This is a genomic window from Pseudomonas sp. P1_F7 (assembly GCF_056405655.1).
This window is the reverse complement of record NZ_JBFUBR010000001.1, coordinates 287,431-345,101: the sequence shown is the minus strand read 5'-3', so window position 1 is coordinate 345,101 and position 57,671 is coordinate 287,431. Positions and strand designations below refer to the sequence as shown.

Sequence of the window (57,671 nt, the reverse complement as noted above, 5' to 3'; positions counted from 1 at the left end):
GCCCGCCATATGTTCTTCGCCCTCGAATCCGTCGAAGCATTGCCGGTCGCACTCGACAACTTGATGCAACTGGTGGACGGAAAATCGGCTGTCGTCGGCTTCGGCGAATCCCTGGTCAAGACGCTGAATGGGCAGATCGAAGGCCTGCGTACTTTCCCGGCACTGGCTGGGGTCGGCGTCGACAATCCGTCGACCCAACACGCGCTCTGGTGCTGGCTGCACGGTGAAGACCGTGGTGAGTTGCTCAACCGCAGCAACGCCATCGAAGCGGCACTGGCCCCGGCGTTGCGCCTGGTGCAGATGAACGAAACCTTCCGCCATATGAACGGCCATGACCTGACCGGCTTCGAAGACGGCACCGAGAACCCCCACGACGCAGCCGCCGTGACCGCCGCCCTGGTGGGTGAGGGCGCGGACGGCACGGTGGGTGGCAGCTTTGCCGCGATCCAGCAGTGGCAGCATGACTTGAAAGGTTTCCATGCGCTGTCGGCGGATGAAAAAGACAACATCATGGGCCGCCGCTTGAGCGATAACGAAGAGATCGACGACGCGCCGGTTTCCGCCCACGTCAAACGCACCGCCCAGGAAAGCTTCGCACCCGAGGCCTTTGTGGTGCGCCGTTCGATGCCGTGGATCGAAGGCGACCGCGCTGGCCTGATGTTCCTGGCCTTCGGTTTTTCCCTCGATGCCTTCGAAGCCCAACTGCGCCGCATGAGTGGCCTGGAAGACGGCATCACCGACGGTCTGTACCGCATCAGCCGTCCGATCACCGGTGGCTACTACTGGTGCCCGCCGCTCAAGGACGGTCGACTGGACCTGCGCGCATTGCGCGTCGGCTGAGCAGCAAGGAGTGCCTATGAACCTGGTGCGCTGGGGCATGATCGGTTGTGGCAGCGTCGCTGAACGCAAAAGCGGGCCGGCCTTCTACAAGGCGCCCGGATCGGCGTTGGTGGCAGTGATGGGGCGGCGCCTGGAAGCTGTCACCGACTACGCCGCGCGCCATGGCATCGCGCGGGTCTACACCGATGCGCAGGCGCTGATCAACGATCCCGAGGTCGACGCGGTGTACATCGCCACGCCGCCCGACAGCCATCACGCCTATGCCTTGCAGGTGGCCGCCGCCGGCAAGCATTGCTGCGTGGAAAAACCGATGGCGCTGAATGCCGGGCAAAGTCGTGAAATGCAGCAGGTGTTTGCCGATGCCGGGCTGCACTTGTTCGTGTCCTATTACCGGCGTTCGCTGCCACGCTTCCGGCAAGTGCGGCAATGGCTGGAAGAGGGACGGATCGGCGAGGTCCGGCACTTGACCTGGACCCTCACCAAAGCCCCGTCGGCAGTGGATCAGAACGGCAGTGAAAATTGGCGCACCGATCCGGCGATTGCCGGTGGTGGCTACTTTGCGGATCTGGCCAGCCATGGCCTGGACCTGTTTCAGTACCTGCTCGGCGATATCGTCGAAGTCGCCGGGTTCACCGCACGCCAGGCCGGTTTGTACGCGGCCGAAGATGCCGTCAGCGCCACTTGGCGGTTTGCCAGCGGGGCGCTGGGGATGGGCTGCTGGAACTTCGTTGCAGACCGTCGTGAAGACCGGGTCGAAGTGATTGGCAGCAAAGGCCGGATCACCTTTTCAGTATTCGATGAACACCCGGTCGAGCTGCACGCCGATGAATACCTCAGCCTGACCATCGAGCATCACGCCCACATTCAGTGGCATCACGTATTGGGCATGAATGCGCATATTCGTGGCGAGGCGCAGCACCCCGCCGTGGCCGAGCAGGCGCTGAAGACCGATTGGGTGATGGACCGGATCCTCAAGCGCGACTGATCCCTCAGACCACACACAATCCCCCTGTGGGAGCGAGCTTGCTCGCGATAGCGGTTTCACATTCAACATTGAAGTCGACTGACCCGCCGTCATCGTCGGAACGCCGCCCGGAGCAAGCTCGCTCCCACAGGGACGGTGGTGAATCTAACCTTATGCGCATTCGGTATTTCTCAAGCGTGTCATAACCTCTCTAAGATCACGTCATAACTCGTTATAACAAGTGATCTGCCATGACTGATAACGTTCTATCCCTGAGCAGCGTCCCGTTGCACACCCAGCTGCGAGATGTGCTGCGCGCCCGCATCCTCGACGGCGAATACCCGCAAGACAGCCAGATGCCTTCCGAAAGCGAGCTTGGCGCGTTGTTCAAGGTCAGCCGCATCACCGTGCGCCAGGCCTTGGGCGACCTGCAAAAGGAAGGGCTGATCTTCAAGATCCACGGCAAGGGCACCTTCGTCGCCAAGCCGAAAACCTTCCAGAACGTCAGCACCCTGCAAGGCCTGGCCGAGTCCATGACCGGTCGCGGCTATGAGGTGATCAACCGCCTGCGCAGCTTCAAATTCATTGCCGCCGACAAGCTCGTGGCCGAGCGTTTACAGGTGGCCGAAGGCGAGATCGTGGCGCAGATCAAGCGTGTGCGCCTGATCAATCGCGAGCCGGTTTCCCTGGAAATCACTTATCTGCCCAAGGCCGTTGGTGAGCGCCTGGAAAAAGCCGACCTGGTCACCCGCGACATTTTCCTGATTCTGGAAAACGACTGCGGCCTGGCCCTGGGGCACGCTGACCTGGCCATCGATGCGGTACTGGCCGACAGCGACCTGACTCGGGCGCTGAACGTCGAACCCGGCTCGCCGATCATGCGCATCGAACGCCTGACCCACGATGTCGAGGGTCGGCCGCTGGACTTTGAACACCTTTACTACCGTGGCGATGCGTTCCAGTACCGCCTGCGGATCGACCGGCAAAAAGGGGAGCAGGCATGACGCGCAGCACGTTGGAGCAGGAATACGACATCGTCGTGATCGGCGGCGGCACCGCCGGCCCCATGGCGGCGATCAAGGCCAAGGAACGCAACCGCGACCTGCGGGTGTTGTTGATCGACAAGGCCAACGTCAAGCGCAGCGGCGCGATCAGCATGGGCATGGACGGCCTGAACAACGCGATCATTCCTGGTCACTCGACGCCTGAGCAATACACCAAGGAAATCACCATCGCGAACGACGGCATCGTCAATCAGGCCGCGGTGTACGCCTATGCCACCCACAGTTTCGAGACCATCGAGCAACTGGACCGCTGGGGCGTGAAATTCGAGAAGGACGAAACCGGCGACTACGCGGTGAAGAAGGTTCACCACATGGGCGCTTATGTGTTGCCGATGCCGGAAGGGCACGACATCAAGAAAGTCCTCTATCGGCAGTTGAAGCGCGCGCGGGTGAGTATCACCAATCGCCTGGTCTGCACCCGATTGCTGACGGATGAAGAGGGCGCGGTCAACGGCGTGATGGGCTTTGATTGCCGCACGGCTGACTTCCATGTGATCAAGGCCAAGGCGGTGATCCTCGCCTGCGGTGCCGCCGGACGTCTGGGGTTGCCGTCCTCGGGCTATCTGATGGGCACCTACGAAAACCCGACCAATGCCGGCGACGGCTACTCGATGGCCTATCACGCAGGGGCCGAGCTGGCGAACCTGGAATGCTTCCAGATCAACCCGCTGATCAAGGATTACAACGGCCCGGCCTGCGCCTACGTCACCGGCCCCTTGGGCGGCTACACCGCCAACAACAAGGGCGAACGCTTCATCGAGTGCGACTACTGGAGCGGGCAGATGATGTGGGAATTCCATCAGGAGCTGGAAAGCGGCAATGGTCCGGTGTTCCTCAAGCTCGATCACCTGGCCGAGGAAACCATCCAGAACATCGAAGAGATCCTGCACAGCAACGAGCGTCCGAGTCGCGGCCAGTTCCATGCCAATCGTGGCACCGACTACCGCACGCAGATGGTCGAGATGCACATCTCGGAAATTGGTTTTTGCAGCGGGCATTCGGCGTCGGGTGTGTGGGTCAACGAGAAGGCCGAGACCTCGGTCAAGGGCTTGTACTCGGCGGGGGACATGGCTGCCGTGCCGCATAACTACATGCTCGGCGCGTTCACCTATGGCTGGTTCGCTGGCAACAACGCAGCGGATTTTGTCGCCGGGCGCGAGTTTTCAGCGCTGGATGCGCGGCAGATCGAAAGCGAAAAACAGCGGGTCTACGCACCGCTGGATCGTGAGCACGGCCTGCCACCGGCCCAGGTCGAATACAAGCTGCGGCGCTTCGTCAATGACTACCTGCAACCGCCGAAAGTGACCAAGAAGATGCAGATCGGCCTGCAACGCTTCAGCGACATCCAGCGCGATCTCGACCAGATCAAGGCCCACAACGCCCACGAGCTGATGCGCGCCATGGAAGTCAGCATGATCCGCGACTGCGCCGAAATGGCCGCCCGCGCTTCATTGTTCCGCGCCGAAAGCCGCTGGGGGCTTTACCACCATCGTGTCGATCACCCGCAACGCAACGACCGCGACTGGTTCTGCCATTGCCACCTGAAGAAAGACGAAAACGGTTTGATGAGCAGTTTCAAGAAAGCCGTCGAGCCTTACATCATCCCGCTGGATGCCAACGAGATGCAGGCCTACGACCGGCTGCGGGTCGGTGCCGATGCGGCTTGATGCCGACAACAAAAGAGAGACCGAACATGGCTTACCAACCCCAGGAAATCTTCTTCCGCTCCAACGCACCGGTCACGGTCGATGAGGACAAATGCATCGCCCACAAAGGCTGCACCGTGTGCGTCGACGTTTGCCCGATGGACCTGCTGGCGATCAACCCGGCCACGCAAAAGGCCTACATGGCGTTCGATGAATGCTGGTACTGCATGCCCTGTGAAAAGGATTGCCCGACGGGCGCTGTGAAAGTCGAGATTCCGTACCTGCTGCGTTGAAATACAGTCCCTGTGGGAGCGAGCTTGCTCGTGATGAGGCCGCCACAGCTGGCATCTCCATTGACTGAAAGGACGCCATCGCGAGCAAGCTCGCTCCCACAGTGGAACGGGGCCAGCTCAAATAATATTTAAAGCCATCCGGCCACCACCGGACGCCTGATTCAAGACACCCCCTCGTTTCCCACCACGCCCTGATCGTGGCGGAGACGAACATCCAATAAATGATTCGAGGGGAAACACTCATGATGTTGCGTGCAGCTCTGGCCGGTCTGGTACTGGCTTCATTCACCCTGTCGGCCTCGGCCGAAACCATCCGTATTGCCATTGGCACCCAGGACACCACCATCAATTGCGCCGCCGGCGGATTGTTGATTCGCGAACTCGGGTTGCTGGACAAATACCTGCCCCACGATGGCCCCTACAAAGACGCCCAATACGACGTGCAGTGGAAAAACTTCACCAGCGGCGCCCCCCTGACCAACGAGATGGTGGCCGGCAAACTCGACTTCGGCGTCATGGCCGATTTCCCCGGGGCGTTCAACGGCGTGGCGTTCGAAACGGCGGGCAAGCACAGCCTGTTCATCAGTGTGCTGTCGGGCAGCATCAAGGGCAGCGGCAACGGCATCGTGGTGCCGAGTGCGTCGGGCGTTCAGTCGCTGGCAGAGCTCAAAGGCAAGACCATTTCCGTGCCGTTCGCCTCCACCGCTCACGGCATGCTGCTGCGCGCCGTCGCGGCCCAAGGCTGGGACCCGCTCAAGGACGTGAACATCATCGCCCAGCCGCCGGAAGTCGCCGGCTCCGCATTGCAGGCCGGCAAGATCGATGCTCACGCTGACTTCGTACCCTTCGCCGAACTGTTCCCGAGCCGTGGTTTCGCCCGCAAGATCTATGACGGTTCCCAAGCCAACGCGCCGACCTTTCACGGTGCGCTGGTCGATCAGGCCTATGCGAAGAAGTACCCGGAAATCGTCGTCGCTTACCTGCGGGCGAGTATCGAAGCCAACCAGTTGCTGGCGGCTGAACCGGAGAAATACAGCGAGTTGATCGCCAAGGTCACCGGGGTCGATGCCGAGGTCAATTACCTGTTCCATGGCCCACTCGGTGTGCAGACCCGCGACCTGAGCTGGAAGCCGGAATATCGCCAGGCCGTGGGCACAGCCATCGAGACCCTCAAGCTGTTGAAGAAGGCCGATCGCGGTCTCGATCTCAACCACTTCATCGACGACCAATACATCCGCGCCGCCTTCAAGGCCTCGAACCTGGACTACAGCGCGCAGCTTGCGAACTACAAGCAGACGCCGCTCAAAGCCGTCGATGCCGCCAGCGGCAAAGCCATCACCGACTTCAGTCATGTGGTGGAAATCTGGGTGCGCGGCGAGCCGAAAGTTCGTCAATACGCCTCGGCGGAGTCGGCATTTACCGCGCTGACAGCGCTGAAACAGGAAGGCAAGAACATCCGCGCGGTGTACGCCCAGGCCAGCGACAGCGGGATCAAGTTGCTGGCGGATCAGGCGTGGTTTGCCACCGACGGGAAAGGACGGCTGAGCGCGTTCCTGCTCAAAGGTCAGGCCCAACAGTTCGCCACGGCCCAGGGCGGCAAGGTCTTTGACTTTACCGATGCCACTGCCCAGGCCGTGGCGGTTCGCTAACCCCCCAAACACCACGGTTCCCTGTAGGAGCTGCCGAAGGCTGCGATCTTTTGATCTTGCTCTTCGGCAATCGTGAAGCCGTCAAAGATCGCAGCCTTCGGCAGCTCCTACAGGGGTTGTGATTGCCATCGGGAAATGTGTATGTCTGGATCATTTTTACGTTGGATTCCAAGGGTCGCTTCACTGCTGCTCTGCCTGCTGTTCTGGCAACTCGCCGCCAGCCACCACTGGAACCTCGGCCTGGTGACCTTCGCCAACGTCCCGACACCCTTGGCGGTCATTGAAGCCGCCCTAGGCCTCGGCGACTCCGGCAAACTCGCGCAGCACCTGGGCAGCAGCCTCGGCCGGGTATTCGCCGGTTACCTCGCGGCGCTGATCATCGGCGTGGCCCTGGGCCTGGCCATCGGCCGCTCGAAATGGGCCGAAGATCTGTTGCTGCCGCCCCTGGAAGTGCTGCGCCCGATCCCGGCGGTGGCGTGGATTCCCCTAGCGATCCTGATGTTTCCCTCCTCGGAACTGTCGATGGTGTTCATCACCTTCACCGGCGCACTGTTCCCGATCCTGCTCAACACCGTGCACGGCGTCGAAGGTGTCGACCCGCGGTTGATCGCCTCGGCGAAAAGCCTCGGGGCAGGGCGCCGGGCAATCCTGCTGGAGGTCGTTCTTCCGGGTGCCGCGCCCAGCATCATCACCGGCCTGGCCATCGGCATGGGCACCTCGTGGTTCTGCCTGGTGACGGCGGAAATGATCTCCGGCCAATTTGGCATCGGCTATTACACCTGGGAGTCCTACACCATCCAGAACTACGCCGACATCGTGGTCGGCATGTTGCTGATCGGCGTGCTCGGGATGGGCAGCAGCCTGTTGATCAAGCGTCTGGGCGGGTTGTTCACGCCTTGGCATCGACCACGAGGAAAAGCCTGATGAGCGTTTTTCAACACCTGGAAGGGCGTATCGATATTCGCGGGCTGTCGATCAGCCTGGGCGAGGGGCTGGGGGCTTTCGAAGCAGTGCAGGGCCTCGATTGCCAGATCGAGCCGGGGCAGTTCGTGTGCATTCTTGGGCCGTCCGGTTGCGGCAAGTCCACCTTGCTCGGCGCACTGGCCGGCCACCTGCAACCGCGCACCGGCACCTTGAACGTGGATGGCGCGCCGGTGTCGGGCCCATCGCCACAACGGGGCATGGTGTTCCAGCAGCACACGCTGTTTCCGTGGCGCACGGTGCGCGACAACGTGGCGTTCGGCTTGAAAATGCAAGGCATCGGCAAGGCCGAACGGCACAAGGCAGCGGATGAAATCCTCGCCCTGGTGGGCCTCGAAGGCTTTGCCGAGCGCTGGCCCGATCAGCTCTCCGGCGGCATGCAGCAACGGGTGGAAATCGCCCGGGTGCTGGTCAACCGTCCGCGCCTGTTGCTGATGGACGAACCCTTCGGTGCCCTCGATGCCCTGACTCGATTGAACATGCAGGAACTGCTGCTGGACATCTGGACGCGCATCCGCACCACCGTGGTGTTTATCACCCATGACATCGACGAAGCGCTGTTCCTCGCCGATCGCCTGCTGGTCATGAGCTCACGCCCCGGGCGAATCATCGAAGACCTGCGCCTGGACTTCCCCCGGCCGCGCAGCACGGAACTGATGACCCGCCCTGAATTCTCGCACCTCAAGCGCCATTGCCTCGAACTCCTGCGGCACGAGGACGGTCGGCAACTGCCGCGCCTGAACCCGCTCGGACTTCCCCCTGAAAACAAACTGCCGCGATTTGCCCTATGACCTCACTATTCGATGTAACCGATAACGACGACATTCTGGCCCTGCAACCGCGTCTGACCGATGACGACCCCGGTGTACGGCGGATCGCGCTGATCGAACTGGCCGATCTCGAGGAACCTGACGGCCTGCTGTGGTTGATCAATCGACTGGCCGAAGACCCGATTGCAGAGATTCGCGCCGAAGCCGCGCGGTTGCTGGAAGCCTGGGAGGACGAGCCCGTGGTCGAAGCGCTGTGCCAGGCCCTGACGGATCCATCCCCGGCGGTGCAGGTGGCTGCTGCGCAAAGCCTCAGCCTGCTCAAGAGTGAAGCGGCGGGCCGGGTCATTCTGCCGTGGACCGGGCACGCCGACAGCGGCGTACGCATTGCCGCGTTCAGGGCGCTGCGCGAGTTGCGTTGCCCCGATGCCGCGGGAGCGGCTGCCCGGGCACTGGACGATGAAAGCGCCAGCGTGCGCCGCGAGGCGGTGGGCGTGCTCGGCTGGCTCAAGCAACTCGATGCCTTGCCGGCACTGGCGCGGTTGGCCAGCGCTGACCCGGACACCGACGTGCGGCGCGCCGCCACCGGGGCCTTGGGCCTGGCGTCTGACGCACAGGTGCTGCCGGCCCTGCGCCAGGCCTTGCGCGACGCTGCCTGGCAAGTCCGCGAAGAAGCCGCCACCACCCTGGGCAAGGTCGGCCACCTCGACGCCGGCCCGGCCCTGATCGACGCCTTGGGCGACGATTACTGGCAAGTGCGCCTGCGCGCCACCCGCAGCCTCGGTCGCTTGCGTTATGGACCGGCGCTCGATGCGTTGATCGACACCCTCGGCCATCGCATCAGTAACCTGCGCAAGGAAGCGGCGTTGGCCCTCGGCGAATTGAACGACCCACAGGCCATTGCGGCATTGCAGGACGCACAAGACGACGGCGACCCTGAAGTGCGCAAGGCCGTGCGCATTGCTTTGAGTCAACTGCAATGAACCCGCTGGCGATTGGCAATTCCCGCAGCAAACAGCAATTGCGACTGAACTGGCCGGATGGCCGCGAGCAACTGCTGGACCATGCCGAATTGCGCCGGCAGTGCCCGTGCTCGCAGTGCCGGGCGTTTCGGTTACGAGGGATGGCGCCGATGGTGGATGTGCAGGTTCAGGTGATCGAGTTGCACTCGCAAGGGTATGGCCTGCAACTGGTGTTCAGTGACGGGCATGAGCGCGGGATTTATCCGTGGGCTTATCTCTCCAGCCTGACCTGAGATTTGTAGGTGCGAGCGGTGCGGCGATCCGACTTGCCCGCGAGATAGGTATATCGATTCGGGTCAGGCAGGTTTGATGCGCTCCGCCGGCCGCCGCACSCCCGCCACAATCTTGTCSAMWGCCTTGGTCGCCGCGACYATGCCGAASGTCGCYGTYACCTTCATCACCGCRCCAAAGCCATCGGCGCCATCGAGCTTCGCGCCGTCAAATCTGAGCGCTGACTTGCCATTGAAGGTGTCTTAAATAACGTAATCACCGCTATGACGAAATGGTGCGAATGCTGTTCGACTGAGTAATTGAGCGTGCTCACATTTGAATGCGGTGAATCAAAAAAACGAGCACTCGTCGAAATCTTTAAACACCGCAAACTATTGAAACGGTTTATAAATTCTTAAAGTTTTAACGCACGCACAAATCATCAGGGATTCATCCCGCCATCACGTAGGAACAAGCCCACATCCGTATGGGACGTTTCGTGACGCCATTCGATTGCAAAATAAAATCCTAGGAGTATTAATAATTCACCTGCGCAAAGATATCGCTAGTTCGGCACTCACAGCATAAGTGTCACTCAGTAAAATACAGAAGCAAAGGTAACCCTGGAGAAGGCTTCCAAGTTTTGTGCAATACGCACCTCGCACAAACTGAACGGTTGTCCCTAATGAAGCAGATGTCTTTCGCGGATGCGAACATACCGAAAAATGTAAGTAGACCCGCAGCGAGCACATCTTGATCGAGGAGAATTAGGTTGTGCCCTGAAATCGGCTTATTGTTTTGATCGAACCGTATTATCCAATGGGCGAAGGGGGCCGTTCGGCGTTTTCGTTGATAGCCATGTTACGAGTTGATTTGATGCAGAACTGGTTCGACTACAGCGATACAGCGATGGAAGAATCATTGTATTAAACGACGATTGTGCACTGGTTTACAGGGCCGGTATCAAAAAATGGTGGGTGCTTAAAACTTCACCCGCTGCTTGTTTTTCATCGACTCGAAGGAGCCATAAAAGATATGGCGTACAAAAGGGAAACACGAGTAGGGAATGTACTGGCTGGGTGGAATCATTTATCGGTTGTCGGTCCAGTGCATATTAAAAGCGCTTCTGGTGCGCGCGTTCAAGTCGCCACGGGGGAGTGGTGCGACGATTATATAATGGGGTGGGGATCATGTCTTTTAGGGCACGATAGCGCGATCATCAAAGAATCTATAACTCATTCTTTATCACAAGGCTTTCTCCAGCAATACGAAACGGATAAACATAGACTGTTGAGTGAAAAGTTCTGCGCTGTTGTGCCATGCGCGGAGAAATTGCGCTTGGTAAATTCTGGCCTTGAAGCCACCATGTATGCCACTCGCATAGCCCGCGCTGTGACCGGCAAGCGTATCATTCTTAAGTTCGAGGGGCACTTCCATGGTCTCAATGACTCTCTGACGTGGAATATCGATTCATCTCCTCGCTCAGGTAAAGTGCTGCTCAGTGGCGAGTTGGAGCGTCTCTCAGGGACTGTCGGTATTCCTGATGAATATGGCATGCTGACTGTTCCGATTCCATGGAACGATACACACGCTGTACAGAAGGCGTTTGAACAATACAAGGAGGATGTAGCCGGCATCATTCTCGAACCTGTGGCTTTGAATATCGGCTGCATAAGACCGGACGAGGGATTCTTACAGGAGCTACGTGCACTTACGAGTCAACATGGCGCTTTACTGATTTTTGATGAAGTGTTGACCGGGTTTCGTGCCAACATCGGCGGGGCTCAGAAAGACTTCGGTGTCGTCCCGGACATCGCGACCTATGGTAAAGCGTTTGGATGCGGCATGCCTATCGCCGGAATTGCCGGTAAAGCCGAGTACATGGACATCATCGCGCCCCGAGGGCCTGTTCAGGTTAGCGGCACCAATACGGGGCGTTATCTCTCGGTGTCGGCTGCTCTGGCTGTTATCGAGCACTTGGCGGACGGTGCTGTATTTCGATATGTCGCAGAGTTGGAGTCTCAGTTAAAAAAAGGCCTGAGGGATGTTTTCGACAAGCACGGAATACCCTGCTATCTCGACAGTTATGGCGGACGGATCGGCGTTCATATTGGCGCATACGAGCGCCCTCGGACAATGAAAGAAATAGAAAAACTATATCCGGTAGAGTTCGCCAAGAAATTATTCTACATGCTGTCCAGTGAATACCGTCTGTACGGTTTCCTTATGCCTCTTAGTTATTGTCCCGAGCCCGTGACCTTGTCGGCCGCCCATACTCCAAAGATGATCGAGGATGCCTGTGAACGCCTCGACTCTGCATTGAAGAGGCTGAGGTTCCATGAGTAGTGAATATAAAAAAGATATTTATATCCGCCCCTTCAATGAATCAGACATGCCAGCGATTTTAAATTTGGTTGCTCAAATCGCTTCGTTAGAGGATTTGACGAATTCTGCACGCGTCCAACTTACCAGCGAACTCACGGATACTACCCATGAAGGAGTTCGCTTTGTCGCAATCGTAGATGGAATAGTCGTCGGAACTATGGGCTGCGCATCCGGCCCGATTCCATCCAAGCAGGCACTTTGGGCAGACTGGTTGATCGTTGATAGCGACTATCGACGTGATGGGATCGCCTCGTTGTTGTATTCGAAAATCGAAAGTTACGCTTTTGAGCGTGGTAAGCGCTATTTATGCCTGGATATCGGAAATATAGATAAAGAGCGTGCGGCATATCAGTTTCACTTGGGTAATGGCTTTCAGATTGTCGGACAGCTGCCCGACTATTGGGGTGACTACGAACACTTGAACATAATGGCGAAATTTCTCACTTCAAGGAAATGAAACTATCATGGGTATTCTAACTAATATCGCTGAGTTGCAGGATGTCGTGAGGCACTGCCGCATCAATGGTCTCGTTATTGGGCTTTGCCACGGTTGCTTTGACATAGTCCACCTTGGTCATATTTATCACCTCAAATGCGCCAGAACTATGGTCGACCGCTTGTTTGTGTCAATCACGGCTGACAACTTTGTCAATAAGGGGCCAGATCGACCGGTTTTTTCTGACTGTAAACGGGCTGAGTTTATTGCCTCCATCCGCTATTGCGATCATGTGATTGTCAACAACATGCCGACGGCCGAGTACATCATCAAAACCTTACGGCCTGATGTGTACTTCAAGGGGGCGGACTATAGCGACGGTTCTGACGTGAGACTACAGGCGGAACGAGCCTTGGTGGAAAGTGTGGGCGGACGTATGACCCTGACCGACAACAGGATATTCGACTCGACCTCGCGGATTGCGCGATTAGTCATGTCCAAAAATATGCAGCAGGGAGATTAATAGTGTCGGCTCTTATATTAATAGATCTTGACGGGACACTGCTCAATACTCCGCATTTCGAAGCCTGGCGCAATACGGCCTTCAAAGTTGGAGGTACAGAACTGACCCATGAAGAGTACATCGATCACATTGCTGGGCGTCCCCGCATGGAAGGGGCTTCACGTCTCTTGGAACTGAAAAGAGACGCTCAAGACCAGGGCGAGTTCCATTCATTGAATGCCAGTGAGTTGGCCGACTACAAGCAGAACGAATTTCAGCGCCTGTGCGCCGGCACTGAGTTTTTTAGCGACGCATTACACCTGCTGCAGCGCATAGACGACGCCCGATTGATGGTCATCTTTTATACGGCTTCGCAGAACGCCCCCGACTTGTTCGATATTAACTTGCGCCAGTCGGCGTTATCGCTCAAACAAGCCAAGACAGTTTCTCAGCAATCAGCCAATCAAACACGGGGTGAGTTGTTTCAGCAGTTGATCGGTACGCGGCCTGCGAAAGATATCCATCTTATCGACGATAGTCCGTACGCCGTTGATCTCGCGTGCAGCCTTGGAGTCCATGCTTGGCAGATTCGCCGTAACCAACATGAACCTAGGGCCCGCGACCCACGTGTCTCAATACTCTCATCACTCGATGAGTTTATGTTACCAAAGTAATAAACCAAGGGCAGGAATAGATATGAGTAATGCATCAATTGTTCTTGTAACAGGCGGGGCGGGCTACATCGGATCCCGATTGGTTCCCAAACTACTGGCCGCAGGTTATCGAGTCAGGGTCTTGGACACGCTGTTCTTCTCCAATGGGCTTGAGTTGTTCATGAGCCACCCTCGCCTGGAATTCATCAAAGGTGATATTCGTGACAACTCCGTCGTGGATAAGGTGTTGCAGGACGCCAGTACCGTTATCCATCTTGCCGCAGTTGCCAATGACCCAAGTTTCAATTTGGCCCCTGAACTGGGCCAGTCAATCAATATCGATTGCCTGCCCCATTTAATTGGTAGCGCAAAGCGTCTGGGTTGCCAGCGTTTCATTTACGCCTCGTCGGCGAGCGTGTACGGGATCAATGCAGAACCCTTCGTCGATGAGAACCAAGCCTGCGTTCCGATCACTGACTACAATCGATTCAAGGCGCAAGGAGAGAAGATACTCTTCGACTTGACCGATTCAACCTTCCAGACCGTAGCCGTTAGAGCAGCCACGGTCTGCGGTTGGTCGCCTCGGCAACGGCTTGACCTTACGGTGAATATCCTGACTGCCAGCGCGCTTGCGCGCGGTGAAATCACCGTGTTTGGAGGCAACCAGTTCCGCCCAAATGTCCATATCGGCGATCTCACCCGACTCTATACGATGCTCGTCCAGCGAGAGTCTCTGAGTTCGATCTGTGGAACGGCCATCAACGTCGGTTATGAAAACCATACGGTCACCGATATCGCAAACCAGGTAAAAGATATCGTCGACAAGTACTTCTCAACTAACGTACCGATCATCACCACCGCCAGTGATGATATCCGCTCATACCGCCTGGATTCGCGCCGGGTCCAGCAGCAACTCGGGTTCGAATTCATCTATTCGATCCGGGATGCTGTTCTGGAGATATGCGAGCAATGGCAGTCGGGGAAATTCATAGATAGCAATGATGTGCTCTCGGACACCCGCTACCACAACGTTCGAAGTATGCAGCACAACGATTGGTCCTTCGAACCTCGCGGAGAAACTTCGTCGTGCTAAGCATTTCTTATGGAAATCGGGCAGAGGAGATCGTCGAGGTCAGCTCGAGATCTTCCGCCTTTGTAGCCTGCGTGGCGACCTTAGCCAGTGCTCATATAGGGGTGCGTCCATATGTACCCGAGTCATCCGCGCGTACGAAACGCACACAGTTGTTGGTGGGAGACACCTATGTTGCCGGGCTCGGGGTGTCCCGGGAGATAGTTTCACTGCCGGCGCCGAGGATTATCCGACTCTATGATGTCGATACTGGCGAGCGCGCCCGTCACATTCAGGACACTTCGACCGTTGTCTTGTCGCTCGACAAGGCGACCGTCATCAGTACCGAACGGGTACGGGTCGGGGGCATCGAATACGAGTTGACGGTAAGGCAATTCATCAATGCGCCCGATGTCACCGCCGTCTCGACCTACATAGGGTTGTACCGGGTCGGCGGCCGGGGAAAACCGCATCGGGTGCGCTTGGACTTTGGCATGGACGTCTCGGCATTGAATGAATACCTGGGTGCCTCCGCTTGGTTGACTGCCCGTCACTACAATATCAAACAGAGTTTTAGCGACGACGGTGACTTAAGTGTAATAGTGGAGACGCGAGAACAGCGACTGAGCTATAGCCTTCGTTTCGAAAGATCCCAACCGGCCGCCAGCTCCGTTATTTACTGGGATGAAGAGGACAGTGGCTGCGTCGCCTCGATAACGTTTGATTTTTCGACAATCGGGCACCAGCAACTTTCCGTGCACTGGCAATTAGCGAAAGACTCTTTTAATTCGATTTCTGCCTTTGTTCCCTCCAACACCGATCCGGCTGGTATCGAAAGCGCACACCAGAAAAGTTGGAATACGCTTTGGGATGATCATGAAGTCATCATCAATTCAAGAAGCAGTCCTGCGGAACTTGGTATGAAGTATGCCGTTTTCCAACTTCTGCAACATGGTATCGGGTCGAAGACCAATGGCCGAGGTGTGATTTCACCAGCACGAGGACTAACTAGCACTTATCATTCTGGTGCCACGTTTTTCGATACTGAACTGCATAAATGTATTTTCTGGATCTGGAACGACCCCGAAATCGCAAAAGCCTTGATCGACTACCGCTACGATTTCGTAGAGCAGGCGCGGTTGTTCGCCCAAGTCAGTGGCTTCGCCGGGGCTCGTTATCCCGAAGCATCCAACGACATGGGCACCGAGAACGGCCCCCATTATGTGCTGTCCTATCCCGATCCGGAACTGAGACGAGAATGGAGCTCTCAGGAGGTACTACATATCTCAGCTGATGTTTGCTATGCACTGAATAAATACTGGGAAGCCACCGGTGACAATGAGTATATGGAGTCACGGGGATACCAAATCATTGTTGAAAGTGCCAGGTTCGCGGCGTCAACTTTCAACTGGTCAGAGCATAAGCAAGCTTATGTCCTGAAGTCGGTGATGGGGCCGGACGAATACCATTACCATGTGGATAACAGTTTTTTTACCAACTACATGCTCAGATGGTGCATCAGGCTTGCCCTTTCATTAGTAGGGCGCTGTGGTTTTCCGCCGGTGTTAGCTGCGGAAATCGAGTGGTGGCACACCCTGGCAGGTAACGTCTACCTGCCCTGGATGATAGTGGCGGGTGTTTCGATCCCTGAGGAGTTCGAGGGATATGCTTCCCTGCCAGACACTCGCCTCAGAATGGATAAGAAACGTGGCCCTCAGTTTGTCGACGAAGCTGAACGGGAAAAGGCCGAAAAGTTGCAAAACTTCGATTCACGTTTGATAAAGCAAGCGGACATAGTTTTGCTCATGTCACTATTTCCCGAGCACTTTACAGACATCGTTAAACGCACGGCATTTAACTATTATGAACCGCGTACGGTACATGAGTCTTCGCTGAGCTATGGCCCCCATGCAGTGGTGGCCGCGCATTTGGGTGAGACGGAAACTTGTGCCGATTTCATGCTACGGGCGAGTCGCTACAACCTGGACTTCACCCCCGTGACCGAATACAGCAACGGATTGCATCTTTCTGCCTATGCCGGCGCCTGGCAAGGACTTGTTGAGGGATTGGCCGGCGTCGATGTTAAAGAAGGGCGATTGTCCTTCAGGCCGCAGCTACCTACCCATTGGGACTCCTGCCATTTCACCCTTTACTTTCGTGGACAGCGGCTCAAGGTCTCGATCCTTGGTCGAGGAGAACTCGAAGTCCGCCGAGGGGGATTGAAGCTCGCTACGCACTTAAATGAGGACGCAAGTATAGGTCTCAAGGAGGATTACTTATGATCTCAATTGCCGATCGCTTATCACCTTATACCGAAGCGCTGAGCGTCTCGTCTTTTCGCAAGTTACTCATTGGACAGAGTCTCTCGATGGCCGGCGACGCTATTTGTCTGGCCGCGCTGCCAATAGCGCTTATCCGGACCGGTTTCGGAGCAGAAATATTCGGTTTTGTTATGGCGGCAGTCGGGGTAGGAACAGTGATCGGGGCCTTGGCCGGAGGTTTGCTGGCGGATCGAAAGTCGCCTAGGCAGGTTCTGATTTACACCGATGCGGCGCGGGGTATCGCGCAATTGGCAGCGGTGGCACTGATCGTCTCCGATGCGCCCTGGTGGTGCCTGGTCGTGGCCTATTTGATATTTGGCATCGGTATCGGAGTTTCCCGTCCGTGCGCTCAGGTACTGCTCGTCAATTTGCTGCCCAAGCAAGCACTGGTGGCAGGCAATGGTGCGATGAACTTTGTCGACAACCTGGTCGCTGTGCTGTTTCCCGCGACGCTGGGTGTATTCATCATTTTCTGGGATCCGGTCTGGGGCATATTGATCGATGGTCTGACATTCTTCTGCGCCGCCATTTACACGACGATGTTGCCTAATGTGGAGCCCCATGAGTTCGAGGAGGAGTTTTCGATCCGAGAAGCGGTCAATGGCATTGCCATCGTTACCGGCAACTCCAAGCTTTTGCTGGGCTTCGCGGCCACCCTCGTGGTGAACGTATTGTGTTTCCCGATTTTCCTGGTCGTCGCTCCCTATGCCATCAGCGATCGATTCAATGAAGAAATGTGGGGGGTGTGTCTGGCCGCCTCGGGATTCGGCGCGTGCATTGGATCAATCATCACGGTACTCGCTTCTGGCCATGCACGACTGATGGGGCTTGCCGTGACCTGTGGATTATTCCTGGCTGGCGCAATGGCTCTTCTCGGCATGGGAAGCGCACCCTGGATGGCAATACTGGGGGCGACCTTCGTGGGCATCGTCGAAGCATCCTGGTTGACGGGATGGGCCACCGCGATGCAGACACTGTCTCCCGAGAAGGACCTCGGTAAAGTGGTGGCAGTCGATACGTTTTTTACCAGTGGCCTGCACCCCTTTATTTATCTTGGAAGCGGAATCGTCGGCGGGCTGATTGGTTACTCCCAGACCCTTTCCCTCACGGCAATCCTCAGTGCAGTGGGTACCCTGTTCATTGTTTTGGCGGCCCTTACGCTCATGCCAAGGAGTGCTCAAAATGATCAAGTGCAATAACGTGCAAGAGCAGGCCCAAGATCTTTCAGCCCTGATTTTTCAACGTTGGCAGGAGCTTTTGGTGACGGGAGACTTTGTGCTTGGCGAGGAAGTCACGAGGTTCGAAGCATGGATGTCCGAGCGTTGCAACAGGGCTCATGCCATTTCCCTCAATTCAGGCACCGACGCTTTGCTTCTGGCGATGCGGGCTCTCGGAATAGGGCCCGGCGATGAAGTCATCACCTGTGCAAACACCTTCGTCGCGACGGTGGGGGCAATAGTTGCCGCTGGCGCCACACCCGTTCTGGCAGATGTGGGCGATGATGAACTCATAAATGCCGATACCATCGAGCCTCTCATGAATGCCCGGACAAAGGCAGTCATACCGGTTTACCTGCGCGGCCGACCATTGAACATTGACGCGATAATTGACTTGTGTCGTTCTCGCGGTGTGGCGGTAATAGAAGACTGCGCCCAGGCTATCGGCACTACCCTTGACGGGCATCAAGTGGGCACTCGTGGCGATGCATCAGCCTTTTCCATGCATCCACTGAAGACACTCGGTGGCTTGGGAGATGGTGGGGTTCTGGTGACGACCCATCCGAAGATTGCCGAATATGCCAGGAGGGCACGTAATCACGGGTTGGAAACGCGCAATGAATCAGTGTTGTTCGGAATCAATTCGCGCCTCGATTCGTTGCAGGCGTCAGCCCTCAACATCAAGGCCCAGTATTTAGACCAATGGTTGAAGCGGCGACGGGAAATCGCTGCTTTCTATGATCAGGCCCTTAGCGAGACAGCGACGGCCATAGACCTTGGTGGTGGCAAGCCCGGTGGGTCTTACTATCACTATGTGGTGCAGTCGAAGCACCGAGACAGGTTACAAAGCTACCTGGCCGAAAATGATATCCAAGCGGCTGTTCATTATCCGACACCTATTCATTGGCAAGAAGCTTGGTTGAAGAGCCAAGCTCAGGTTGTTTTGCCCAATACCGAGCGCTTGTCCCGAGAAATGCTCACTCTTCCTTGCCACCATCATTTGACAGACAGTGACGTTGAAAAAATCGTAGGCGCGATTAAGCGCTTTGAGCTCATGGAAAGCCAGTGACCTGGAGCGGTTCTTCGAAGCGCTGGATCAGGCGTTGGAGTTACTGCGATGTACTTGCCTGCCGGTGCCGTCACGGCGCTGGAAGATTTGGCGGGTTGATGCGCAGGTTCGGGTGATCGAACTGAACCCGCAAGGGTATGGCCTGCAACTGGTCTTCAGCGATGGGCATGAGCGGGGGGGGGGTTATCCGTGGGCCTACCTGGCACAACTCACCCCTGTAGGAGCGAGCCTGCTCGCGATAGCGGACTGACATTCAATATCGATGTTGACTGTGCTGGCCTTATCTCGAGCAATCGAGCGTCGACCGGCTGCTCCTACAAGTTCTTGCCAGGAAAAAGCCAAAAGAGTACAAATGTACTCCATGACGACTCTGACTCCCCGCCGTACCGCCATCCTGACCTTCATCCGCGATCGCATCGCCGAGCATGGTCAGCCTCCGAGCCTCGCCGAGATCAGCGAGGCGTTCGGTTTCGCCTCCCGCAGCGTGGCGCGCAAGCATGTGCTGGCGCTGACCGAAGCCGGGTTTATCGAGGTCAACCCGCATCAGGCCCGGGGCATTCGCCTGCTCGGGCAGCCGCCGCGTCCCGAGTTGCTGGACATCCCGGTGCTCGGCCGGGTGGCGGCTGGTGCGCCGATCGGTGTCGATGCGCAAATCCATAGCCGCTTGCTGCTCGATCCGTCGATCTTCTCGCGGGTGCCGGACTACATGTTGCGGGTGCGAGGGGATTCGATGATCGAGGACGGCATCCTCGACGGCGATCTGGTGGGCGTGCACCGCAGCCCCGAGGCCGTTAATGGCCAGATCGTCGTGGCGCGGCTCGACGGCGAAGTCACCATCAAGCGCTTCGAGCGGGTCGGCGATGTGGTTCGCCTGCTGCCACGCAACCCGGCCTACCAGCCGATCATTGTCGAGGCCGACCGGGACCTGGCCATCGAAGGCGTGTTCTGTGGCTTGGTGAGGCAAGGCTGATGGGTGCCGTCGTTGCGCTGGATACGCTGTTCAATGGCGGCCAGGTCTGGAAGGGCCGGCCTGCGCCACCGGCCGCCAGCCCGCAACCCACCGGGCATGCCGCGCTGGACGCCGCATTGCCCAGCGGTGGCTGGCCGGAGGCGGCGTTGACGGAAATCCTGTTGGCCGGGCAGGGCGTGGGCGAGTTGCAACTGGTGTGGCCGACCCTGGCACGGCTGTCGGCGGCGGGCGAGCGCATCGTGCTGGTGGCGCCGCCTTATGTGCCGTATCCCCAGGCGTGGCAGGGCGCCGGAGTGGATCTGCGTCAGTTGTCGATCATCCAGGCCAGCGAGCGCGATGCGCTGTGGGCCGCGGAGCAATGCCTGCGTTCGGGCAGTTGCGGCGCGGTGCTGTGCTGGCCGCACAAGGCCGATGACCGCGCCTTGCGCCGCTTGCAGGTGGCGGCGGAAACCGGCCAGACCCTGGCCTTCGTCTATCGCCCCCTCGGTGAAGCGGTCAACCCTTCGCCAGCGGCCCTGCGCATTGCCATCGATGCCCGACCGGCACAACTGCGCGTGCTCAAGTGCCGCGGCGGCCTGGCCCGTCCGGCGCCGATTGCCTTCGCCGTGGGGCATTGAGGTTGCCATGCGCTGGGTCTGCATTGTTTTCCCGCAATTGGCGCTGGACGCGGTACTGCGTCAGCGCACCGATCCCGATGAACCCCTGGCGCTGCTGACCGGCCCGGCCCAGCGCCGGGTGCTGCAGGCCGTCAACGGTGCGGCGCGGGCGCTGGGCTTGCGTCCCGGCCAGTCCATGAGCGCGGCACAGGCCTTGAGCAAAGGCTTTGTCACGGCCGAATACGACGCCGCTGAAATCGAACACTGGCAGCAGTTTCTCGCCGCCTGGGCCTATCGCTTCAGTTCCCAGGTCAGCGTGCATTTCCCCCGGGCCGTGGTGTTTGAGATCGAATCCAGCCTTGGCCTGTTCGGCACCTGGCCGCAATTCGAAGCACTTTTGCGCCGTGAGCTCGGTGAGTTGGGGTTTCGGCACCGCATCGTGGCCGCGCCCAACCCGGTGGCGGCGCGGGTGCTGGCCAACGCCTATGACGGTCTGGTGGTCCCGGACGATCAAGCCTTGCAGCATCACCTGGGGCAAATGCCCGTCGACCGGATCGGCCTCGAAGCACCGGTTGCCACGGCCTTGTCGCGCATGGGCTTGCGCACCTTGAGCCAGGTGCAGGCGTTGCCACGGCATAGCCTGGCCCGGCGTTTCGAGGCCCAGGTGCTCAAGCATCTGGATGCCCTGTTCGGTTTGCGGCGGTTGGCCCTGGCGTTCTACCTGCCGCCGGATCGCTTTGATGTGCGCATCGAGCTCAATTTCGATGTGCAGTCCCATCAAGCCTTGCTGTTTCCGTTGCGCCGGTTGACCGGCGATCTGTCGGCGTTCCTCTGTGGTCGCGACAGCGGCGTACAGCGTTTCGACCTGCATCTGGAACACGCCGGGTTGCCGGATACGCTCATCAAGGTCGGCCTGCTCAGCGCCGAGCGTGATCCGGCGATGCTCTTCGAACTGGCCCGGGGACGGCTGGAGCATGTCCAGGTCGAGGCGCCGGTGCGCGGCTTTCGCTTGCGCGCCGAGGATTTGCCGACCTTCGTACCCCAGCATCAGGAACTGTTCGACGATCGCCCGCAGCAGTCCTTGCCCTGGGAGCAACTGCGCGAACGCCTGCGCGCGCGGCTGGGGGATGACGCGGTGCATGGCCTGCGCTTCCAGGCCGATCACCGCCCCGAGTGTGCGTGGCAGGCCAGTGCCGACAGCCAGCCCTGCGCGGTGCCGGCCGCCGTGAAACGGCCGGGCTGGCTGCTGACTGAACCGCTGGCCGTGCATCAGGGCTCGGCGCGCATCCTCATGGGGCCGGAGCGTATCGAGTCCGGCTGGTGGGACGGTGACGACGTACGCCGTGACTATTACCTGATCGAAACCCGTGCCGGCCAACAGGGCTGGGCCTACCGGGCGGTCGGCGAGGACGGCCCGTTGTGGTTGCAGGGCTGGTTCGCATGAGCAGCGAATATGCCGAATTGCACTGCCTGTCGAACTTCAGCTTCCAGCGCGGTGCCTCCAGTGCCCTCGAGTTGTTCCAGCGCGCGAAAAAGCAGGGTTATCAAGCCCTGGCGATCACCGACGAATGCACCCTGGCGGGCATCGTTCGCGCCTGGCAAGCGGCGAAGTCCGTGGAGTTGCCGCTGATCATCGGCAGTGAAATACGCATCGAGAACGGTCCGAAACTGGTGCTGCTGGTGGAGAGCCTCGAGGGCTATCAGGCGCTGTGCCGATTGATCACCCGCGCCCGACGCCGCACGCAGAAAGGCCAGTATCAGGTGCTGCGCGAAGACTTCAGCGAACCGTTGCCGGGATTGTTGGCGTTGTGGCTGCCGGATGCTGTCGATGCCTTTGAACAGGGCCGCTGGCTCAAGCAGGTCTTCGCCGAGCGCCTGTGGCTGGCGGTGCAGTTGCATCGCGGTCAGGACGATGCCCGGCGCCTGAACGATCTGCTGAGCCTGGCCAAGGAGTTGCGCATTACCGCCGTGGCCAGTGGCGATGTGCACATGCACGCGCGCGGCCGGCGCGCCTTGCAGGACACCATGACCGCGATCCGTCATCACCTGCCGGTGGCCGATGCCGGGTTGCGCCTGCACCCCAATGGCGAACGCCATCTGCGCAGTCTCGACGTGCTGCAGGCGCTTTACCCGCCAGGCTTGCTGGCAGAAACGCTGAACATCGCCCGGCGCTGCACCTTTGATCTTGGCCAGTTGCGTTATCAATATCCCCGCGAACTGGTGCCAGACGGGCACAGCGCTGCGTCCTGGCTGCGGGAGTTGACCGAGCGCGGCATTCGCGAGCGATGGCCCGACGGTGCAAGCGACAAGGTGCGCGGGCTGATCGACAAGGAGCTCGGGTTGATCGCCGAGCTGGGTTATGAAAGCTATTTCCTTACCGTCCAGGACATCGTCGCCTTCGCCCGGCGCGAGAAAATCCTCTGCCAGGGCCGGGGCTCGGCGGCCAACTCGGCGGTGTGTTTCGCCCTGGGCATCACCGAGATCGACCCCGAGCGAATGAACATGCTGTTTGAACGCTTTCTCTCCAAGGAGCGCAACGAGCCGCCGGATATCGATGTGGACTTCGAGCACGAGCGCCGCGAAGAAGTCTTGCAGTACGTGTTCCAGCGCTATGGTCGGACTCGCGCGGCACTGACGGCCGTGGTCAGCACTTACCATGCGGCCGGTGCGGTGCGCGATGTGGCCAAGGCGTTGGGTTTGCCGCCAGACCAGATCAATGCCCTGGCCGATTGCTGTGGCCACTGGAGTGATGAAACACCGCCGGTGGAGCGCTTGCGTGAAGGCGGCTTCGACCCCGAAAACTTGGTGCTGCGCCGGGTGTTGAGTTTGACGCAGCAACTGATCGGGTTCCCCCGGCACCTGTCCCAGCACCCCGGCGGTTTCGTCATTTCCGAGCAGCCGCTGGACCACCTCGTGCCGGTGGAAAACGCCGCCATGGCCGAGCGCACCATCATCCAGTGGGACAAGGACGACCTCGATGCGGTCGGGCTGCTCAAGGTGGATATCCTGGCCTTGGGCATGCTCAGTGCGATTCGTCGCTGTTTCGACCTGCTGCGCCGTCATCGCAACCGGGACTTGAGCCTGGCTACGGTGCCTGCCGAAGATTCACAAACCTACGACATGATCGGTCGTGCCGACACCATCGGCGTGTTCCAGATCGAATCCCGGGCGCAAATGTCGATGCTGCCCAGGCTCAAGCCCCGCACGTTCTATGACCTGGTGATCGAGGTGGCCATCGTTCGCCCCGGACCGATTCAGGGCGGCATGGTGCATCCGTACCTGCGTCGCCGCAACAAGGAAGAGCTTGAAACCTACCCCTCCGAAGAATTGAGGGAGGTGTTGCAACGCACCCTGGGCGTTCCGCTGTTTCAGGAGCAAGTGATGCAGATCGCCATCGTCGCCGCCGACTACAGCCCCGGCGAGGCCGATCAGTTGCGCCGCTCCATGGCTGCCTGGAAGCGTCATGGCGGGCTGGAACCGCACAAGGATCGACTGGCCGCCGGCATGAAGAAAAAAGGCTACACGCCGGAATTCGCCGCGCAGATCTTCGAGCAGATCAAGGGCTTTGGCAGCTACGGCTTTCCCGAGTCCCACGCGGCCAGTTTTGCCTTGCTGACTTACGCCAGTTGCTGGTTGAAATGCCACGAGCCGGCGGCCTTCGCCTGTGCGCTGATCAACAGTTGGCCCATGGGTTTTTACAGCCCGGACCAGATTCTGCAGGACGTCCGGCGTCATCATTTGCAGGTTCGTCCGGTGGACGTGCGCGCCAGTGACTGGGATTGCAGCCTGGAGCCGATCGCCGGTGCGCAACCGGCGATTCGCTTGGGGCTACGCATGATCAAGGGTTTTCGCGAGGACGATGCCCGACGCATCGAGGCGGCACGCTCCAAAGGCGCGTTTGCCGACATCGCCGACCTGGGCGAGCGGGCGCGACTCGATGCCCGCGCCCAGGAGCAATTGGCCGATGCCGGCGCGTTGCGTGGCCTGGTCGGCGACCGGCATCGGGCACGCTGGGAAGTGGCCGGGGTACAAAAGCAGCTGGGCCTGTTCGCCGGCGTACCGAGCCAGGAGGAGGACGCGGTGTCGTTGCCCAGACCCACCGTGGGTGAGGACCTGCAAGCCGATTACGCCAGTGTCGGTACCACCCTCGGGCCGCATCCGTTGGCCCTGTTGCGCGGTGAGTTGAAGGCGCGACGCTGCCGCAGTTCGAAGGAGTTGCTGGACGTCGAGCACGGTCGGCCAGTCAGCGTCGCCGGGCTGGTCACCGGCCGACAACGCCCGGCCACCGCCAGCGGCGTGACCTTCGTCACCCTTGAGGACGAGTTCGGCAACGTCAACGTGGTGGTGTGGCGCGACCTGGCCGAGCGACAGCGCCAGGTGTTGGTCGGCTCGCAGTTGCTCAAGGTTGATGGGCGCTGGGAGAAGGAGGGGGAGGTGCGGCATCTGATTGCCAGGCGTTTGAGTGACCTGAGTTCGTTGTTGGACGGTATCAGTGTGCGTAGCCGCGATTTTCACTAATAACGCAATTCCTGTGGGAGCGAGCTTGCTCGCGATAGCGGTGTATCAGACACATTAATATTGAATGTGCCGACGCCTTCGCGGGCAAGCCCGCTCCCACAGGTTTTGTGCAACCTCGGTTTATTTGGCCAGCGGCCAAAACCGCTCCCCACCCCCCGGCGCATCCGTCCACGCCTGCAACGATCGTGTCGGCAGATCGAAGTAATCCCGCGTCCGCGCATAGCCATGCCCGCCCATGCGCCCGATCGCATCCAGCCCCAACTGATCGATGTACAGGGTTTTCGGATCGATCAGTTCATCGCGCACGTGAGCCATCAACACTTCACCAAAGATAATCTCCCGGGATTGGCCGATGGACAGCGCCATCATCCGCCGGCACTCCAGCGCCACCGGGGCTTCGCCGATGCGCGGGCATTTGACCGTGGTGCCGGGGATGGCGGTGAGGCCGGCGGCGGTCAATTCGTCGAAACCGGGGGCGAAGGGCACGGCGCAGACGTTCATGGCTTCCACCAGCGCATCGCTGACGATGTTCACGGTGAACTCCTGGTTAAGCTGAATGTTGCGGGTGGTGTCCTTGGGGCTTTGGTCGCCGTAGTTTTCCACGCCCAGGGCGAGGATGGGCGGATCGGCCGACAGCGCATTGAAGAAGCTGAACGGCGCCGCGTTGATCCGGCCTTCACCATCGACGGTGGTGACCAGGGCAATCGGTCGTGGCACTACGCTGCCGATCAGGATCTTGTATTTGTCCCGTGGGCTCAATGTGCTGAAGTCGAAGCTTTGCATGGGCAGAAATCTCTAGAAAAGTGGATCAATCGCGCTCAGTGGCGCGTGGGCGCTGTAGTCGTCGGCGAACGGGATGGCCGGCTGGAACAGGCTTTTCCAGTCCGGTTGGCCGATGGCCCGGTCGCTGTGGCTGCGCATCAGTTTTTCGAATTGGCGTTGGGCCTGGCGTTGCAGGGCGGGGTAGTCGACGCCCTCGACCTGGCCGTCCCGCATCACGCAACGGCCGTCGATGTAACTGGCGATGCAGTCGTCGCCGCGCCCGGCCAGCACCAGGTTCTTCAGCGGATCGAACAGCGGTCCCAAGTGCATCCCGCGCAGGTTGAACACCGTGATGTCGGCCTTGCAGCCCGGTGCGAGGCGACCGATATCGTTGCGGCCCAGTGCCTTGGCGCCGCCAAGGGTCGCAGCGTTGTACATGTCCAGCGTGCTGGTCAGCTCGTTGCCACCCTCCATCAGGCGAGCGATGTTCAATCCCTGGCGCATGTTGTCCAGCAAGTCCGCCGGCCAGGTGTCGGTGCCCAGGGCGAAGTTGATGCCCATGGCCCGATAGCGGCCAAACGAATTCAGTGCCTCGCCGTCCCGGGCAAACACCACCGGGCAATGCACCAGGCTCGCGCCGCCATCCACTACCCGCAGCAGGTCGTCATCGCCTCGGGTGTAGATGCCATGGGGCAGCAGGCTGCGCGGGTTCAAAAGCCCAAGCTGCTGCAACCAGCCCAGTGGCGAGGTGCCGCGCAGTTGCTCGACCATCGCCACTTCACCGAGGCCCTGGCAGCAGTGCAAACGCATCGGTGCATTCAGTTCCCGGCTCAGCGCGGCGGTGCGTTGCAGCAGCGCCGGGGTGCAGGTCTGGATGCGATCGGGCAGCAGAGCACCGCGAATCAGGCCGTTGTGCGCACCATCGAAATCCCGGAAAAACCGTTCGGCGGCATCGAGGCCGGCCATGCCACGGGCTTCGTCCCAGTGGTGCGCCAGGGTTCCATCTGCCTGGCAGTAGCTCATACCGCTCATGTAGCAGGGGCCGAGGTAAGTGCGCAGCCCCAGTTCGGCAGCCACACCGGCCACCGCGGCAAACTCGTCGTAGGTCTCGGCCCACTCGCGGTAATACATCGAGGTGATCGGCATGGCCGTGGTGACGCCGTTGCGGATCAGTTGCGTGAAGGCGTAGCGGTATTTGAAGACTTCTTCTTCGGGGCTGTAGCTTTCCCGCGATCCATGCGCCAGATACTGCGCCGACCACATCCGGCCCATGTCGCGCTCGTCGCCGTTGTCCAGGGTCAGCACCGTGGAGTCGAGATCGCCAAGGGCATCCAGATCGATGAAGCCGGGGCCGATCAGCGCATTACCGTAATCAACCCACTGATCCACCGGCCCCGCATAACCACGCCCGACAAACTCGATGCGCGAGCCTGCGAACACCACTTCGCCATCGCGCCACAGCACATGCTGCGTGCCGTCGAAACCGACCACGCAACTGGCCCGCAAGCCGATGCGCTTCACAAACGGCTTTCCAGCAAGCGACCACCCGCAGCAATCAACTGACCCGCGCGATAGACCTGACGCAGCGGCCGCGAAACCACCGCCTCACCCAGTGTTTGCACTGGCATCAGCAGGAAGTCCGCCGGCTGGCCGATCTCCAGTCGATTGGCTTCGCAACCCAACGCCTGGGCGCCGTTGACGGTCGCCGTTTCGAACGCCGCCGCCAGTTCTTCGTCCTTGTTCAAATCGAAACGGAACGCCAGCAGCATCGCCCGTTCCAGCATGTCGCCGTTGCCCATGGGCGACCAGGCATCACGAATGCCGTCGGAACCCAGGCACACATTCACGCCAGTTTCACGCAGGGCCAGGAACGGTGGCACCGCGCAATCGGCCGGCGCCGAACTCATTAGCGAAATACCCAGCGCCGCCAAGCGCTCGGCCACCGGTTTGACCTGGCTCCACGGCAACATTCCCAGACAGTAGGCATGGCTGATCATCACCCGGCCCTGGCGGCTGAAACGCTCGGTGTAGTCGGCGATCAGGGCGATCTGCCACAGACCCAGCTCGCCTTTGTCGTGCAGGTGAATGTCGACGCCCCGGTCGAACTCGCTGGCCAGTTTGAAGACGAAATCCAGTTGTGCGACAGGGTCGTTGTCGATACCGCACGGGTCCAGACCACCGACGTTCTCCACACCGAGGGCCATGGCTTCGCGCATCAGTTCGGCGGTGCCGGGGCGACTGATCAGGCCGGTTTGCGGGAACACCACCAGTTGCAGGTCGATCAGGTCGCGGTATTTTTCGCGCAGTTGCTGCATGGCCTCGACATGACGCAGGCCGAATTCCGGGTCGATGTCGACGTGGCAACGCATGGTCAATGAGCCCCGGGCGATGCAGTTTTCCAGCAGGGCGCCGGCCCGTTGCGCGATGGGCGTGGTGACTTCGCGCAGGATGCGGCGTTCGTTGGCGATGTAGTCCTTGAGGGTCGGGCCGGCACTGTTCGGGCGCCACGCTTGGCCCCAGAGGGTTTTGTCCAGGTGCACATGGCTTTCCACCAGTGCGGGGGTGAGCAACTGGTTCTGGCCGTCGATGTCGGAGGTGAGCAGTTCAGTGTTCGACGCGGGGCGACGTTGGGCGAACCGGCCGTTTTCGATCAGCAGGTCTTCGATGGGGGCGCCGTAGGGGCGCACGTTGCGCAGCCAGCGGGGTTGGGTCATACAAACCTCATTCAGGTCTTTTAATCAGCGGTGTTCGGGCGGGCCTCATCGCGAGCAAGCTCGCTCTCACAGGGTTTCGAGGTGTTCACAAATTTTGTGATCAACACAAATCACTGTGGGAGCTGGCTTGCCTGCGATGGCCGCACCGCGGTTTCAAGTCGAACAATCAGCCCTTGAGCTTGGCCCAGATGCGGTCCTGCAGCTCCCGCGCCTTGTTGCTGCATTCCTTTTCCGGGCGCAGGCGCGAGGCGAATTCGTCGGGCATGTTGATGGCGTCCATCACCCGCCACTTGGCGTCGATCAACTTGTCGCTCTGGATGCCATTGTCGTAGGCGATGGCGTTGGACACGGCGGCGGCGTTTTCCGGTTTCATCATCCAGTCGATGAAGATCTTCGCGTTGCCGGGGTGCGGCGCGCTTTTCGGCACGGCGAAGTTGTCCTGGAACATCGCCAGGCCTTCCTTCGGATACACGTACTTGATGGTGCTCTTCTGCAAGGTGGCCCGCGCTGTAGAACCGTTCCAGTTCTGCATCATGATCACTTCACCGGAGGCCATGCGGTCGACGGTGTTGTCCGAGCTGTACATCTTCAGGAAGGGTTTCTGTTTTTGCAGCAGTTCGAGGATGCGCTTGGCGTCCTGGGGATTTTCGCTGCACTCGTCGACATTCAGGTAGTGGCTGGCGGCGTTGATCACGCTGCTGGAGGTGTCGAGGGCGGCGAGTTGGCCTTGCAGTTCCTTACGCGGTTCGAAGAACTCTTTCCACGAGTCGTCCAGTTTGCCGCCGGGCACCCGTGCACTGTCATAGGAGAACCCGGTGGTGCCCCACAGGTATGGCGCCGAGAACTTGCGACCCGGGTCGAAGCTCGGGTCGCGGAACGCCGGTTTGACGTGCTGGAAGTTGGGCAGGGCCGAGGCGTCGATTTCCAGCAGCAGGTCCTGGTTGATCAGGGTGCGCATGATCGATTGCGACGGCACGATCACGTCATACGCCGCGCCGCCGGCCTGCAACTTGGCCAGCAGGGTTTCGTTGCTGTCGTAGCCGTCCATGGTGACCTTGATCCCGGTCTCCTTTTCGAACTTGGCCAGCAGCTCGACCGGGTAGTAGTCGGTCCAGTTGTAGAAGAACAGTTCCTTGGGCTCGGCGGCCTGGGCGCCGAACGCAGTGAGCGCGGTGAAGCAACTCAAGGCCAGACCGGCAACGGCAAAACCCATGCTTTTCACTTTCTTGCTCATAAAGATGTCTCCAGGCTCATTGTTGTTTGCCGCGCTGTCCCAGCCAGAAGGCCAGCACCACCAGCACGATGGAAATCACCAACATCAGGGTCGAAATCGCATTGATCTCCGGCGTCACGCCGGCCTTGATCGCCGAGAAGATGTACACCGGCAAGGTGGTCGAACCCGGCCCGGCGACGAAGAAAGTCATGATGAAATCGTCGAGGCTGACCACGAACGCCAGCACCGAACCGGACAGCACCGCCGGCCACAGCAGCGGCAGGGTCACCCGGCGAAACACCTGCCACGGGTTGGCGTACAGATCGTTCGCCGCTTCCAGCAGGCTCTTGTCCAGGTCGTTGAGCCGCGCACGAATCGGCAGGTAGGCAAACGGAATGCAGAAGCCGATGTGAGCGACGATCACCGTCAGCAAGCCGAGCTTGATCCCCAGCGCCATGAACAGCAGCAGGGTGGCCACGGCGGTGACGATCTCCGGCAGAATCAGCGGCAGGTTGATCCCGCCCTCGACCATTTTCTGTCCGTAGAACGGCCGGTAAGTCGCCAGCGCCGCAAGCAGGGCAATCGCCGTGGCGCAGACCGTGGCGATGCTGGCGACGATGATCGAGTTCAGCGCCGCCGTCTGGATTGACGGGTTGGCCAGGATTCGTCCGTACCAGTCGAACGAGAACTCGGTCCACACCGTCGCCGAACGGTTGGCGTTGAAGCTGTAGGCGATCAATACAAAGATCGGCAGGTACAGATAGGCCAGCATCAACAGGCTGACTTCACGGGTCAGCGGCAGTTTCTTCAGGTGCAGGGCGATCATGCTTGGGCTCCCCGACGCAGGGTCTTGGCGGCATTGCGGCTATAGAGGGCGTACAGCACCAGGGACAGCAACATGATCCCCAGCAACAGGAACGACAGCGAGCTGCCCAGCGGCCAGTTACGCGCGGTGCCGAACTGCTGCTGGATCAGGTTGCCGATCATCAGCGTCTTGCCGCCGCCGAGGATCGCTGGGGTAATGAAGGCACCCAGGCTCGGCACGAACACCAGCAACGCACCGGCAATCACGCCCGGCATCGACAGCGGCAGGATGATCCGGCGCAATGCGTGCCAGCGGTTGGCGCCCAGGTCGTAGGCCGCCTCCACCAGGCGCCAGTCGAGTTTTTCCAGGGTCGAGTAGATCGGCAGAATCATGAACGGCAGAAAGCTGTAGACCAGCCCGACGCTGACCGCGAAGTCGTTGTAGAGCAGGGTGATGCCACCGGCCTGGGGGAGCAGCGCATTGAGGCTCTGGGCGACCCAGCCGTGTTCACGCAGGATGATCAGCCAGGCGTAGTTGCGGATTAGCAGGTTGGTCCAGAACGGGATGGTGATCAGCAACACCATCAGGTTGCGCCGACGGGGTGTCAGGCTCGACATCCACAACGCCACCGGGAAGCCGAACAGGAAACACAGGACCGTGGTGCTACCGGCCTGGAACACTGAACGCAGCAGCGCCTGGGCGTAGACCCAGTTCAGTTCCAGTTCGCCGTCGAAACCTTCCTGGAAAAATAGTTGCACGTAGCTTTGCAATTGCCAGTCGGCCTGCCAGTCGACGCCGCCATAGACGTTGCGCGGCAGCAGGCTGATATAGCCCATGATGCCCAGCGGAATGGCGATCAGGGCCAGCAGGGTCAGAACCACCGGGCTGAGCAACAGCGCACGGTTGAGGGCCGGGGAAGTGCTGCTGACGCTCATCTCAGGCCTCCATCAACAGGCAGGCGTGGGGCGGCAGGTTGACCGCGACGCGATCGCCCACCACCCGCCCATGGTTCAGGCCTTCGTTGTTCTCGCGCAGCATGACCTTGATGTCGTTGTTCAGACGGCATTGGTAAAGCGTGGCCGTGCCGACATACAACACGGCTTCGATCACACCGCGCAGATGATGTGGCTGCGTCGGCTCGACCAGTTGCGAGCGCTCGGGGCGGAACGCCAGTTGTACCTTGCTGCCGTCAAAGCCCTGGGCCGGGCAGGGGATTTCCACCGGCATTCCGTTCGGCACGAAAAGGTTTTCGTTCTGCTGGCCACGCTTGAGGTGGCCGGGGAGGAAGTTGATGTCGCCGATGAACTGCGCGACGAACTGATGCTGCGGGCGCTCGTAGATTTCATTGGGCGAGCCGATTTGCAGGATCTTGCCGGCGGACATCACGGCAATGCGATCGGACAGGGTCAGGGCTTCTTCCTGATCGTGGGTGACGAAAATGAAGGTGATCCCGGCTTCTTTCTGCACGCGCTTGAGTTCGACCTGCATTTCCTTGCGCAGCTTGAGGTCCAGCGCCGACAGCGGCTCGTCCAGCAGCAACACTTTCGGTTTTGGCGCCAGGGCCCGGGCCAGAGCTACGCGTTGCTGTTGGCCGCCGGACAGTTCAGCGGGTTTGCGCTTGGCCAGGTGCTGCATTTGCACCAGCGCGAGCATTTCCTCGACCCGCTGCGGAATCAGTTTGCGATCAAGACCCTGCATCTCGAGGCCGAAGGCGATATTCTGCGCAACACTCATGTGCGGAAACAGCGCGTAACTCTGGAACACCGTGTTGACCCGACGCTTGAACGGCGGCAGATCGTTGACCGGCTCGCCCGCAAGGCGGATCTCACCGTCGCTGACGTGCTCGAAGCCGGCGATGGTGCGCAGCAGGGTGGTCTTGCCACAGCCAGAGGGGCCGAGCAGGGTGAAGAATTCGTTGTCGTCGATGTCGACAGAAACGTTGTCCAGGGCTGGCGCCAGTCCCGGATCATCGGAATACCGCTTGGAGACGTTACGCACTTCGATTGCAACTGGACGACCCATAATGGTGCATTCCTCTAATTATTGTATGCAAAATCTGGATGCAATTTAGAAATACCCGGATTAATCTGCCCGTGCAAGCCCCTTTTTCAAAGGCTGTTCATTCGCCAGGGTTGGTTGCACAGGGCGCCAGGAGTTGATGAATGACGGAAAAGAAACTGGAAACCACGGTCGACCGCGTCTACCAAGGGGTTTACGAGGCGATCAGCAAGCGGTCGTTGCGTCCGGGAATGAAGCTTGGCGAAGCTTCGTTGGCCGAGCTGTTCAATGTCAGCCGCACTTCCGTTCGGGCCGCGCTCAAGCAATTGGAAGCCGATGGACTGGTCACCACCGAACCCAATAAAGGTGCTTCGGTGTCGTTGCCAAGTGACGAAGAGATCCGTTCGCTATTCGAAACCCGGCGCCTGATCGAGATCGGCATCGTCAGTGAACTGTGCCGTCGTCGCGATACGGCGGTGACCCAGGACCTGCGCGATCATTTGCTGCTCGAAGATGAAGCGCATCAAAGCGGCGATCACGAGCGGCTGATTCACCTGCTCGGCGAGTTCCACATCAAACTGGCCCGCAGCCTGAACAACCCGGTGCTGCTCGACTGGTTCCAGAAACTGATTTCCCGGGCGTCGCTGTATGCCGCCGCGCTGGATGACGACAGCCATGAAGCCTGTCGCGACGATGAACACCTGCGGCTGATCGAATACATCGAGGCGGGCAACCAGAGCGCGGCCATCGAGCTGACCTGCATGCACTTGAATGGTATCGAGAAGGCCATTCTGGATGTCGCGGCGACCCTGAAAAGCAGTTACAACCCGCTCAAGCATTTGATTGAGGTGTAGTGCACGGTCTCTCGGTTACCGAGGACCAAATTGTGGGATCTCCAGTGGCCCGCCAGAATCAGCTATACCTCTATGAAGCGAATAGCGTGCGGGATGCTCGAAACAAACGGGTGCAATTTATCGGGATAGAGCCAGCCGATGCAGTTTCTAGCGGATAGCCACGGGTGTGCCGGGTGGAACGGCGAAATGGCCGGGCGCATTCGTGCGTTCGACTGGAGCCTGACCGAACTTGGCCCACTCGACTCATGGTCGAAAAGCCTGAGTAGTGCAGTGCAGTTGATGCTTGCCTCGCCGTTGCCGATGGTGATGCTCTGGGGGCAGTCCGGGTACATGATTTACAACGACGCCTACTCGAAGTTTGCCGGTGGGCGTCATCCCTATCTGCTGGGTTCCACGGTGGAGCTGGGCTGGCCCGAGGTCGCCGAATTCAATCGCCACGTGGTCGACACCTGCCTGGCGGGCGGCACCTTGTCCTATCGCAACAAAGAACTGGAGCTGCTGCGTGACGGGGTTCCGGAAGATGTCTGGATGGACCTCTACTACAGTCCGGTGGCTGACGATGACGGACGTCCGGCCGGGGTCATGTCCATGGTGGTGGAAACCACGGAACGGGTGATATCCGAGCACCGGCGACAAGTGGCTGAAGACGCTTATCGTGCGGATAACGAGCGGGTGCGCCTGGCGTTGAACGCCGGTGCCTTGCTCGGTTCCTTTGTCTGGGACATCAAGACCAACGTGTTGTCGGGTGATGAGCGATTCGCTCGCACGTTCTCTTATCCACCCGGGCAAGACTTGAGCAACCTGTCACAGGAGATCGTCGAAGGGCGGATCCATCCAGACGACCGCAGCTGGGTCCAGGAACGGGTCACACTGTCGGTCGAGACTGGCGAACCCTACAACGTCGAGTACCGGATCCAGCGTCCCGACGGCAGTTACTTCTGGGTGCTCGCCAGCGGTTGCTGCGAATTCGATGAGCAAGGAGAGGCGTTTCGTTTCCCCGGCGTGCTGATCGATATTCACGAACGCAAGACCGCCGAAGAATCCCTGCTCAAGTTCACCCGCAACCTGGAGCAGCGGGTGGCCGATGAGGTCGAGGCGCGGCTGGCAGCGGAAGAACAACTGCGCCAGTCACAGAAACTCGAAGCCATCGGTGGCCTCACCGGCGGTGTGGCCCATGACTTCAACAACCTGTTGCAAGTGATCGCCGGCAACCTGCATCTGCTCGCGCGCCATGAGCCGGGTAACGCCAATGTGCAGCGCCGGGTCTCGGCGTCGATTGCCGCGGTCGAGCGCGGTGCCAAGCTGTCCTCGCAATTGCTTGCATTCGCCCGTCGCCAACCGTTGTCGCCCGCGGTCTTCACGCTGCGGCAGATTTTCGATGGCCTGGCGGAGTTGTTGCTGCGTGCCCTGGGTGAAACCCTTCAGGTTCACATGTCGGCACCTGAAGATTCGTGGAATGTGTTTGTCGATCGCAATCAACTGGAAAACGCCATTCTCAATCTGGCGATCAATGCCCGTGATGCCCTTCAAGGCGAGGGCAGGATTGACCTTTGCGCGGAAAACATCGTCCTTGATCGCCAATTTTGCGTAGGGAAGGGTATTGCCGCCGGGGACTATGTGCGGGTGTCCGTGACGGATACCGGCGTCGGCATGTCGCCGCAGGTGCTGGCCCAGGCGTTCGAGCCGTTCTTCACCACCAAGGCCGACGGTCAGGGCACCGGATTGGGCTTGAGCATGGTGTTTGGTTTCGTCAAACAGAGTGGCGGCCATATCGAAATTGCCAGCAACGTGGGGCAGGGGACTCGGGTGCAGTTGTACTTCCCACGCACCTTGCGCGCGGCACCCAGTGAAACGTTGAGCCCTGATGTGCCGCAACGGGGCGGGCACGAACGCATCCTGGTGGTCGAAGACAATGAGGCCGTGCGGGTGTCGGCGGTGGAGTTGTTGCGCGATGAGGGCTATCAAGTCCTGACGGCGACCAACGGTGACGTCGCCATGCAAATGTTGCTGGAAGGGGTGACCGTGGACCTGATATTCACCGACGTGGTCATGCCCGGCCTGATCAAGAGTTCGGACCTGGCGGCCTGGGCGAATGTGCAGGAACCACCGGTGGCCGTGCTGTTCACCTCGGGGCATACCCGCGACATCATCTCGCGCAATCACCAGCTCAGCCCCGACACCCACCTGCTGAGCAAACCCTACAATCCCGAAGCACTGAGGCAAATGGTGCGCACGGTGCTTAACGGCTGAAACCGGTGGAGGCGCCGGCGCAGGCAAGGTTTTATCGCATTTGGGACAGGACGACGAACGGACACCGCTGGTCTGACAGGTGGTCGACAGAACGGGCTAACCGAGGCCATTCTGATAGTTGGTGAACGCAATTGATCGCGTTTCGCTGCCGATCAACAAACGGAGGTGTTCCATGCCGGTGCCCCATGACCTTTATCAGGATCTGAAACGCTCAAAGGAAGAAGTCCAGCAGAAACGCACCAAGGATCCGTTACTGGATTCACTGCTTAACAAGTATTCCCAGGCGGATGCCGAAGTGGTGAAAGCAGAGGAGGCCAAGTCCAACGACGACACGGTAAGGAAACTCAAAGAGGCTCGTTTGCTGGTCAAGGACAAGATCGTCAAGCAACTTGGCTCGTCGTCCTGACCCACCAGCCTGCCACCGACGACCGGTGGCTGAACCGTTGGAACGGCACAAAAAAACGGCACCTCGAATGCTCAGAGACCGATGTTACGGCTCTCAACGAGGTGCCTCATGATCCAGTCTAAATATCCCGGTGAACTGAATGCTGTCCCTGTGGGAGCGAGCTTGCTCGCGATAGCGGAGGGTCAGTCAACAGCGCTGCTGAATGTGCTTCAGTCATCGCGAGCAAGCTCGCTCCCACATTGGTTCTCAGGTGACTTCAACAGGTTCACTGATCATTGCAACGCCTTGCTCAACGGCAATCGCACCATGTTCTGCGCTTTCAGCGAACCGAAATACAACCAGTCCCCATACTCGCGCACCGTGGTGATCGGAGAGTAGTTGTCGCTGCTGCCGTCCTGCAGGTTGGCGATTACTTTGCCTTCAAGGTCCAGGCCCAGGGCAAACCCGCGTTTTTCCACGGGTTTGGGCAATACGGTCATGGCCCGCACGATCATCTTGCGCACGAACGGATGTGCCGCCGTGCCATCGAGCAAGGCGTTTCGGGGGGCATACAGTGCCACCCAGAACCGGTCGTGACCATTGAACGACAGGTTGTCCGGAAGCCCCGGCAAGTTGTCGATGAACAGGTCATGGGTGCCGGCCTTGGGGCCGCTGAGCCAATAACGGCTGATGCGGTAGGCGCCGGTTTCATTGACCAGGACATAGGCATCGTCCGGTCCCAGGGTCACGCCGTTGGCAAACTCCAGCTTATCCAGCACAACCGACGTTTTGCCGGTCTGGAAGTCATAACGCAGCAGGCGGCCGTCGCCGCCGTGTTCGAGCACGGCCTCACCGTCGTGGCCATAGCCGAACCGGCTCGAAGCATCGCTGAAATAGGCGTAGTGACCCGGTTTGTCGATAGCCACATCGTCGGTAAAACCGAAGGGAACGCCGCCAGCCTCTGTGGTCAGGGCCACCAGGCGCCCCTGGGCGTCGAGTGACAACAAGCCTTTGACCGCATCGGCGATCACCAGCAGACCATTGGGATGCCGGGCCAGGCCCAATGGCCGGCCACCGGTATCGGTCATGACTTTGGTGGTCTTGCCGTCCAGGCTCGTGCGGATCAGGCGACCGTCGTGCAGACCGGTGATGAGCGTGTCGTTTTCCAGCAACAAGGCTTCCGGCCCGTCGATGTTGGCGGCACCCACGCGTTCCATCCCCTTGAGCCGCTGATTGTCGGCGTAGATTCCGCTGGTGAGGGACGGTGCAGGTTGTGGCGTCCAGGCCACTGGTCGTACCTTGGTCGGCATCAGTAGCAGGAAGGCGCCGATGGCGACGATGACCAACAACAGACATTTGAAGGTTCTGCTCACACGCCGACCCCCGTCGCCGCCAGATACTTCTGCGCCATGTCGCGCAACGCCAGCATCGACGCCGCCGATTCCCGATCGATGCGCCGTTTGAGCAACAACCGGTTGGCAATGCGCATTGTCAGTCCGCTGAACTGATACTCCAGGGTGCGGACGAAGCGTGTGTCCTCGCCTGTGGCATCGCATTCATAGGTCACCACCAGCGACAGGCCGTGATCACCCCGGGCCTCGGCGCTCCAGCGCCGCCCGGGCAGGTACTCCGCCACCTTCCAGCGCAAATGCCCGTCGCGCCCGCCGGCACGGATGTCTTCCTCGAAACGTGCGCCGGCATGCAACGGGCCTTTTGGCCCATCGATGCGCAACGACGACGGATGCCATTGCGGCCAAAGGGTCACGGTGCTGGCGTAGGCAAGTACCTGGATCGGGTTTCCGGCAATGACAATCTGATGCTGCATGCGGGTCATGGGCGTTCTCGTCGGGTTGAGCGGCGCAGGTTCCGGCTCCCAATAGAGGGTGCCGAACAGGTAGTCCATCAGCGGGAAAACGATGTTGAAATTACGTTCCTGCATCAGTTCGCGGCGGTGGTGCAGTTCGTGCAGCCGGCGCATCTGGCGGATCCACGGCAGTCGTGTGACCGGGTTGCGCGACGGTAGATGTTCGCAGGCATGAAACACTTCATAAGCCAGGTAACCGAGGACAAGAAGGCCGCCGACCAATCCGGCGACGTTGGTATTGATGTGCTTGAGCAGCCACCAGAGGGGCAGGGCGACAGCGAGGGTGTGCAGCATGATCAGCCACGCCGGAAACAGAATCACCCGCCAGTCGCGGGCGCTGTTGTAGGTCATGTGGCCGGGGGTGAAAAAGCTGTGGTGGTCGCCGGCGTGGCGGGCATAAAACAGCCGGGCGACGCTCTTTTTATGATGCCCCAAGTGACGATGCACCATGTACACGCCGAGGTTGAACAACAGCAGCGTGACGGGCACAGCCAGCCATTCCACCGGCCGCACCTGATGCACGGTGCTCCAGAAAGCGCTGATCGCCAGCGCCCCGAACAACAGGACAAAAGCGCCGTGCAGCCAAGGGTTGTAGAGCGGATGAATGTCGGCGCGGTAACGGCTGCGGAATCCTTCGGTGGTCTGCCTCACTGCAATCACCTGTCGTTATTGTTATTTCTTTCAGATTAGCCGATCCAGGTGATTTGACGGACCGAACCTTGAGGACACAACGGCCATGATCCGGTGCAAACCGGTTTCAGGTCAGCGGGTCCCAGCGTTGCGACCAGTCTTCGTCGGAATCGATAACCTTGCGCAGCAGGTCGAAGGCGCGTTGCAGTGTCGGCGAGTCACGATCGCGGGAGTAGACCAGATAGGTCGGGTAGCTGAATTCCGGCGCCTTGGGCACCCGTTCCAGGGCGCCGCTTTCCAGATAACTCTGCACGACACGAGTGCGGAAGTAGCCACTGCCGCCGTTTTCGAGAAGGTACTGCAAGCCCAGCGGGCCAAGATTGAAACTCAGCGCAGCCTTGGCTTTTTCCGGCAGGGCGGCATCGTGCTGGCGCCGGAAATCGGCGCCCCAATCGATGTACACATAAGGGTCGGGTTTACCGGCCAGGCGCACGAGAATCAGCTTTTCTTCGAGAATCTGCTCGACCTGCAAACGCGGCCAATACTCGGGCTGATACACCAGCGCGGCATCCAGAACGCCCAACTCCAGTTGGCGCAGCAGGTTTTCGCCGTCGCGGATTTCCATGCGCAGGGCGTGGCTGGGGATGTTCTTGCGAATTTCGCCGGCCCAGCCGAGCATCAGCGGATTGCACAGGCTCACCTCGCCACCGATGTGCAACACATCGTGAAAACCCTCGGGCAACGGCAAATCACGCCGCGCGGCTTCCCAGGTCTGCACCAGCTGATTGGCGTATACCACAAAGGCTTCACCATTGGGTGTCAGGCGGGCTCCGGCGCGGTTGCGCACGAACAGGGTGCTGCCCAGTTGGCTTTCGAGTTTCTGCACCCGCGCGGTGATCGCGGTCTGGGTGACATGGAGTTTTTCCGCGGCGGCAGCCAGGCTGCCATGGCGGACGATTTCGAGGAAGGTGCGGGCGAGGTCGATATCCATGGGCTGGCCGATGTTGTAAGTGCTCGCATTGTAAGAGCGGATACCTCACTGGCACCACTCACCACAGGTCGGGATTCAAAACGACGAATCCCGCCACTAAGGGCGGGATTCGTTTGCGGCCTTGCACGTTCCCGAAGATCGGGAATCAGGTGCTTAGGACGGGAACAGTTCGGACAGTTTCATCGCCAGCATCATATCGCCTTCAGCGCGCAGTTTGCCGCCCATGAACGCTTGCATGCCGTCAGTCGAACCGTCGACGATGCCTTCCAGGGTTTCGCCGTCCATCACCAGGGTCACCTGGGCGTCCGGGTTCTCGCCTTCCTGCAGTTCGCAGGTGCTGTTCTTGACGATCAGCGAGAAGTTCTTGGTGTCGTCGATGCGGAAACCGAAGACCAGGTCCAGACCGGCAGCAGCGGCTGGGTTGAACTTGGCTTTCATTGCTTGTACGGCATCAGCTACGGAGGTCATGGTTCGATCCTTTCTTGGGTAATAAGAGCTGGGTGATTACAGCCAGGGTCACAATAGTCCGGACTCAGCGAAACGTGATGAGTTCCGGGGCCTTCAATAGTTGCAGGTGCGCATGACTGTTGAAGGAAGCCAGGGACACCTCGCGACCACGAAACTTAAGTTGGTTGAGCGAGGTGTTGACGATTTGCCAGTTCAATTCAAAGGCCTGCCGGGCAGGCATTTGCGTAATCAGGTGGAGCAGGGCAGTGATGGTGCCGCCGGACGTGAACACGGCGATTTTCTGGGTGTTGTCGGCCTGGTCGAGGATGCGGTGCAAGCCGGCCTGAACCCGCTCGACAAACCCCAGCCAGCTTTCCAGGCCCGGTGTGTCATAGGTGCCGCAAAGCCAGCGCTCGATGATCAGGGCGAAGATACGCTGGAACTCACCACGGTTTTGCGCGGCGTTGCGCAAGATGTGCAGTGCTTCAGGTTCGTCCGGCAGCATCGCCGGCAACAGCGCGCGGATCACCGCATCGGCGTCGAACTCATTGAAGGCGGAGTCGGTTTCCAGGAGTGGCACCGGCAGGCCCACTGCGGCGAATTGTTCAAGCGCACTGTTGGCCGTGTGCTGCTGGCGGCGCAGGTCCCCCGCCAGGCAGCGGTCGAAACTGATCCCGAGTTCGGCCAGGTGCCGGCCAAGGATTTCAGCCTGACGAATGCCGATAGGCGACAGGACGTCGTAGTCGTCTGCACCAAAGGAGGCCTGGCCATGTCGAATCAAATAGATGCTGCCCACGTCCGCGTCATCCCGGTACGTTGAAGGTTTGGCGAGGTTATGAGGATGACGGTGTGCTGTCAATGAAAAAACATACGCTTGTTTGAAATGCCCATTACAGGCCTGGTGCCAGAGGTTTCACGGCTGGTCGCAAGGTCGGCGCATGGGTATGCTGGAGGTATCCCGCGCGCGTTCAAGCCGCGCATCGTTTGAGGAGTCCCCGTGGAGTTTTTTTCCGAGTACGCCATTTTTCTGGCCAAGACCGTGACCCTGGTGATCGCCATTCTGGTGGTCCTGGCCAGTTTTGCGGCCTTGCGCAGCAAGGGACGGCGCAAGTCGTCCGGCCAGTTGCAGGTCAGCAAACTCAATGATTTCTACAAAGGGCTGCGCGAACGCCTGGAGCAAACCTTGCTCGACAAGGACCAGCTCAAGGCCCTGCGCAAGACCCAGGCTAAAACCGAAAAGAAACAGAAGAAAAAACCCGAGGCCAAACCCCGTGTGTTCGTGCTGGACTTCAACGGCGATATCAAGGCTTCGGCCACCGAAAGCCTTCGTCACGAAATCACTGCCTTGCTGACCCTCGCCACACCGAAGGACGAAGTGGTGCTGCGTCTGGAAAGCGGCGGCGGCATGGTTCACAGCTACGGCCTGGCTTCCTCGCAACTGGCGCGTATCCGCGAAGCCGGCGTGCCCTTGACCGTGTGCATCGACAAGGTCGCGGCCAGCGGCGGCTACATGATGGCGTGTATTGGCCAGAAGATCATCAGCGCACCCTTCGCGATCCTCGGCTCGATTGGCGTGGTGGCGCAGTTGCCCAACGTCAATCGCTTGCTGAAAAAGCACGACATCGACTTCGAAGTGCTGACCGCCGGTGAATACAAACGCACCCTGACCGTGTTTGGTGAAAACACCGAGAAGGGTCGGGAGAAGTTCCAGCAAGACCTGGACATCACCCATCAACTGTTCAAGAACTTCGTGTCGCGCTATCGCCCGCAACTGGCAATCGATGAAGTGGCCACCGGCGAAATCTGGCTCGGCGTCGCGGCGCTGGACAAACACCTGGTCGACGAACTCAAGACCAGCGACGAGTACCTCGCCGAACGCGCCAGGCAGTCCGAGCTTTATCACCTGCACTATTCCGAGCGCAAAAGCCTGCCAGAGCGCATCGGCATGGCCGCCAGCGGCTCGGTCGATCGCGTGCTGCTGAGCTGGTGGAGCCGTTTGACCCAGCAACGCTTCTGGTAATTGTGCGTTCAATCGGTTAAACGCTATTGTCCGCTTTTGTACCGTGAACGATTAAAAGGCCTTGAACGATGCCATGCAGGTAATGTTCAAGGTCTTTTTTATGGAGACTAAAACCTTAAGGGGGCTGGTGTTTATCCGTTGCTCAGTGCTGCCATGTTATTTTTGGCGTTCGGACTAGATTGCGATGGACATACCAACCCAGGATTCTGCCATTATCGCCATAAGTGGCCGTCGCTTTGATCAGCGAATCGATGTCGGCAAAGCGAATTTCATTCAAAGCGCTGATCATTCCTTTTCTCAGATAAACACTATCGCCATCAATCGATATTGGAAACGCCACAAGCCTTGTCGAAAAAGGATCAAACTGAAACTGGAATTGATATAGGCGGTCGAGCATAAACATCCCGGGTTCATTGAGTTGTTCTTGTAATGTAGTCGGGAGATCAGGATATGAAGACCATGGCAGCTCGATGCTGTCCATCATGCCAGGAACCTGTTTAAAACCATTTGACTCCAAAGCATCAAGCAGGCTCTCGAGGCTCTTGAAACGAACATGGTCAATGTTTGGCCATTCTTCGTGTTCAATATAGATAAAAGTGTTGTCAGTCTTGATGGGGGTGTAGCCAATATCGCCATTGGTATCGCAGTATAAAATGGCGAGATAACTAAGGTGTTCTTCTTTCCAAAGTGTTTTGAATGCGGAGTTGCGGGCTTCATCGGGAACATACATCGTGCAAAGTCCTTTTGCGGTTAGTTGGGGGGCAAACTCTATCGCGAAAAACCAAAAAGTATTGCGCGGAATTTATTGCTGGAGTTTTCAAGTTAATATTGCGACGTTAGTTGTCTGGCCGGTCAGCCAGTTTGAGTTGTGTCCCGCTTTTTTGCCTGCAAATACTTGCCCGGTGTCCTCCACGGCTCGGCGAAATCTCTGTAGGCAGCAGGTGACCGTTCCTGCTTTCGGCAACGCGGCAGCTGGTTATGTTGGTGTTCCAAAAATATTTGCCATGGAATGCACATGAATGACCATCAGACACCGCTTCATCCCGAACCTGAACCGTTGCGCGAAACACTGAAATCTGTGGTGGGCGCGGCTTTACCGCAGTCTCCCGAGCAATTCGGTGCGCAGTTGATCAAGGAAAAATGGGGGCAAGACATCGACCCGCAAACCGCCCTGTTGGTCACCCTGGACTACCGCTACCGCGGGCACCCGCCGCAAGACGGTATCGAGCAAGGTCAGGTGGCAAACACGCAATCGTTGGTGCAGGCATTGCTGGCGAACTACCAGACCGTCGGTGACGGGCGTTTCGCCGAAAGCGCATTTGGCTTGTACACACCACCCGATGTCGGTCCGTCTATTCGCATCGTGGAGCATGTCGATGAATTCGCCGACCACGGCAATGGCAATCACCATACCTACGAAGGCATCTATCGCCAGACCACGCCTCAGGTGTATGGACCGGCAACGCAAATTGCCCTCAGGCCAGCGGGGTTCAAACAGTGGGTATGGGAACTGGATTTGCAAACCCGCTATCAGGCATACCTTGATCGTGCCTGGCCCTCGGATAAGCGAATCGTCCAGGCGGAGCCTTACGACCTGAGGACCTCGGCCAAGGCCGCCTTTATCATGAGCGCCTGCCTGCAACACCAGGAGGGCAGTTTGAGCCAGGAGGGCCTGGCCCTGGCCATGCAGGCCGCCGGATTGCCAGCGGAGCAGACCTGGAGTGCGTTGAGCATCGACCAGGTACAGGCGCCCACTCGCGTCAGCGCGCCGATCGAGGTCGGTCGGCTGACGATCTATCGCTACACATCGGACGATATCTGGTGTTATCGCCACCGTCACAGTGGCAGGGTCTTGCTGAATATTCCCGGCAACTCCTCACCCTTGCATGAGTTCGCCGACTTCCGGTACCTGCGCCAATGGATCGTGGCCCAAGGCAGGGTGGACGCTGCGCGGCAAGCGCTGGTCGCGCACTTTGTCGAGGATGATCGTGAAGACGGCACCTTCCATGCAGGTGTGTTGACGGCTTTAGAGGGCATGGCGGTTTACCCGAAGGAACACTGGCTGAAAAAGAACGCGGGGTTCTTCAACAACGACGGTTTCTGGGACCCGCAGGATTACATCGACCTCGAGCGTCCGCCGACCGATACCGATCCGTTCGCGCAACTGGTGCTGACCATGAAGCAGGCCTCCATGGCCAGTGTCAAAACCATCCGCAGTGATGCCCAAGTCAATCGCGACAACCTCAGCGCGGTGGTGGAGCCGCTCGTGCAGTGGATCAACCGGCTGGGGCCATTGGCATTGTTCATTCCGGGAGGTGAGGGTGTCCTGGTGCTGGCCGGCCTGATCGACGCCGGTTACGGCCTCGATCAGGCTGTCAACGGTAAAACACCGGAACAGCGCTCCGAGGGCGTGACGCGTACGGTGTTCGGCTTGCTCAATGCTCTTCCGTTGGCCGGGGCGGTAGCGGCACTCAAGGGCGAAGAAAAAATAGCCGGGACGCTGCACGAGCCCGGGGAATCCGGGAGCGAACCGCATCCCGAAACGCCGGTTGAGCCCACGTCCGGATCGGCTCCGGCGCCCGTGTCGACACGTGTGGAGCTGATGCGTGGCGTTTGCGCGCCGCTTGCTGCCTTCAGTGATGAGGTATTGGCGCAGATCGCCCGGGTCAGTGCGGTCGACGACGATATGCTGCGCCTGATGCAGGCGGGCCGCCCGCCGACGCCGATGCTTGCCGACACCATCACACGCTTCAAGCTCGATCAGGAGCTCGAAACTGTCGGCGATCCGCAAACACGGGCCGGATTGTTCAACGCCCGCTATCAGGCGCTCCAGCACTCGGACCTGGAATGGGTTCGCCTGTTTCAGCGCGAATACCCCGGTTTGCCGAAAAGCGCCGTGGAGCAAATCCTCGACCGTTCGGGCGTTGACATCAATCGGCCCGTCGAGGCTGACGAGGCGCTGCAACTGTTCAAGCGCCTGGACAGCAAGTCGCGGGAGTATCAGCAACATGTACGACTCAACCGGGCTTATGAAGGCCTGTACCTGCGTTCGGTCGTTCATCCTGAAACCGATGTCCTGGCGCTGCATTCCCTGCCACGCCTGCCCGGTTGGCCAAAAGGCTTGCGCATCGACGTGCTCGACAGGTCAATCAGTGGCCGTGTTCTGGACCGCTGCGGTCCGCTCGACTCCACGAATTGTCGGCGTTTGATCAAGACAGGTGAGCGCTATCGGTATTCCACGGTGGCAGCTACCGACGGCGAGGGTTCGGATCTGTTTACGGCGCTGGTCGAACTATTGTCCGGGGAGGAACGTGCAGCGATGTCGTTGCGCACGCCGGACGCGGCCAGCGAGTTACGGATGCGCATTGGCGGGCACGCCTTGTCCCGTTCAGAGCTGATGCTCGGCCTGAATCGAGTGGATTCGCGGTTGCCCTTCGAAGCCCGGGGATTGCGCGGCGGCGGCTTTCCGAATACGCCACAGGCCGCAGCGCTGACCCACGGAGTCATGCGTCTGCAGGTCAAGGATCTGTATCCGGACTTCACCGATGCCCAGGCGGATGAGTTGCTGGTTAACGCGGGTGCCGGGGCTCAGGCACTGGTGGATCGCCTGATTGCGCAGATACAGCAGTTGCATGCCGATCTGCGTCAGTGGATCGACCAGTCCGTGCTGGATGTCGATGACATGGACGTCGATTTTCTGGCCGTGGACGATGATGATGCCGCGGGCATGAGTCCCGAGCAGGTGGCGGCGCACAATGTCGAATTGCTGCAAACCGTGATCGATTACGAGCGTGAAACACGAACCGAACTGGGCGATGAACTGATGAGCATCTGGCAAAAATGCCCGCCCCAGATCGATAGAGTGATGTCTGGTGAGGAGTTCTGCGGGTACAGGCTGGATCTGGGTTTCGAGGACTACCATCGGTTGCCGACGATGAATGTGCGCTTCAATGAGGTCGTCGAGCTATCGATGCAGGGCCTGCACCTGGTCGAGCGCGAGAGCCTGAGCGTTTTTCTCGAAAGTTTTCCGAACCTGCGCTCCTTGAACCTGGAGCGTGTCGACCTGCGTCGGCTCAACGCAGACGGCGTGCTGGAAGGTGTGTTGCCTCGACCGATTCGGCAAATGACCCGTCTCACAACGCTCAATCTGAGCTCCACTTTGCTGCAGCTTCAGGAGAACACGGCTGCACAGTTTGGTGATCTGTTGAGCTTGCAAACGCTGGATCTGAGTGACAACCCGTTGACCGTCCCGCCCGTTGTTCTGGGGCTCAACGAGTTGCGTGTGTTGAACCTGAGAAACACCGGAATCAGCCATTGCCCGATTGGCATCGCCGATCAGCCGTACCTCGCCTCGCTCGATTTGCGAGGCAACCGTATCGCCCGGGTTCCCTACGCGATTCTGAATCAGGCGGTCTCCCGGGACCGGGTGAAACTGTGGGGTAATCCGTTGACGGATGAAGATACGTTGTTACGTCTGGTCGAGCATCGCGAGCGTACCGGCATCAATTTGTGGTTGGGCGAACCGGGTGCCGATTATGGTAGCGCGACGCCCTGGCTGGAGGCGGGCGACGAAAGCCTGCGCGAGGCGCGGCAACAGATCTGGCAACGATTGGCCGTCAAGCCTTCGGGCAGTACGTTGCTGAGGATCATGGATGGATTGAGCCTTACGGCGGATTTCCAGGTGGGCTATCGGTCGCTGCAGGCACGGGTGTGGCGCTTGCTCCACGAGGCGGATACGTCAGAAGAGTTGTGGGGTTGGTTGCGGCAGTGTGTCGAAACGCGGATGGCCGATGCGGACAATCCGTTCAGGTTGTTCGTGGTGCTGGAAGATCGAGTCCGGCTGTACCGCGACTGGGTCGCCATGGGGCGGCCGATTCCGCTGGTGGATCATCCGGTGTTTTAGCGCGTAGGGTAAAACGCCTTGAACCCCGGACCGGGGTTCAAGGCGTGACGGTCAGCGACGACGGAACAGCGGCAGCGGTTCGTCGGTAGCGGCCTGGTAGGTCACCGAGAAGTCCTTGAGGCCTTCAAGGGCTTCGTGCGGGTCTTTGTCGGCGCGAATGGCGAACGCGTCGAAACCACAGCGATGCATGTAGAACAACTGGTCACGCAGCACGTCGCCAATGGCCCGCAATTCGCCCTTGAAACCGTAACGGTCACGCAGCAGGCGGGCGTTGGAGTAGTTGCGGCCATCGGTGAATGCCGGAAAGTTCAAGGCGATGACCTGGAACTGCGCCACGTCTTCACCGATTTCCTCGGCCTCTTCATCGGCGTCCAGCCAGATGCCCAGGCCGCCGTCGCGGGCCAGGAGCATACGGCTGTGTTCGCGCCACAGCTGCAACGGCACGATGAGGTCGTCGCAGTTGCTGATCTCGTCGATGTTGAAGTCCTTGGGCAGCAGGTGCCAGGTCTCGTCAACGACCTCGTTGTTCTTAATGATTCGCTGCATAGACACGCTCCTTGAAGAGGTCGATACCAATACGCTGATAGGTGTCGATGAAGCGTTCGTCTTCGGTACGTTGTTCGATGTACACGTCGATCAGCTTTTCGATCACGTCAGGCATGGCTTCCTGGGCAAAGGACGGGCCGAGGATCTTGCCCAGGCTGGCGTCACGGCTGGCGCTGCCGCCGAGGGAAACCTGATAGAACTCTTCGCCTTTCTTGTCCACCCCGAGGATGCCGATGTGGCCGACGTGGTGGTGACCACAGGCGTTCATGCAACCGGAGATGTTCAGGTCCAGTTCGCCGATGTCGAACAGGTAGTCCAGGTCATCGAAGCGACGCTGGATCGATTCGGCGATCGGGATCGACTTGGCGTTGGCCAGGGAGCAGAAGTCACCACCCGGGCAGCAGATGATGTCGGTCAGCAGGCCGATGTTCGGCGTGGCGAAGCCTTGCTCGCGCAACTCGCCCCACATGGCGAACAGTTTGTCCTGCTCGACGTCGGCCAGGATGATGTTCTGCTCGTGGGAGGTGCGCAGTTGACCGAAGCTGTAGCGGTCGGCCAGGTCGGCCACGGCGTCGAGCTGTTTGTCGGTGATGTCGCCCGGTGCAACGCCGGTCGGCTTCAGGGACAAGGTCACGGCCACGTAACCCGGCTTCTTGTGGGCCAGGGTGTTGCGCACGCGCCAACGGGCGAAGCCCGGGTGCTGCTGGTCGAGCTCGGCCAGGGCGGCGGGCTGGTTTTCCAGGGCCTTGTAGTCGGGGTCGACGAAGTGCTTGGCGACGCGCTGCACTTCGGCTTCGGTCAATGTGGTCTGGCCACCGCGAAGGTGTTCCATTTCCGCATCGACTTTTTGCGCGAAGACTTCAGGCGTCAGCGCTTTCACCAGGATCTTGATCCGCGCCTTGTACTTGTTGTCGCGACGGCCATAGCGGTTGTAGACCCGCAGGATGGCGTCGAGGTAGCTCAACAGGTCTTGCCACGGCAGGAATTCATTGATGAAGGCGCCCACCACCGGCGTACGGCCCAGGCCGCCACCGACCAGCACGCGGAAGCCCAGTTCTCCAGCAGCGTTGTGCACCGGTTCAAGGCCAATGTCGTGGACTTCGATGGCGGCGCGGTCGGAGGTCGAACCGTTGACGGCGATCTTGAATTTGCGCGGCAGGTAGGCGAATTCCGGGTGGAACGTGGTCCACTGGCGGACGATCTCGCACCATGGGCGCGGGTCGATCAGTTCGTCGAAGGCGACACCGGCGAACTGGTCGGTGGTGACGTTGCGCAGGCAGTTGCCGCTGGTCTGGATCGCGTGCATCTGCACGGTCGCCAGTTCAGCCAGGATGTCCGGAATGTCTTCCACGGCCGGCCAGTTGAACTGCACGTTCTGCCGGGTACTGATGTGGGCGTAGCCCTTGTCGTAGTCGCGGGCAATTTTGGCCATCATTCGCATCTGGCGCGAAGTCAGTTGGCCGTAAGGCACGGCGACTCGCAACATCGGTGCAAAACGCTGGATATAAAGACCATTTTGCAGGCGCAGGGGGCGGAATTCTTCTTCGCTCAGCTCGCCTGCCAGATAGCGTCGGGTCTGATCACGGAACTGCTTGACGCGGTCCTCGATGATCCGCTGATCGTATTCGTCGTATACGTACATATAAGTCCTGTTCTCAGGCTTGGGCCGGTCGGAAACAGCGGCGTTTTTTGGCTTGCTGGCGTCCGATAAAACCTCGGCAATTCTGCGCGCACGGCCGCGCACTCCCTACGGAGCCGGGGCACGATACCAGTTTGCAGTTATGCGTAAAAGTGATGTTTGAGCATATGTAAAGAACCAAATCGCCTAATGAGAATCGTTGTTGCAAAGACCCTGTTTGTGATGCGGGCAATCGTCGTCTTTACTCTGCTCGAGTCTTTATGCAATCACCGATAAAACCGACAAGAGGCGATGCAATGAGCAACCCAACCAAAGCACGGAAAAGCGATAGCACCGTTGATGCATGGGCAATTTTGTTCCTGATCATTCTGGTCGTGGGGACGGCGGTATTCTGGGTCAGTCATCAGTAAGTGACCCCGTCCGGGCCCGGTTCCGACGATTGTCTGACAAAAACCGGAAAAATCGCCGTTTTACGGACGTTCGCTGGCTATAATGCGCAGCGAATTTCCGGGGGCTCGGACGACCAATGTTGACGTTTTTGTGTGGCGTATTACTGACGCTTGGCTTGGTCGTGGGACCTTGTGCCCAAGCGGCGTCAGTACTGTTCCTGAACCCGGGAACCCCCACGGAAGCTTTTTGGGTGAGTTACTCGCAGTTCATGCAGGCCGCGGCGACTGACCTGGGGATGGACTTGCGCATCCAGTATTCCGACCGCGTCTCCGAAAACACCATTCGCCAGGCTCGTGAAGCCCTTCAGGGATACCATCGTCCCGACTACCTGATCTTCGTCAACGAACAATACATCGCGCCCGAAATCCTGCGGCTGGCCAAAGGCAGTGGTGTGAAGCTGTTCATGGTTAACAACGCCTTGACCCCGGATCAGATGAAACTGATCGACGCCCGACCTGACAAGTATCCCGATTTGCTCGGCAGCCTGGTGCCCAATGACGAGGAGGGCGGCTACCTGATGCTCAAGGAACTGATCCGACAGCACGGCCCGGTGGCCCCCGGCCAGACCATCGATTTGCTGGCCTTTTCCGGTTTGAAGATCACCCCGTCCTCGCAGTTTCGCGAAAAAGGCATGCGGCGCGCCTTGGCCGAGCACCCGGAAGTGCGTTTGCGGCAGTTGGTGTACGGCGGCTGGACCCGGCAACGCGCCTACGAGCAGGCCCGGTTGTTGTTCAAACGCTACCCGCAGACGTCGCTGGTCTGGGCCGCGAATGACGAAATGGCGTTCGGTGTGATGCAGGCGTATGTCGAAGCTGGAGGTGTGCCAGGCCAAGGCGTATTGTTCGGCGCGATCAACAATTCACCCGCGGCGTTGCAGGCACTGCTGGACCGTCGCCTGAGTGTGTTGCTGGGCGGGCACTTCAGCCTCGGTGGCTGGGCGCTGGTGCAATTGCATGACTACGATGAAGGCGTGGACATCAGCCAGTACGGCGGCCGTGACCGACAGATTCCGTTGTTGCAGCTGATCGATCGGACACAGGCCAAGCGACTGCTGGCGATGGGCAGCGCGCAGGATTTCGGCGTGGATTTCCGTAAACTCTCGGCCAAGGGACGTCCCGCGTCCTGGCGTTATCCGTTCACCCTGCAAACCCTGATGCACTGAGTCGCATCAAACCCCGGCCAGAAGCAGCACCAGCTTGACGACGCCGAACAGTGTCAATGCGAACACCACCGTGAACACAATCCCCAGAATCACGAAATGACTCGGCTTGCCGTGAGTGAAATCACGGGCCCGGTTCTTCCCGCTTTGCACCCCGAACGCCGCCGCCATGACGCTGTGCAGCATTTGCCAGAAGGATGGCGGCTTGTTGTCGGCCGGATCGTCCATAAATCTCTCGTCTTGAAAGTAGGTCTTCAGAGCATAGTCAATGCGGCGGTGATTGTTGTAGCGGACTCGTCCGGGAGTGACGCAGTTGGTAACCAGTCTTCGTCGGTGCGATAACTATTTACCGCCGTTGCGGTCCGCCGAACTGGTGTTCTGTCGATCCACTTTCAAGGAGAGACAGTATGTCCACTCATCCGCTGGCTTCGCCCACCGTGGCGAAGACTTCCCGCATGCCGTTACCCCCTAAGTACCGGGCTCCCGGATACAGCAGCATTCATCGAGAGTTGCTTGAGCAACTGACTCCCGATTGGCTGGTCAATGCCACGCCAGCAAGACGGGCTGCCATCAAGAACACCGGCACGCTCCCCCCGGACTGGTATCAGCGAGTGTCAACCGGGCAACAGCTGGTCCTGGGGCACAGTTTCAAAGCCAGTTTTTCTGCGCAGGCCCGATTGGACAAGACGATGTCGATGCTCCAGGAGGCCGAGGCCTTTGCCGAGCCGATACTCAGCAAGGCTCTGAAGGAACGGTACGGTATCGAGGTCGACGTCAATAAAACCCTGGTGTGCCTGAGGCGCCCTCTGGAAGTCAGCGACTTTGAAATAGAAATAGCCTCGTTCGAGGTACTGAAGCTTTCATTGCTGCAGGCCGCGCTGCATAACTTCGAAGCGTCCGAATGTGAGGAAGGTGCCTTTCACCGCGGATCCGGGTTTGTTGTCGAGACATCGATCCCGGGTACGTTCCAGATCACTGCCCTCGACATGACGGTCACGCAGTTCCTGTCACTGTGCCGTCAACTGGACATCGGGGCGCAGTATCAAACCCATGTGAAGGCGTTTTTCCATCCCGTGGAGGCGCAGAAGGAAACGACACTTCGCCAGCAATTCATTGCCAGTCAGAAAGCGGCCATGCGGGCGGCCGCCGAACTGGCCTTGCTGAAAAAGGATATCGAGCCCGAAGACTACACAATGATCCTCTCGGTCATTGCCGGCGAAGTTCATCCCAGGCTGGGTAACAAACCGGTCTGGTTTCGCGACTTGACCTTGATGAAGCGTCGGATGACCGGTTGCGTCGTGTTCAGCATCAGTGAGCAATACCGCTACACCAGTGAATTCATCGTTTACATTCCCCATGACCCGGAGCATCCACTCAAGCGCTACACGAGCGAGCAGATGCGCGAGGAATTCAAGCGGCAGTTCACCGCCCGGGGCGTATCGCCCGCCAGTGGTGACGGGCCGACGTCCCACCAGCGTTTCTTCAGCCAGTTCGTGGCTTACGCCGACCGCCCTTATTACTTCAGCCAGTTCACCCGCAGGGCCAGCGATTCTCCGGTTGATCCGTTGCATTCGTTCTGGATAAAGGTCGCTCAGTATGTGCCCCCGCTTTCTAGCGTTGCCCGCATCAAAGAGTTGCCTCCAGAGCGTTCAGGCAGGCGTGAGCCGGTCGAAGACCCTTATCTCAATCCATTCGGGACCGTTCGCGAAGGGGTGGCCGGCATCTGGTCCGGCAACACCGATCTGTGGACTTATCTCTATGAACAAAACCGGGCAAAAGTCATTGCTGACGCGCGCAGTCATGCCGTGCCCACGGCTGACGTCGATGCAACGGTACGGGCAGAAAAGCTTAATCATCTGCTGGAAATCGGCATGCTGGGGTTGAACATGGTGTCGATGTTCGTGCCGGTGCTGGGCGAGATCATGCTGACTGTGATGGCCGGTCAACTGCTGTACGAATCGTTCGAGGGCGCGATCGAGTGGAGTGAGGGCGATCGCATTGCAGCCAAGGCGCACCTGGTCGATGTGGCGGAGAACCTGGCGCTGATCGCGGCGATGGCCGGTGCCGGCATGGTGCTGGGCAAGATGGCGCCGGTTGCACCGGAACCCGTGGTCGAAGGGCTGGACACCATCAAGCGCCCCGATGGAGCGACGCGGCTGTGGAAATCCGACTTGAAGGCCTATGAGAGCGACGTTGAGCTGGGCTATGACACCGCCCCCAATGCCCTGGGACAGCATCGTGCAAACGGCAAGACGTACATCCGCCAGGCGGGCAAGGTGTATGAGACCACCTTTGATTCATCGCTGAAAAAATGGCGGATCAAGCATCCGACCGATGCCGGGGCCTGGCAGCCGATTCTCGAACACAACGGCCACGGTGCCTGGCGCCATACGCTGGAGCGTCCCCTGGAGTGGGACCGCCTGACACTGTTGCGGCGCATGGGCCATTCGACCGAAGCCCTGACTGACGAGCAGCTGCTCACTATCGCCGATGCCAGCGGTACCAGTGACAATGCCCTGCGCAAGATGCACCTCGATCACCTGCCTCCGCCTCCGGGGCTGGCTGAGTTGTTGCCGGCGTTCGAGGATGGTCCGGGGAACACCGAGGCGGGCAAGGGACCGTTGGCGATGCTGCGGCGAGCTTGTCCGGGGCTGAGTGAGTCCGCTGCCAACAGGGTGTTGCTGGATGCCAATGCCGAGGAACTGGAACGGTGGCAAACGACGCGGCGGATACCCTTGAGCATGCTGGAAGAGGGTCGTTGGTATGCACAGCAAGGGCGCGTCAATCGCGCTTTTGCCGGGCTGCGTCAGGAGCGTATGGTCTCGATGGACAGCCAGTGGCTCGCACTGCATTGCCTGGAAAAACTGCCGGGCTGGTCCGATGGCGTGCGCCTGGAAGTCCGCGACGGTCACATCGAGGGGCCGCTGATCGATGGCATTGGCAGTGAGACGGCCGGCACGCGCAAATATGTGGTCAAGAAAGGGCCGGCCTATCAGGCGTTCGATGAGCGTGGTGAGGAGCTCAACGGCATTCCCCGAAATGAAGATAATTTTTACCCGTCGATCATGCACGCCTTGCCCGATGCGGCGCGTCAGGCGCTGGGTGTTCCGCATGTGGCTCAGGGCAGCCAGTTGCGCAGGGCAATCATTGACTATGCCACCGCCCATCGTGCCGAACTGGCACAACGCCTGGAGAGTCGCACTGGCAAGCATGCGAAGTTCAAGCCTCCGGTTCGGGTAAACGAACGATTGCTCGGGTACTACGCCAGCGGTCGCGGGCAAGGGGTCAACCCTTCGCTGGCGACCCGGGTTCGGGATGTCTATCCGGCGCTGACCGAACAGCAGGCCAACGGATTTGTCCTGGCGCAGTTGCGTGCGGGAAAAACCGATGCGCAGATTTACGGTTTGTTGCAGGCCCGCCTGCGGGAATGGGAGACGCTTGAGTCGACGCTCGATCATTGGGTTGGCGAGCCGACATCGAGTTCTGTGTTGGAGCACTTGCTGGGCGGCAAGGCCTCGGTCGCGCAGAGCCTCAAGCAAAGCTGGCGCAACTCGCCGCTGGCCGCAGAGCACTCGCGCTTCACGTTGCTGGACCTGACCTGTGATGAAGCACTTCCTTCGTTGTCGGCAGATTTCTCGCATGTGCGTGATCTGTATGTCCGCGGTCGGTGCATCACTGACGCCAATGCCGATGCCCTGTTGGGCAATTTCCCCAGGTTGAAAAGACTGCGGATCAACGCCACGGGCAACCAGTTCAGCAATGTGCCCGAGGCCATAGGCACGATGCCGGATCTCACCGATCTGAGCCTGTATTCGGCCGCGCCCTATGCCGTCGATATGCCGTCGAGGCTGAGCAGATTGACCAGGCTTGAGGAACTCAACATTTACTGTTCGGGATTCGCGTCGATCGATCTGGATGTCAGCCAATTGCGCAATCTGCGCCAGCTGGATGTGCTTGCACCTTCGTTGTTTGAATGGCCCGCCGGGGTTCTCGAACTGCCGCGACTTGAGCGATTGAACCTCAAGGGCACCGGGATCAGAACCTTGCCTGACGGCATTTTCAACGGGCATGAAAAGCTTTGGTCAGGACTGTCGCTGGACTGGTCGAATGTCCTTCGTGAAAATTTCAGGCCAGCGTATGAATACGCCAAACGGCAATCCCCACACCTTGTTGATCTCGAGGAAATGGTCAGGGATTACAGCAAGGGTGAGTTGAGACGCCTTGGGGAGGGCTCCAACGAGAATCACGAGGCGTTGTTCACTCAGTTTGTCGAGCAATGGCAGGATGCCGAGGCGAGGTACGGGGCGATCGAAGCCTTGAGTGAGCAATACCATGTGCTCAACCGCAACCTCAACGACTGGACCCATCGCGCGCGGCCCATGCCAATGGCGATCAATGAGGTGGTGGGCCGGACAATCGTGGGCAACTCCGTGAGAGCCAGTTGGCGTAACGGTGTTTTCAAACGCTACGGCGCTACCGCCGACGCCTCGGTGCTCGATTTGTCGAATCTGGCGCTCAGTGACCTTCCCGAGCTTGCGGCCGGCGCTTTCCCGCAAGTGCAAACACTGTATTTGAGGGGGAGCAAAGCGCCTGCAGAACAGATTCGCGGTTTCATCAGCAGGTTTACCGAACTTCAAACACTCGACTTGCGGGGTTGCGGCTTGACCGAAATCCCCATCGGCCCCAACGATCTCGGTAAATTGACTCAGCTGGATCTCTCCAGTAACGGGATTGTTGTCGATTCAGGGATTCAGCAAGGTCTCGATGGAGTGCGGACGCTCGAGTATCTGGACTTGAGCAGCAACCCCCTCAACACCCTGGACGTCAGTGCAATGTCTCACCTCAAGGCTTTGAATCTGCGTTCGACGGAACTGCGGGAGTGGCCGGCAGGTGTGCAAGACCTACCCGAATTGACCTGGCTGGATTTGCGTGACAGCAAAGTTTCCGAATTACCGGTGGCGGTGCTTGAAAGTGAGGTGTTGCTGAAAACCAATCTCGTCGGTGCGCCCTTGACTCCGCAAGCTGCCGAAATGCTAAAAGCTGCCTGGCAGAAAATTGAAGTGGCCAAGGGGCTGCCAGAAGGTGTCCTGGAACTGTTTGCCCGGGAGCCGGTGCCACTTGCCTTCCCGCCGTCCGAGAGCGGCTTTTCGATCGCACGGCATTTGTTAATGCTACCGGAAGTCCCGACGGGAGAAGGGCCCGGGGTCCTGACGTTGCGCCTGCAACGGTTGAAACCGTCGCTTGCCGATGAGCAAGCCTCGCAAGTGCTGGAACAGATGCGTCAGCGTGGGGTAACCGATGTGCAAATCGGTGAGCGCCTTGCCGGATGGGAACAGACCTTTGACGCGCTTACACGCCAGTTGAATGGCTGGCTGTTTACCCGTGGAGCTCACGGCACGGGCTGGATGACGTCGTCCAGCATTCGCAGATTGGGTGCCATGCGCATCCTGGAGTGCTGGCGCGAGGGGCTGATCGGTGCGAACGGTGTTACGGATGCCGTGCTGAATCTCAATGGCCTGCAACTGGGCGATTTGCCGGAGCTGCCGGCAACGTTCGAGCATGTCGGCACGTTGAACCTGACGAGCGTAAAACTGACCCGGCAAGGTTCCGATGGATTCCTCAATGCCTTTACACGGTTGAAAATCCTTGAACTCAACGGTAATGGGCTGGACGCAATTCCCGAGCCGGTCCGGCACATGGATACGCTCGAGCGACTGGAACTGTCTTCGAACCGGTTGGACGATGCCGAACACGTGTCTGCCTCATTGAGTAATCTGGAGCGTCTTAAGTGGCTTGATCTGGGTTACAACGAACTGGATACCTTCGATATTGACGTTTTCGAGGAGCTGGTGACGCTCGACCTGCGCAACAACAGTCTGACGCAATGGCCGGGCGGTGTGCTGGATGCCGCCCATCTCAGAGTCCTGAATCTGAGTGGCAACTACATCACATCGGTTCCGGCGCAGGCTCTGGATGGCAATCACAACGTACTGATGATCGGCATCGATCTGAGCGACAACAACCTGGCGCTAGAGAGTCTTGAGCGCTTGAGGGATTACCGTGACAGCGGGGCACGCGACACCGTGCTGGGGCTCTCGCGCTCTGAACTGGACGAGTTACTGGATGACGCTCACGACGAGGGCGACAGTGACAGCATTGAGTCGGATGAAGAACTTCCTGACGCTGAGCCGGATTCCGCGCAAAAGGCCCCTTGGTTAGCCAATGCGCCCCCGGAGGAACTGGCCGGTAAAAACCAAATCTGGGATCAGCTGGCGGCCGAGCCGGACAATGCTGCGTTCTTTCATTTGCTCTCGCGCTTGCAGGACACCCGGGAGTTTCGGGTGGCCAATGCCGACCTGACTCGACGGGTCTGGACAGTGATGGAAGCCGCGGCCAGCAACAGTGAATTGCGGGAAGTCCTGTTCGCCAGTTCGACGACCCATGGCACCTGTGTCGATGGGCGAATCCTCACGTTCAGCGGGCTGGAAAGCAAAGTGTTCACCCACAACGCCTTGCTCGACATACCGCCCGGGCGCCTTAGTGTGAAAGGCGAAGCACTGCTGAAACTGTCCAGGCAGCTATTTCGACTGGACAAGGTCGATGAACTGGCAACCAGAGCCGCGGCTCATACCGGTGAGGATGAGGCCGAGGTGCGCCTGGGCTACCGAATCGGCCTGACGGAGGGTTGGGATGACGGATTGATCCTGCCAGGTCAGCCGAAACACATGACGTATGCCTCGGGCGTCACACGGCAACAACTGGCGGACGCGCGCGTGGAAATCGTCAATGCGGAGCGGTCCGACGGGTTTTTCGAAGACTTGATCCAACGTGACTACTGGGTGAGTTATCTCAAGGAGAAATACCCTGAA

General features: G+C 59.3%; 47 protein-coding genes and 1 pseudogene (2 of these 48 only partly in view). 32 read left to right on the top strand and 16 right to left on the bottom strand.

The genetic code is table 11. The annotated features are described in order from the left end of the window. The 24 genes and pseudogenes from AC1D1M_RS01415 to AC1D1M_RS01300 form a co-directional block, all read left to right on the top strand. Positions 1 to 840: the 3' portion of a Dyp-type peroxidase gene (locus AC1D1M_RS01415; RefSeq protein ID WP_477774187.1), read on the top strand. Its footprint begins 48 nt before the window's first position; the window shows 840 of its 888 coding nt (coding positions 49–888); its start codon lies off the left edge, out of view; the stop codon is at positions 838 to 840. Between the two features lie 16 nt (positions 841 to 856). Next, positions 857 to 1,825: a Gfo/Idh/MocA family protein gene (locus AC1D1M_RS01410; protein ID WP_477774186.1), complete on the top strand. Its 969-nt coding sequence runs from the start codon at positions 857 to 859 to the stop codon at positions 1,823 to 1,825. Positions 1,826 to 2,055: 230 nt separating this feature from the next. Continuing rightward, a complete protein-coding gene (locus AC1D1M_RS01405) occupies positions 2,056 to 2,808 on the top strand; it encodes a GntR family transcriptional regulator (protein WP_477774185.1) in 753 nt (250 codons plus the stop codon). Next, positions 2,805 to 4,535, top strand: a complete 1,731-nt coding sequence (locus AC1D1M_RS01400; RefSeq protein WP_477774184.1) for a fumarate reductase/succinate dehydrogenase flavoprotein subunit — start codon at positions 2,805 to 2,807, stop codon at positions 4,533 to 4,535. Before AC1D1M_RS01405 ends, AC1D1M_RS01400 begins: the two co-directional genes overlap by 4 nt. A 26-nt stretch (positions 4,536 to 4,561) precedes the next feature. Then, positions 4,562 to 4,807 (top strand): 4Fe-4S dicluster domain-containing protein, encoded by a 246-nt coding sequence (locus AC1D1M_RS01395; protein ID WP_003180418.1) that lies wholly within the window; start codon positions 4,562 to 4,564, stop codon positions 4,805 to 4,807. Between the two features lie 242 nt (positions 4,808 to 5,049). Next, on the top strand, positions 5,050 to 6,456 hold the full coding sequence (locus AC1D1M_RS01390) for an ABC transporter substrate-binding protein (protein ID WP_477774183.1): 1,407 nt from the start codon (positions 5,050 to 5,052) through the stop codon (positions 6,454 to 6,456). A gap of 141 nt (positions 6,457 to 6,597) precedes the next feature. Further along, entirely contained in the window at positions 6,598 to 7,380 is a 783-nt protein-coding gene (locus AC1D1M_RS01385) for an ABC transporter permease (protein WP_477774182.1), read from the top strand. Next, a complete protein-coding gene (locus AC1D1M_RS01380) occupies positions 7,380 to 8,228 on the top strand; it encodes an ABC transporter ATP-binding protein (protein ID WP_477774181.1) in 849 nt (282 codons plus the stop codon). Before AC1D1M_RS01385 ends, AC1D1M_RS01380 begins: the two co-directional genes overlap by 1 nt. After that, entirely contained in the window at positions 8,225 to 9,187 is a 963-nt protein-coding gene (locus tag AC1D1M_RS01375) for a HEAT repeat domain-containing protein (protein ID WP_477774180.1), read from the top strand. The genes AC1D1M_RS01380 and AC1D1M_RS01375 overlap by 4 nt, the downstream gene beginning before the upstream one ends. Continuing rightward, positions 9,184 to 9,459, top strand: a complete 276-nt coding sequence (locus AC1D1M_RS01370) for a DUF971 domain-containing protein (RefSeq protein WP_477774179.1) — start codon at positions 9,184 to 9,186, stop codon at positions 9,457 to 9,459. Before AC1D1M_RS01375 ends, AC1D1M_RS01370 begins: the two co-directional genes overlap by 4 nt. A gap of 662 nt (positions 9,460 to 10,121) precedes the next feature. After that, positions 10,122 to 10,363 (top strand): annotated as a pseudogene (locus tag AC1D1M_RS01365) (transposase); the annotation flags it as partial. Between the two features lie 108 nt (positions 10,364 to 10,471). Continuing rightward, entirely contained in the window at positions 10,472 to 11,782 is a 1,311-nt protein-coding gene (locus AC1D1M_RS01360) for an aspartate aminotransferase family protein (RefSeq protein WP_477774178.1), read from the top strand. Next, on the top strand, positions 11,775 to 12,278 hold the full coding sequence (locus tag AC1D1M_RS01355; RefSeq protein ID WP_477774177.1) for an N-acetyltransferase family protein: 504 nt from the start codon (positions 11,775 to 11,777) through the stop codon (positions 12,276 to 12,278). Before AC1D1M_RS01360 ends, AC1D1M_RS01355 begins: the two co-directional genes overlap by 8 nt. A 7-nt stretch (positions 12,279 to 12,285) precedes the next feature. After that, a complete protein-coding gene (locus tag AC1D1M_RS01350) occupies positions 12,286 to 12,780 on the top strand; it encodes an adenylyltransferase/cytidyltransferase family protein (protein ID WP_477774176.1) in 495 nt (164 codons plus the stop codon). Positions 12,781 to 12,782: 2 nt separating this feature from the next. Further along, on the top strand, positions 12,783 to 13,433 hold the full coding sequence (locus AC1D1M_RS01345; RefSeq protein ID WP_477774175.1) for an HAD family hydrolase: 651 nt from the start codon (positions 12,783 to 12,785) through the stop codon (positions 13,431 to 13,433). Between the two features lie 22 nt (positions 13,434 to 13,455). After that, complete coding sequence (locus AC1D1M_RS01340; RefSeq protein WP_477774174.1) at positions 13,456 to 14,505, top strand: NAD-dependent epimerase/dehydratase family protein; 1,050 nt, start codon at positions 13,456 to 13,458, stop codon at positions 14,503 to 14,505. Continuing rightward, the gene (locus AC1D1M_RS01335) at positions 14,499 to 16,763 is read left to right on the top strand and encodes a glycosyl hydrolase family 65 domain-containing protein (RefSeq protein WP_477774173.1); all 2,265 of its coding nucleotides are present in this window, start codon (positions 14,499 to 14,501) and stop codon (positions 16,761 to 16,763) included. Before AC1D1M_RS01340 ends, AC1D1M_RS01335 begins: the two co-directional genes overlap by 7 nt. After that, a complete protein-coding gene (locus AC1D1M_RS01330) occupies positions 16,760 to 18,001 on the top strand; it encodes an MFS transporter (RefSeq protein ID WP_477774172.1) in 1,242 nt (413 codons plus the stop codon). Before AC1D1M_RS01335 ends, AC1D1M_RS01330 begins: the two co-directional genes overlap by 4 nt. Further along, entirely contained in the window at positions 17,985 to 19,088 is a 1,104-nt protein-coding gene (locus AC1D1M_RS01325; RefSeq protein WP_477774171.1) for a DegT/DnrJ/EryC1/StrS family aminotransferase, read from the top strand. Before AC1D1M_RS01330 ends, AC1D1M_RS01325 begins: the two co-directional genes overlap by 17 nt. Continuing rightward, positions 19,066 to 19,338: a gamma-butyrobetaine hydroxylase-like domain-containing protein gene (locus AC1D1M_RS01320; protein WP_477774170.1), complete on the top strand. Its 273-nt coding sequence runs from the start codon at positions 19,066 to 19,068 to the stop codon at positions 19,336 to 19,338. The genes AC1D1M_RS01325 and AC1D1M_RS01320 overlap by 23 nt, the downstream gene beginning before the upstream one ends. Before the next feature lie 102 nt (positions 19,339 to 19,440). Beyond that, positions 19,441 to 20,058 (top strand): transcriptional repressor LexA, encoded by a 618-nt coding sequence (gene lexA / locus AC1D1M_RS01315; protein WP_477774169.1) that lies wholly within the window; start codon positions 19,441 to 19,443, stop codon positions 20,056 to 20,058. Continuing rightward, a complete protein-coding gene (gene imuA / locus AC1D1M_RS01310; protein ID WP_477774168.1) occupies positions 20,058 to 20,675 on the top strand; it encodes a translesion DNA synthesis-associated protein ImuA in 618 nt (205 codons plus the stop codon). The genes lexA and imuA overlap by 1 nt, the downstream gene beginning before the upstream one ends. Positions 20,676 to 20,682: 7 nt before the next feature. Continuing rightward, positions 20,683 to 22,098 (top strand): Y-family DNA polymerase, encoded by a 1,416-nt coding sequence (locus AC1D1M_RS01305; RefSeq protein ID WP_477774167.1) that lies wholly within the window; start codon positions 20,683 to 20,685, stop codon positions 22,096 to 22,098. Continuing rightward, positions 22,074 to 25,172 carry an error-prone DNA polymerase gene (locus AC1D1M_RS01300; RefSeq protein WP_477774166.1) on the top strand — a complete coding sequence of 1,033 codons (3,099 nt, stop codon included), beginning with the start codon at positions 22,074 to 22,076 and terminating at the stop codon, positions 25,170 to 25,172. Before AC1D1M_RS01305 ends, AC1D1M_RS01300 begins: the two co-directional genes overlap by 25 nt. A gap of 120 nt (positions 25,173 to 25,292) precedes the next feature. On the opposite strand, the gene AC1D1M_RS01295 is transcribed toward AC1D1M_RS01300, so the two are convergent. The 7 genes from AC1D1M_RS01295 to AC1D1M_RS01265 form a co-directional block, all read right to left on the bottom strand. After that, on the bottom strand, positions 25,293 to 25,955 hold the full coding sequence (locus AC1D1M_RS01295; RefSeq protein WP_007973324.1) for a flavin reductase family protein: 663 nt from the start codon (positions 25,953 to 25,955) through the stop codon (positions 25,293 to 25,295). A gap of 12 nt (positions 25,956 to 25,967) precedes the next feature. After that, positions 25,968 to 27,455 (bottom strand): amidohydrolase family protein, encoded by a 1,488-nt coding sequence (locus tag AC1D1M_RS01290; RefSeq protein ID WP_477774165.1) that lies wholly within the window; start codon positions 27,453 to 27,455, stop codon positions 25,968 to 25,970. Continuing rightward, positions 27,452 to 28,648: an amidohydrolase family protein gene (locus tag AC1D1M_RS01285; protein WP_477774164.1), complete on the bottom strand. Its 1,197-nt coding sequence runs from the start codon at positions 28,646 to 28,648 to the stop codon at positions 27,452 to 27,454. The genes AC1D1M_RS01290 and AC1D1M_RS01285 overlap by 4 nt, the downstream gene beginning before the upstream one ends. A gap of 166 nt (positions 28,649 to 28,814) precedes the next feature. Beyond that, complete coding sequence (locus tag AC1D1M_RS01280; RefSeq protein WP_477774163.1) at positions 28,815 to 29,882, bottom strand: extracellular solute-binding protein; 1,068 nt, start codon at positions 29,880 to 29,882, stop codon at positions 28,815 to 28,817. A gap of 16 nt (positions 29,883 to 29,898) precedes the next feature. After that, positions 29,899 to 30,687 (bottom strand): ABC transporter permease, encoded by a 789-nt coding sequence (locus AC1D1M_RS01275; RefSeq protein WP_057714357.1) that lies wholly within the window; start codon positions 30,685 to 30,687, stop codon positions 29,899 to 29,901. Continuing rightward, a complete protein-coding gene (locus AC1D1M_RS01270; RefSeq protein WP_477774162.1) occupies positions 30,684 to 31,601 on the bottom strand; it encodes an ABC transporter permease in 918 nt (305 codons plus the stop codon). Before AC1D1M_RS01270 ends, AC1D1M_RS01275 begins: the two co-directional genes overlap by 4 nt. Position 31,602: 1 nt before the next feature. Beyond that, on the bottom strand, positions 31,603 to 32,688 hold the full coding sequence (locus tag AC1D1M_RS01265; RefSeq protein WP_477774161.1) for an ABC transporter ATP-binding protein: 1,086 nt from the start codon (positions 32,686 to 32,688) through the stop codon (positions 31,603 to 31,605). Positions 32,689 to 32,828: 140 nt separating this feature from the next. On the opposite strand from AC1D1M_RS01265, the gene AC1D1M_RS01260 reads away from it, so the two are divergent. The 3 genes from AC1D1M_RS01260 (at position 32,829) to AC1D1M_RS01250 (ending at position 36,174) form a co-directional block, all read left to right on the top strand. Beyond that, entirely contained in the window at positions 32,829 to 33,518 is a 690-nt protein-coding gene (locus tag AC1D1M_RS01260; protein WP_007987445.1) for a GntR family transcriptional regulator, read from the top strand. Between the two features lie 138 nt (positions 33,519 to 33,656). Then, positions 33,657 to 35,768 (top strand): hybrid sensor histidine kinase/response regulator, encoded by a 2,112-nt coding sequence (locus tag AC1D1M_RS01255; RefSeq protein ID WP_477774160.1) that lies wholly within the window; start codon positions 33,657 to 33,659, stop codon positions 35,766 to 35,768. 172 nt (positions 35,769 to 35,940) lie between these two features. After that, complete coding sequence (locus tag AC1D1M_RS01250) at positions 35,941 to 36,174, top strand: DUF465 domain-containing protein (protein ID WP_057714363.1); 234 nt, start codon at positions 35,941 to 35,943, stop codon at positions 36,172 to 36,174. A 272-nt stretch (positions 36,175 to 36,446) separates the two neighbouring features. Here AC1D1M_RS01250 and AC1D1M_RS01245 read toward each other — a convergent pair whose 3' ends face one another. The 5 genes from AC1D1M_RS01245 to AC1D1M_RS01225 all read right to left on the bottom strand — a co-directional run bounded on the left by AC1D1M_RS01245 (position 36,447) and on the right by AC1D1M_RS01225 (position 40,881). Further along, positions 36,447 to 37,526 (bottom strand): SMP-30/gluconolactonase/LRE family protein, encoded by a 1,080-nt coding sequence (locus AC1D1M_RS01245; RefSeq protein WP_477774159.1) that lies wholly within the window; start codon positions 37,524 to 37,526, stop codon positions 36,447 to 36,449. Next, a complete protein-coding gene (locus tag AC1D1M_RS01240; RefSeq protein ID WP_477774158.1) occupies positions 37,523 to 38,668 on the bottom strand; it encodes a sterol desaturase/SRPBCC family protein in 1,146 nt (381 codons plus the stop codon). The genes AC1D1M_RS01245 and AC1D1M_RS01240 overlap by 4 nt, the downstream gene beginning before the upstream one ends. A 106-nt stretch (positions 38,669 to 38,774) precedes the next feature. Then, complete coding sequence (locus tag AC1D1M_RS01235) at positions 38,775 to 39,638, bottom strand: LysR family transcriptional regulator (protein ID WP_477774157.1); 864 nt, start codon at positions 39,636 to 39,638, stop codon at positions 38,775 to 38,777. 153 nt (positions 39,639 to 39,791) lie between these two features. Then, positions 39,792 to 40,106: an SCP2 sterol-binding domain-containing protein gene (locus AC1D1M_RS01230; RefSeq protein WP_007976511.1), complete on the bottom strand. Its 315-nt coding sequence runs from the start codon at positions 40,104 to 40,106 to the stop codon at positions 39,792 to 39,794. Positions 40,107 to 40,170: 64 nt separating this feature from the next. After that, positions 40,171 to 40,881 (bottom strand): histidine phosphatase family protein, encoded by a 711-nt coding sequence (locus AC1D1M_RS01225; RefSeq protein WP_477774156.1) that lies wholly within the window; start codon positions 40,879 to 40,881, stop codon positions 40,171 to 40,173. 201 nt (positions 40,882 to 41,082) lie between these two features. Between AC1D1M_RS01225 and sohB the strand changes: the two genes are divergently transcribed. Continuing rightward, positions 41,083 to 42,105, top strand: coding sequence for a protease SohB (gene sohB, locus AC1D1M_RS01220; protein WP_477774155.1), 1,023 nt, complete (start codon positions 41,083 to 41,085; stop codon positions 42,103 to 42,105). 142 nt (positions 42,106 to 42,247) lie between these two features. On the opposite strand, the gene AC1D1M_RS01215 is transcribed toward sohB, so the two are convergent. Continuing rightward, positions 42,248 to 42,835, bottom strand: a complete 588-nt coding sequence (locus AC1D1M_RS01215; protein ID WP_477774154.1) for a hypothetical protein — start codon at positions 42,833 to 42,835, stop codon at positions 42,248 to 42,250. Between the two features lies 1 nt (position 42,836). Between AC1D1M_RS01215 and AC1D1M_RS01210 the strand changes: the two genes are divergently transcribed. Then, positions 42,837 to 43,124, top strand: a complete 288-nt coding sequence (locus AC1D1M_RS01210) for a hypothetical protein (RefSeq protein ID WP_477774153.1) — start codon at positions 42,837 to 42,839, stop codon at positions 43,122 to 43,124. Continuing rightward, positions 43,121 to 47,008, top strand: coding sequence for a dermonecrotic toxin domain-containing protein (locus AC1D1M_RS01205; RefSeq protein ID WP_477774152.1), 3,888 nt, complete (start codon positions 43,121 to 43,123; stop codon positions 47,006 to 47,008). Before AC1D1M_RS01210 ends, AC1D1M_RS01205 begins: the two co-directional genes overlap by 4 nt. Before the next feature lie 51 nt (positions 47,009 to 47,059). Here AC1D1M_RS01205 and AC1D1M_RS01200 read toward each other — a convergent pair whose 3' ends face one another. Both AC1D1M_RS01200 and AC1D1M_RS01195 read right to left on the bottom strand, forming a co-directional pair. Beyond that, positions 47,060 to 47,554: a DUF934 domain-containing protein gene (locus AC1D1M_RS01200; protein ID WP_223464402.1), complete on the bottom strand. Its 495-nt coding sequence runs from the start codon at positions 47,552 to 47,554 to the stop codon at positions 47,060 to 47,062. Continuing rightward, a complete protein-coding gene (locus AC1D1M_RS01195) occupies positions 47,538 to 49,196 on the bottom strand; it encodes a nitrite/sulfite reductase (RefSeq protein WP_477774151.1) in 1,659 nt (552 codons plus the stop codon). The genes AC1D1M_RS01200 and AC1D1M_RS01195 overlap by 17 nt, the downstream gene beginning before the upstream one ends. A 523-nt stretch (positions 49,197 to 49,719) precedes the next feature. On the opposite strand from AC1D1M_RS01195, the gene AC1D1M_RS01190 reads away from it, so the two are divergent. Further along, a complete protein-coding gene (locus AC1D1M_RS01190; RefSeq protein ID WP_477774150.1) occupies positions 49,720 to 50,805 on the top strand; it encodes an ABC transporter substrate-binding protein in 1,086 nt (361 codons plus the stop codon). 6 nt (positions 50,806 to 50,811) lie between these two features. Here AC1D1M_RS01190 and AC1D1M_RS01185 read toward each other — a convergent pair whose 3' ends face one another. Beyond that, the gene (locus AC1D1M_RS01185; RefSeq protein ID WP_477774149.1) at positions 50,812 to 51,030 is read right to left on the bottom strand and encodes a DUF2970 domain-containing protein; all 219 of its coding nucleotides are present in this window, start codon (positions 51,028 to 51,030) and stop codon (positions 50,812 to 50,814) included. Positions 51,031 to 51,209: 179 nt separating this feature from the next. Between AC1D1M_RS01185 and AC1D1M_RS01180 the strand changes: the two genes are divergently transcribed. Further along, positions 51,210 to 57,671: the 5' portion of an NEL-type E3 ubiquitin ligase domain-containing protein gene (locus AC1D1M_RS01180; RefSeq protein WP_477774148.1), read on the top strand. Its footprint extends 201 nt past the window's final position; 6,462 of the gene's 6,663 nt are visible here — the first part of the coding sequence; the start codon lies at positions 51,210 to 51,212; its stop codon lies off the right edge, out of view.

Coding starts and splice junctions, on each gene's coding strand:
- AC1D1M_RS01410 (WP_477774186.1), top strand. CDS start 857: ATGAACCTGGTGCGCTGGGGCATGATCGGTTGTGGCAGCGTCGCTGAA.
- AC1D1M_RS01405 (WP_477774185.1), top strand. CDS start 2,056: ATGACTGATAACGTTCTATCCCTGAGCAGCGTCCCGTTGCACACCCAG.
- AC1D1M_RS01400 (WP_477774184.1), top strand. CDS start 2,805: ATGACGCGCAGCACGTTGGAGCAGGAATACGACATCGTCGTGATCGGC.
- AC1D1M_RS01395 (WP_003180418.1), top strand. CDS start 4,562: ATGGCTTACCAACCCCAGGAAATCTTCTTCCGCTCCAACGCACCGGTC.
- AC1D1M_RS01390 (WP_477774183.1), top strand. CDS start 5,050: ATGATGTTGCGTGCAGCTCTGGCCGGTCTGGTACTGGCTTCATTCACC.
- AC1D1M_RS01385 (WP_477774182.1), top strand. CDS start 6,598: ATGTCTGGATCATTTTTACGTTGGATTCCAAGGGTCGCTTCACTGCTG.
- AC1D1M_RS01380 (WP_477774181.1), top strand. CDS start 7,380: ATGAGCGTTTTTCAACACCTGGAAGGGCGTATCGATATTCGCGGGCTG.
- AC1D1M_RS01375 (WP_477774180.1), top strand. CDS start 8,225: ATGACCTCACTATTCGATGTAACCGATAACGACGACATTCTGGCCCTG.
- AC1D1M_RS01370 (WP_477774179.1), top strand. CDS start 9,184: ATGAACCCGCTGGCGATTGGCAATTCCCGCAGCAAACAGCAATTGCGA.
- AC1D1M_RS01360 (WP_477774178.1), top strand. CDS start 10,472: ATGGCGTACAAAAGGGAAACACGAGTAGGGAATGTACTGGCTGGGTGG.
- AC1D1M_RS01355 (WP_477774177.1), top strand. CDS start 11,775: ATGAGTAGTGAATATAAAAAAGATATTTATATCCGCCCCTTCAATGAA.
- AC1D1M_RS01350 (WP_477774176.1), top strand. CDS start 12,286: ATGGGTATTCTAACTAATATCGCTGAGTTGCAGGATGTCGTGAGGCAC.
- AC1D1M_RS01340 (WP_477774174.1), top strand. CDS start 13,456: ATGAGTAATGCATCAATTGTTCTTGTAACAGGCGGGGCGGGCTACATC.
- AC1D1M_RS01330 (WP_477774172.1), top strand. CDS start 16,760: ATGATCTCAATTGCCGATCGCTTATCACCTTATACCGAAGCGCTGAGC.
- AC1D1M_RS01325 (WP_477774171.1), top strand. CDS start 17,985: ATGATCAAGTGCAATAACGTGCAAGAGCAGGCCCAAGATCTTTCAGCC.
- lexA (WP_477774169.1), top strand. CDS start 19,441: ATGTACTCCATGACGACTCTGACTCCCCGCCGTACCGCCATCCTGACC.
- imuA (WP_477774168.1), top strand. CDS start 20,058: ATGGGTGCCGTCGTTGCGCTGGATACGCTGTTCAATGGCGGCCAGGTC.
- AC1D1M_RS01305 (WP_477774167.1), top strand. CDS start 20,683: ATGCGCTGGGTCTGCATTGTTTTCCCGCAATTGGCGCTGGACGCGGTA.
- AC1D1M_RS01295 (WP_007973324.1), bottom strand. CDS start 25,955: ATGCAAAGCTTCGACTTCAGCACATTGAGCCCACGGGACAAATACAAG.
- AC1D1M_RS01285 (WP_477774164.1), bottom strand. CDS start 28,648: ATGACCCAACCCCGCTGGCTGCGCAACGTGCGCCCCTACGGCGCCCCC.
- AC1D1M_RS01280 (WP_477774163.1), bottom strand. CDS start 29,882: ATGAGCAAGAAAGTGAAAAGCATGGGTTTTGCCGTTGCCGGTCTGGCC.
- AC1D1M_RS01275 (WP_057714357.1), bottom strand. CDS start 30,687: ATGATCGCCCTGCACCTGAAGAAACTGCCGCTGACCCGTGAAGTCAGC.
- AC1D1M_RS01270 (WP_477774162.1), bottom strand. CDS start 31,601: ATGAGCGTCAGCAGCACTTCCCCGGCCCTCAACCGTGCGCTGTTGCTC.
- AC1D1M_RS01265 (WP_477774161.1), bottom strand. CDS start 32,688: ATGGGTCGTCCAGTTGCAATCGAAGTGCGTAACGTCTCCAAGCGGTAT.
- AC1D1M_RS01260 (WP_007987445.1), top strand. CDS start 32,829: ATGACGGAAAAGAAACTGGAAACCACGGTCGACCGCGTCTACCAAGGG.
- AC1D1M_RS01255 (WP_477774160.1), top strand. CDS start 33,657: ATGCAGTTTCTAGCGGATAGCCACGGGTGTGCCGGGTGGAACGGCGAA.
- AC1D1M_RS01250 (WP_057714363.1), top strand. CDS start 35,941: ATGCCGGTGCCCCATGACCTTTATCAGGATCTGAAACGCTCAAAGGAA.
- AC1D1M_RS01235 (WP_477774157.1), bottom strand. CDS start 39,638: ATGGATATCGACCTCGCCCGCACCTTCCTCGAAATCGTCCGCCATGGC.
- AC1D1M_RS01230 (WP_007976511.1), bottom strand. CDS start 40,106: ATGACCTCCGTAGCTGATGCCGTACAAGCAATGAAAGCCAAGTTCAAC.
- AC1D1M_RS01215 (WP_477774154.1), bottom strand. CDS start 42,835: ATGTATGTTCCCGATGAAGCCCGCAACTCCGCATTCAAAACACTTTGG.
- AC1D1M_RS01205 (WP_477774152.1), top strand. CDS start 43,121: ATGAATGACCATCAGACACCGCTTCATCCCGAACCTGAACCGTTGCGC.
- AC1D1M_RS01200 (WP_223464402.1), bottom strand. CDS start 47,554: ATGCAGCGAATCATTAAGAACAACGAGGTCGTTGACGAGACCTGGCAC.
- AC1D1M_RS01195 (WP_477774151.1), bottom strand. CDS start 49,196: ATGTACGTATACGACGAATACGATCAGCGGATCATCGAGGACCGCGTC.
- AC1D1M_RS01190 (WP_477774150.1), top strand. CDS start 49,720: ATGTTGACGTTTTTGTGTGGCGTATTACTGACGCTTGGCTTGGTCGTG.
- AC1D1M_RS01185 (WP_477774149.1), bottom strand. CDS start 51,030: ATGGACGATCCGGCCGACAACAAGCCGCCATCCTTCTGGCAAATGCTG.